The sequence below is a fragment of the Faecalicatena contorta genome (assembly GCF_001404335.1).
Taxonomy (GTDB): domain Bacteria; phylum Bacillota; class Clostridia; order Lachnospirales; family Lachnospiraceae; genus Faecalicatena; species Faecalicatena contortus_B.
Window position 1 is genome coordinate 57,672 of record NZ_CYZU01000003.1, and the last position, 57,671, is coordinate 115,342.

At 47.3% G+C, this 57,671-nt stretch carries 51 protein-coding genes and 1 pseudogene (2 of these 52 cut by a window edge); 7 read left to right on the forward strand and 45 right to left on the reverse strand.

Annotated features, from left to right (window positions below):
* The 19 genes and pseudogenes from pknB to ARB69_RS02515 all read right to left on the reverse strand — a co-directional run.
* Nucleotides 1–287: the 5' portion of a Stk1 family PASTA domain-containing Ser/Thr kinase gene (gene pknB, locus ARB69_RS02430; RefSeq protein WP_055150677.1), read on the reverse strand. The gene continues 1,828 nt to the left of window position 1, outside the view; the window shows 287 of its 2,115 coding nt (coding positions 1–287); its start codon is at nt 285–287; the stop codon falls past the left edge of the window.
* Nucleotides 281–1,024, reverse strand: a complete 744-nt coding sequence (locus ARB69_RS02435; protein ID WP_025655087.1) for a Stp1/IreP family PP2C-type Ser/Thr phosphatase — start codon at nt 1,022–1,024, stop codon at nt 281–283. The genes pknB and ARB69_RS02435 overlap by 7 nt, the downstream gene beginning before the upstream one ends.
* Before the next feature lie 12 nt (nt 1,025–1,036).
* Entirely contained in the window at nt 1,037–2,077 is a 1,041-nt protein-coding gene (gene rlmN / locus ARB69_RS02440) for a 23S rRNA (adenine(2503)-C(2))-methyltransferase RlmN (RefSeq protein ID WP_055150680.1), read from the reverse strand.
* 3 nt (nt 2,078–2,080) lie between these two features.
* Nucleotides 2,081–3,436, reverse strand: coding sequence for a 16S rRNA (cytosine(967)-C(5))-methyltransferase RsmB (rsmB, locus tag ARB69_RS02445; RefSeq protein WP_055150683.1), 1,356 nt, complete (start codon nt 3,434–3,436; stop codon nt 2,081–2,083).
* 57 nt (nt 3,437–3,493) lie between these two features.
* Entirely contained in the window at nt 3,494–4,192 is a 699-nt protein-coding gene (locus tag ARB69_RS02450) for a zinc metallopeptidase (protein ID WP_025655084.1), read from the reverse strand.
* A gap of 46 nt (nt 4,193–4,238) precedes the next feature.
* The gene (fmt, locus tag ARB69_RS02455; protein ID WP_055150686.1) at nt 4,239–5,189 is read right to left on the reverse strand and encodes a methionyl-tRNA formyltransferase; all 951 of its coding nucleotides are present in this window, start codon (nt 5,187–5,189) and stop codon (nt 4,239–4,241) included.
* A 1-nt stretch (nt 5,190) separates the two neighbouring features.
* The gene (def, locus tag ARB69_RS02460; protein ID WP_055150689.1) at nt 5,191–5,667 is read right to left on the reverse strand and encodes a peptide deformylase; all 477 of its coding nucleotides are present in this window, start codon (nt 5,665–5,667) and stop codon (nt 5,191–5,193) included.
* A 63-nt stretch (nt 5,668–5,730) separates the two neighbouring features.
* The gene (gene priA / locus ARB69_RS02465) at nt 5,731–7,956 is read right to left on the reverse strand and encodes a replication restart helicase PriA (protein ID WP_055150692.1); all 2,226 of its coding nucleotides are present in this window, start codon (nt 7,954–7,956) and stop codon (nt 5,731–5,733) included.
* 13 nt (nt 7,957–7,969) lie between these two features.
* Nucleotides 7,970–9,430, reverse strand: a complete 1,461-nt coding sequence (locus ARB69_RS02470; protein WP_055150695.1) for a UDP-N-acetylmuramoyl-L-alanyl-D-glutamate--2,6-diaminopimelate ligase — start codon at nt 9,428–9,430, stop codon at nt 7,970–7,972.
* A gap of 139 nt (nt 9,431–9,569) precedes the next feature.
* Entirely contained in the window at nt 9,570–10,583 is a 1,014-nt protein-coding gene (locus ARB69_RS02475) for an acyltransferase (RefSeq protein ID WP_055150697.1), read from the reverse strand.
* A complete protein-coding gene (locus ARB69_RS02480) occupies nt 10,580–11,872 on the reverse strand; it encodes a DNA polymerase Y family protein (protein WP_242857506.1) in 1,293 nt (430 codons plus the stop codon). Before ARB69_RS02480 ends, ARB69_RS02475 begins: the two co-directional genes overlap by 4 nt.
* Nucleotides 11,869–14,466 (reverse strand): ATP-dependent chaperone ClpB, encoded by a 2,598-nt coding sequence (gene clpB, locus ARB69_RS02485; protein WP_055150700.1) that lies wholly within the window; start codon nt 14,464–14,466, stop codon nt 11,869–11,871. Before clpB ends, ARB69_RS02480 begins: the two co-directional genes overlap by 4 nt.
* A gap of 345 nt (nt 14,467–14,811) precedes the next feature.
* On the reverse strand, nt 14,812–15,042 hold the full coding sequence (locus ARB69_RS02490) for a hypothetical protein (RefSeq protein ID WP_055150703.1): 231 nt from the start codon (nt 15,040–15,042) through the stop codon (nt 14,812–14,814).
* 268 nt (nt 15,043–15,310) lie between these two features.
* Complete coding sequence (locus ARB69_RS02500) at nt 15,311–16,693, reverse strand: RNA-binding domain-containing protein (protein WP_055150709.1); 1,383 nt, start codon at nt 16,691–16,693, stop codon at nt 15,311–15,313.
* A 648-nt stretch (nt 16,694–17,341) separates the two neighbouring features.
* Nucleotides 17,342–17,476 (reverse strand): TnpV protein, encoded by a 135-nt coding sequence (locus tag ARB69_RS28195; protein ID WP_083486998.1) that lies wholly within the window; start codon nt 17,474–17,476, stop codon nt 17,342–17,344.
* A gap of 96 nt (nt 17,477–17,572) precedes the next feature.
* Nucleotides 17,573–18,550 carry a Gfo/Idh/MocA family protein gene (locus tag ARB69_RS02505; protein WP_055150712.1) on the reverse strand — a complete coding sequence of 326 codons (978 nt, stop codon included), beginning with the start codon at nt 18,548–18,550 and terminating at the stop codon, nt 17,573–17,575.
* Nucleotides 18,551–18,579: 29 nt separating this feature from the next.
* Nucleotides 18,580–18,762, reverse strand: a pseudogene (locus ARB69_RS28200) (DapH/DapD/GlmU-related protein); the annotation flags it as partial.
* A gap of 9 nt (nt 18,763–18,771) precedes the next feature.
* A complete protein-coding gene (locus ARB69_RS02510) occupies nt 18,772–20,817 on the reverse strand; it encodes a hypothetical protein (protein WP_055150715.1) in 2,046 nt (681 codons plus the stop codon).
* The gene (locus tag ARB69_RS02515; RefSeq protein ID WP_207643109.1) at nt 20,814–22,874 is read right to left on the reverse strand and encodes an efflux RND transporter permease subunit; all 2,061 of its coding nucleotides are present in this window, start codon (nt 22,872–22,874) and stop codon (nt 20,814–20,816) included. The genes ARB69_RS02510 and ARB69_RS02515 overlap by 4 nt, the downstream gene beginning before the upstream one ends.
* A gap of 320 nt (nt 22,875–23,194) precedes the next feature.
* Here ARB69_RS02515 and pepT point away from each other — a divergent pair, with 320 nt between their 5' ends.
* A complete protein-coding gene (gene pepT / locus ARB69_RS02520; RefSeq protein ID WP_055150718.1) occupies nt 23,195–24,415 on the forward strand; it encodes a peptidase T in 1,221 nt (406 codons plus the stop codon).
* A gap of 85 nt (nt 24,416–24,500) precedes the next feature.
* On the opposite strand, the gene ARB69_RS02525 is transcribed toward pepT, so the two are convergent.
* From ARB69_RS02525 to nudC, 6 genes are all read right to left on the reverse strand, one after another.
* Nucleotides 24,501–25,355 (reverse strand): YitT family protein, encoded by an 855-nt coding sequence (locus ARB69_RS02525; protein WP_055150721.1) that lies wholly within the window; start codon nt 25,353–25,355, stop codon nt 24,501–24,503.
* Nucleotides 25,356–25,510: 155 nt separating this feature from the next.
* Nucleotides 25,511–26,218: a hypothetical protein gene (locus tag ARB69_RS27570; protein ID WP_242857508.1), complete on the reverse strand. Its 708-nt coding sequence runs from the start codon at nt 26,216–26,218 to the stop codon at nt 25,511–25,513.
* A 219-nt stretch (nt 26,219–26,437) separates the two neighbouring features.
* Nucleotides 26,438–27,409, reverse strand: a complete 972-nt coding sequence (locus tag ARB69_RS27575; protein ID WP_055150727.1) for a multicopper oxidase domain-containing protein — start codon at nt 27,407–27,409, stop codon at nt 26,438–26,440.
* Between the two features lie 11 nt (nt 27,410–27,420).
* On the reverse strand, nt 27,421–28,326 hold the full coding sequence (locus tag ARB69_RS02540; RefSeq protein ID WP_055150730.1) for a DUF2935 domain-containing protein: 906 nt from the start codon (nt 28,324–28,326) through the stop codon (nt 27,421–27,423).
* 182 nt (nt 28,327–28,508) lie between these two features.
* Nucleotides 28,509–28,931 carry a bacteriohemerythrin gene (locus ARB69_RS02545; RefSeq protein WP_055150733.1) on the reverse strand — a complete coding sequence of 141 codons (423 nt, stop codon included), beginning with the start codon at nt 28,929–28,931 and terminating at the stop codon, nt 28,509–28,511.
* A 12-nt stretch (nt 28,932–28,943) separates the two neighbouring features.
* Entirely contained in the window at nt 28,944–29,780 is an 837-nt protein-coding gene (gene nudC / locus ARB69_RS02550; RefSeq protein WP_025655048.1) for an NAD(+) diphosphatase, read from the reverse strand.
* Nucleotides 29,781–29,992: 212 nt separating this feature from the next.
* Between nudC and ARB69_RS02555 the strand changes: the two genes are divergently transcribed.
* Complete coding sequence (locus tag ARB69_RS02555; RefSeq protein WP_055150736.1) at nt 29,993–30,925, forward strand: D-2-hydroxyacid dehydrogenase; 933 nt, start codon at nt 29,993–29,995, stop codon at nt 30,923–30,925.
* Here the strand turns inward: ARB69_RS02555 and ARB69_RS02560 are convergent.
* Both ARB69_RS02560 and ARB69_RS02565 read right to left on the reverse strand, forming a co-directional pair.
* Nucleotides 30,906–31,385, reverse strand: coding sequence for a signal peptidase II (locus ARB69_RS02560; RefSeq protein WP_055150739.1), 480 nt, complete (start codon nt 31,383–31,385; stop codon nt 30,906–30,908). The two genes, ARB69_RS02555 and ARB69_RS02560, sit on opposite strands and share 20 nt — an antisense overlap.
* 11 nt (nt 31,386–31,396) lie before the next feature.
* Nucleotides 31,397–32,215, reverse strand: coding sequence for a zinc ribbon domain-containing protein (locus ARB69_RS02565; protein ID WP_055150904.1), 819 nt, complete (start codon nt 32,213–32,215; stop codon nt 31,397–31,399).
* Between the two features lie 210 nt (nt 32,216–32,425).
* On the opposite strand from ARB69_RS02565, the gene ARB69_RS02570 reads away from it, so the two are divergent.
* Nucleotides 32,426–34,141: a S8 family peptidase gene (locus ARB69_RS02570; RefSeq protein ID WP_055150741.1), complete on the forward strand. Its 1,716-nt coding sequence runs from the start codon at nt 32,426–32,428 to the stop codon at nt 34,139–34,141.
* 56 nt (nt 34,142–34,197) lie between these two features.
* On the opposite strand, the gene ARB69_RS02575 is transcribed toward ARB69_RS02570, so the two are convergent.
* From ARB69_RS02575 to ARB69_RS02610, 8 genes are all read right to left on the reverse strand, one after another.
* Nucleotides 34,198–35,469 (reverse strand): cation:proton antiporter, encoded by a 1,272-nt coding sequence (locus tag ARB69_RS02575; protein ID WP_055150744.1) that lies wholly within the window; start codon nt 35,467–35,469, stop codon nt 34,198–34,200.
* A gap of 402 nt (nt 35,470–35,871) precedes the next feature.
* Nucleotides 35,872–37,338, reverse strand: a complete 1,467-nt coding sequence (gene clpX, locus ARB69_RS02580; RefSeq protein WP_055150747.1) for an ATP-dependent Clp protease ATP-binding subunit ClpX — start codon at nt 37,336–37,338, stop codon at nt 35,872–35,874.
* Nucleotides 37,339–37,476: 138 nt separating this feature from the next.
* On the reverse strand, nt 37,477–39,432 hold the full coding sequence (ligA, locus tag ARB69_RS02585; RefSeq protein WP_055150750.1) for an NAD-dependent DNA ligase LigA: 1,956 nt from the start codon (nt 39,430–39,432) through the stop codon (nt 37,477–37,479).
* A gap of 61 nt (nt 39,433–39,493) precedes the next feature.
* Nucleotides 39,494–40,255, reverse strand: coding sequence for a 23S rRNA pseudouridine(2604) synthase RluF (rluF, locus tag ARB69_RS02590; RefSeq protein WP_055150753.1), 762 nt, complete (start codon nt 40,253–40,255; stop codon nt 39,494–39,496).
* Nucleotides 40,245–41,408, reverse strand: coding sequence for a DHHW family protein (locus ARB69_RS02595; RefSeq protein ID WP_055150756.1), 1,164 nt, complete (start codon nt 41,406–41,408; stop codon nt 40,245–40,247). Before ARB69_RS02595 ends, rluF begins: the two co-directional genes overlap by 11 nt.
* Nucleotides 41,409–41,416: 8 nt before the next feature.
* Nucleotides 41,417–42,829, reverse strand: a complete 1,413-nt coding sequence (locus tag ARB69_RS02600) for an MBOAT family O-acyltransferase (RefSeq protein ID WP_055150759.1) — start codon at nt 42,827–42,829, stop codon at nt 41,417–41,419.
* Between the two features lie 24 nt (nt 42,830–42,853).
* The gene (locus tag ARB69_RS02605; protein ID WP_242857510.1) at nt 42,854–43,384 is read right to left on the reverse strand and encodes a DUF4358 domain-containing protein; all 531 of its coding nucleotides are present in this window, start codon (nt 43,382–43,384) and stop codon (nt 42,854–42,856) included.
* Nucleotides 43,381–44,148: a GDSL-type esterase/lipase family protein gene (locus ARB69_RS02610; RefSeq protein WP_055150762.1), complete on the reverse strand. Its 768-nt coding sequence runs from the start codon at nt 44,146–44,148 to the stop codon at nt 43,381–43,383. Before ARB69_RS02610 ends, ARB69_RS02605 begins: the two co-directional genes overlap by 4 nt.
* A gap of 202 nt (nt 44,149–44,350) precedes the next feature.
* Here ARB69_RS02610 and ARB69_RS02615 point away from each other — a divergent pair, with 202 nt between their 5' ends.
* Complete coding sequence (locus tag ARB69_RS02615) at nt 44,351–44,839, forward strand: DUF5721 family protein (RefSeq protein WP_055150765.1); 489 nt, start codon at nt 44,351–44,353, stop codon at nt 44,837–44,839.
* Between the two features lie 510 nt (nt 44,840–45,349).
* On the opposite strand, the gene htpG is transcribed toward ARB69_RS02615, so the two are convergent.
* Nucleotides 45,350–47,404: a molecular chaperone HtpG gene (htpG, locus tag ARB69_RS02620; protein ID WP_055150768.1), complete on the reverse strand. Its 2,055-nt coding sequence runs from the start codon at nt 47,402–47,404 to the stop codon at nt 45,350–45,352.
* Between the two features lie 133 nt (nt 47,405–47,537).
* Between htpG and ARB69_RS02625 the strand changes: the two genes are divergently transcribed.
* From ARB69_RS02625 to ARB69_RS02635, 3 genes are all read left to right on the forward strand, one after another.
* The gene (locus ARB69_RS02625; RefSeq protein ID WP_055150771.1) at nt 47,538–48,338 is read left to right on the forward strand and encodes an ABC transporter ATP-binding protein; all 801 of its coding nucleotides are present in this window, start codon (nt 47,538–47,540) and stop codon (nt 48,336–48,338) included.
* Nucleotides 48,339–48,458: 120 nt separating this feature from the next.
* On the forward strand, nt 48,459–49,157 hold the full coding sequence (locus ARB69_RS02630; RefSeq protein WP_242857511.1) for a hypothetical protein: 699 nt from the start codon (nt 48,459–48,461) through the stop codon (nt 49,155–49,157).
* Nucleotides 49,158–49,252: 95 nt separating this feature from the next.
* Complete coding sequence (locus tag ARB69_RS02635) at nt 49,253–49,753, forward strand: GNAT family N-acetyltransferase (RefSeq protein ID WP_055150777.1); 501 nt, start codon at nt 49,253–49,255, stop codon at nt 49,751–49,753.
* A gap of 102 nt (nt 49,754–49,855) precedes the next feature.
* On the opposite strand, the gene ARB69_RS02640 is transcribed toward ARB69_RS02635, so the two are convergent.
* From ARB69_RS02640 to aspS, 9 genes are all read right to left on the reverse strand, one after another.
* Nucleotides 49,856–50,047, reverse strand: a complete 192-nt coding sequence (locus ARB69_RS02640) for a hypothetical protein (RefSeq protein ID WP_025655029.1) — start codon at nt 50,045–50,047, stop codon at nt 49,856–49,858.
* A gap of 25 nt (nt 50,048–50,072) precedes the next feature.
* A complete protein-coding gene (locus ARB69_RS02645; protein ID WP_055150780.1) occupies nt 50,073–50,423 on the reverse strand; it encodes a thioredoxin family protein in 351 nt (116 codons plus the stop codon).
* A gap of 61 nt (nt 50,424–50,484) precedes the next feature.
* Nucleotides 50,485–51,483, reverse strand: a complete 999-nt coding sequence (locus ARB69_RS02650) for a permease (RefSeq protein WP_055150783.1) — start codon at nt 51,481–51,483, stop codon at nt 50,485–50,487.
* A gap of 98 nt (nt 51,484–51,581) precedes the next feature.
* On the reverse strand, nt 51,582–51,890 hold the full coding sequence (locus ARB69_RS02655) for an ArsR/SmtB family transcription factor (protein ID WP_055150788.1): 309 nt from the start codon (nt 51,888–51,890) through the stop codon (nt 51,582–51,584).
* Between the two features lie 274 nt (nt 51,891–52,164).
* On the reverse strand, nt 52,165–53,598 hold the full coding sequence (gene gatB, locus ARB69_RS02665; RefSeq protein WP_055150794.1) for an Asp-tRNA(Asn)/Glu-tRNA(Gln) amidotransferase subunit GatB: 1,434 nt from the start codon (nt 53,596–53,598) through the stop codon (nt 52,165–52,167).
* Between the two features lie 3 nt (nt 53,599–53,601).
* On the reverse strand, nt 53,602–55,077 hold the full coding sequence (gene gatA / locus ARB69_RS02670) for an Asp-tRNA(Asn)/Glu-tRNA(Gln) amidotransferase subunit GatA (RefSeq protein WP_055150797.1): 1,476 nt from the start codon (nt 55,075–55,077) through the stop codon (nt 53,602–53,604).
* Between the two features lie 13 nt (nt 55,078–55,090).
* Nucleotides 55,091–55,384, reverse strand: a complete 294-nt coding sequence (gene gatC, locus ARB69_RS02675; RefSeq protein WP_025655023.1) for an Asp-tRNA(Asn)/Glu-tRNA(Gln) amidotransferase subunit GatC — start codon at nt 55,382–55,384, stop codon at nt 55,091–55,093.
* A gap of 35 nt (nt 55,385–55,419) precedes the next feature.
* Nucleotides 55,420–56,574, reverse strand: a complete 1,155-nt coding sequence (locus ARB69_RS02680; protein ID WP_055150800.1) for a hypothetical protein — start codon at nt 56,572–56,574, stop codon at nt 55,420–55,422.
* A gap of 62 nt (nt 56,575–56,636) precedes the next feature.
* On the reverse strand, nt 56,637–57,671 hold the 3' portion of the coding sequence (gene aspS / locus ARB69_RS02685) for an aspartate--tRNA(Asn) ligase (protein WP_055150804.1). It continues 297 nt past the right edge of the window; the window shows 1,035 of its 1,332 coding nt (coding positions 298–1,332); its start codon lies beyond the right edge, outside the window; the stop codon is at nt 56,637–56,639.

Below are 57,671 nucleotides of genomic sequence, written 5' to 3' on the forward strand. Positions count from 1 at the left end.
GTGATTCCCTCGACCAGTTCCATGACCATGTAGTACAAACCACGGTCCTGCCCCACATCGTAGACATTTACCACATTGGGATGCATCAGGCCTGCTGCCGCCTGCGCCTCGCTTAAAAACTTCTGGATAAAAATCTCATCTGTGCGAAAATCACTCTTTAATACCTTAATTGCCACATAGCGATTCAGCTTATGGTCTTTCCCCTTATAAACATCCGCCATTCCACCTGAACCGATACGGCTCAATATTTCATAACGTTTCCCTAAAAATACTCCTTCTTTTAACATATACTCACCTCATCCGCAAACGGATCTACCAGAACAATCCCTATATTGTCCGTACCGCCGTTTTCTTTTGCTGTTTCTACCAGAGACTCTGCCGATTCTACAATGTCCCTGCCCCCCTGTACGATGTGGAATAATTCTTCATCTTCCACCATATTGCTGAGTCCGTCTGTACACATCAAAATGATGTCTCCCTTTTTCAGACGGTGCTCATAAAAGTCTACCTCTACGCTGTCCTTGGCCCCAATGGCCCTTGTAATGATATTCTTATCCGGATGGTGCTTCGCCTCCTCCGGCTTGATACCGCCGAGACGTACCATCTCCTCGACCAGTGAGTGGTCTTTGGTCAGCTGAATAATACCCTGATTGATCAGATAAAGCCTGCTGTCCCCCACATTCGCAAAATACATCATCTGATTCACGATCGTTGCAACGACCACCGTGGTTCCCATCCCCTTCAGATGGGAGTCCTGGGAGGCCTTTTTTATGATCTCCCGGTTCGCGGTCTTAATCGCGGAGACAAGCGCCTTTTCAATGTCTTCCTGGTCGCTCTGCTTCAGCTCTCTCTGCAGAACTTCCACCGTATATTTTGAAGCATAATCGCCGGCCTGGTGTCCGCCCATGCCGTCGGCAACTACAAACAGGTTGGGGAGAGGTCCTAACGGATTATCTGTCGTATAGACATAATCTTGATTCACTTGTCGTACCATACCAACGTCGGTAATGGAAAATGTCTTCATAGCATATCTCCTTTATTCTTTGTTTGTCTGCACATAACGTCGTCTGAGCTGCCCGCAGGCGCCATCGATATCTGCACCCATTTCCCTTCTTATAGTAACATTTATTCCACTTTTTTCAAGTTTATTTTTGAAATTCAGGGCATTTTTCCTGCTTGGCCTCACAAATGAGCGTTCCTTGACCGGGTTCACTGGGATCAGATTCAGATGGCAGTTTCTCGGCTTTAAGATCCGGACCAGTTCTGCAGCATCTTCATCCGTATCGTTCACGCCGTGCACCAGGCTGTACTCAAAGGTAATCCTTCTACCTGTTTTTTCAAAATATTCATCGCATGCATGCAGTACATCCTGCAATCCATATTTGTTTGCAACCGGCATGAGTTCTTTTCTCTTCTCCTGTGTCGTTCCATGCAGGGAAAGAGCCAGCGTGATCTGCAGATCTTCTTCTGCAAGCTCCCGCATCTTGGGTACAATCCCGCATGTGGAAACCGTCACATTCCTCTGGCTGATATGGAGTCCGTGTTCATCGGTCAGAAGCCTGATAAACCGAAGAAAATTTTCATAATTGTCCAGCGGTTCACCGGTGCCCATGATGACCACATTGGACACCCTCTCCCCGGTGATTCTCTGTATCGCGTAGACCTGCCCCAGCATCTCCGATGCCGAAAGATTCCTTACCAAACCACCGATCGTGGAGGCGCAGAACCTGCAGCCCATGCGGCATCCCACCTGGGAAGAGATACAGACAGAGTTCCCGTGCTTGTATCTCATGAGTACGCTTTCCACTACATTTTGGTCATGAAGCATAAAAAGAAATTTGTTCGTCCCATCCAGACTCGATTCCTGGTGTTCGAGCAGCTCAACAGGAAGAATCGTATATGTTTCATTCAACCTTTCCCGGAGTTCTCTCGAGAGGTTCGTCATCTCGTCAAAACTGCCGGCCAGCTTGACATGGAGCCATTCATACAACTGCTTTGCCCGAAACTTCTTTTCCCCAAGAGCAGTCATTTCCTCCTGCAATTCTTCATATGTATATGCACGGATATCCTTCTTCATTATTTACGCTGAACCTTTCTTTCTCAATCTGGCAATAAAAAATCCATCGCTGTCGTGCACTCCCGGCAGAAGCTGCAGACAGCCGTCCTCCCCCACAGCGCTCTGAAGTTCCGCGCCGAGGCTCTCTTTCATCTGCTCCGGGGCAAAATCCGGATGATCCGCCAAAAACCATTTTACATTCTCCTGGTTTTCCGTCCGGTTAATCGTACATGTGCTGTAAATGAGTACCCCTCCCGGCTTTACATAGCTGCACACTACGTCCAGTATACTGCGTTGGAGCCGCACCAGTTCCTCCAGCTGTTTTTCAGTAACCCTGTATTTTAAATCCGTCTTTTTCCCCAGCACGCCAAGACCGGAGCAGGGCAGATCCGCGATCACAATATCAGCCTTAGACACAGATGAGGCGTCCTGCACAGAAGCATCCATCTGCACCGCAGAGATATTCTCCATCCCCATCCTGTCTATGTTCTCCCGGATCAGTGCTGTCTTATATTCCGTCAGATCCCGTGCCTCCACATGCCCGGTTCCTGCCAGACGGTCCGCAAGATGAATGGACTTGCCGCCCGGAGCGGCACAAACATCTATAATATAATCGTCCGGCTTTGGATCTGCAATCTCACCGACCAGCATGGAGCTGACATCCTGTACCGCAAACAATCCCTCCCGGAAACTTTCCAGATCGCCCAGATAGTCATATCCGGTAATGCGGCAGGCATAAGGCAGGTACGGATGGCCCACTGCCTGCACCCCTTCTTTTTCCAGCCTGGCCTCCAGTTCCGCCGGCTGACACCGGCTGGTATTACAGCGGATTGTCAACGGCTTCTCCTTCTGGAAATCTGCAAGCATCATCTCCACAGTCTCCCTGTCATATTCCTCCAGCCACTTCTTTAGGATCCACTCCGGCATAGAGTACCGTATAGACAGAGCTTCCACGGGGCCGCTCGGATATTCGACCGCGCCGATCCCACGTGCAGCACTGCGAAGCACTCCGTTTACAAAGCCCTTAAGCGGAGCAAAGCCCTTTTTCACCGCCAGCTTAACCGCTTCATTGCACACGGCAGAATCCGGAACACTGTCCATGTATTTCAGCTGGTATACCGCACTCCGCAGTATATTGCGGATAACCGGCTTCATCTTTTTCACCTTTACTTTTGAGAACTGGTTGAGAATATAGTCCAGTTCGATCAGGTGCTCCAGAGTCCCCTCCGTCACCCTCGTTATAAATGCACGTTCCTGCTTATCCAGATACTGATATTTACTCAGCACATTTCCCAGAGCAATATGGCTGTACACATCATGCTCCGTAATATCCATCAAAAGACCCAGCACAATCTCTCTGTCACTCAACGGCTTTGCCATCTCATTTCCTCCTGTCAGTGGTTATTGTTTAAAGGCAAGCCTGTAAACAGTAACCTGTTAGTCACGCCTGCGCCCGCTGATCAAAAGCAGCCTGAGAAGCTGCAGGATCATGGATGCGGCGCTGGCTACATACGTCAGGGCCGCTGCCCCCAGCACTTCTTTTGTCGCGCTTACTTCTTCCGGATAAAGCATTCCGGTATTCTCCAGAACCTTCACCGCTCTTCTGGATGCATTAAACTCTACGGGCAGCGTGACAAGCTGAAACAGTACTGCCGCAGAGAACAGCAGAATCCCCAGATTGATCAGAATCAGCGATGTCTGGCCGCTGATAAACAGGCCGATGATAATCAGCGGCCACGCCGCCATGGAGCCGAAATTAGCGACCGGCACCAGCGCTCCCCGAATCTTCAGCGGTGCATAACCAACGTTATGCTGTACCGCATGGCCGCATTCATGTGCTGCTACGCCTATGGCGGCTACCGAAGCCGACTGATACGTCGCATCCGACAGTCTCAGCACCTTATTGCGCGGGTCATAATGGTCTGTCAGGTTCCCCGATACATGCTGCACGGTCACATCGTTTATTCCATTTGCCCTTAAGATTTTCTCCGCCGCTTCTCTTCCTGTCATCCCTGAATGGCTGCGTACCTGGGCATATTTATTGAATACCCGGTTCACCCGGCTGGATGCCAGAATACAGATGACAGCCCCGATAATCACTAATATATAAGTTGGATCATAGCCAAAAAAATACATGTTACTCCCTCCAATTCGAATGCGGCATCCGCCAAAATGGGTTCGGTCATTCTGAACCGCAGTTAAATACGGTGCCGGTTTCCAGTGTATAACCCCTCAGAAATGCACTTGCCTCCATTCGTTTTTTACCAGGAATCTGCAGCTCGCTGATCCGCAGAATTCCCACGCCCGTCTGCACTGTGAAAGAGTCTTTTTCCACTTCCAAAACTGTTCCGGGTGAAGCAGCGCCGCCCTTCTCTTTCTGCGGTTCCGCTTTCGCCTTCCAGATCTTCAGCACTTTTTCTCCCCAGTGCGTATAGGCGCTTGGCCAGGAATTCAGCCCCCGTACCAGTCTCTCGATCCGGACGGCCGGCTGGCCCCAGTCAATATTTCCCATCTTCTTATCCAGCATCTTTGCGTAAGGAGTCGGACTCTCACCCTGATGCTCGAAAACTGCGGTACCGTCCTCCAGCGCCTCCAGTGTCTCCACGCAAAGCGCTGCACCGGCCGCAGCCAGTTTGTCGTGCAGGCTTTCCCCTGTTTCCTCCTCCGTAATCGGCACCTCTGTTTTCAGGATCATGTCCCCCGTATCCAGCCCTTCATCCATCTGCATCGTCGTGATGCCCGTCACCTCTTCCCCGCAGAGAATGGACCACTGGATCGGCGCCGCACCTCTGTATTTCGGGAGCAGCGACGCATGGACATTAATACAGCCGTACGGAGTCATGTCCAGTATCTCCTTCGGAAGGATCTGTCCAAAAGCCACAACCACAATGACATCCGCCTTGTATCCCCGCAGCTCTGCCACACATTCCGGCTGCCGGACCTTTGCCGGCTGATACACCGGTATCCCATGCTTTTCTGCCGCTTCTTTTACCGGCGTAAACTGCATTTCTTTGCCTCTGCCCCTTGGCTTGTCAGGCTGGGTCACAGCCAGGCAGACATCGTGTCCTGCCTGGACAAGCGACTCCAGAGTACCAACAGCAAAATCAGGAGTCCCCATAAATATCACTCTCATCTTACTCTTCTTCCTCCTCATATGTCACATCATGAAGCCCGTCTTCTACTTTATCTACATACAATTCCCCTGACAAATGCGCGATTTCATGGCAGAAAGCCCTCGCCAGAAGGCCCTCGCCCTCCATCTCAAACTCTTCCATATCTTCATTCAAAGCCCGTACTTTCACATAATCCGGCCTGGTCACAATCCCCCATTTTCCAGGAACACTCAGGCATCCCTCTTCACCGGTCTGCTCGCCGGAAGTCTCCAGTATTTCCGGATTGATTAACACGATCGGGCCTTCCCCTATATCGATGGTTACAATATTCTTAAGAACTCCAACCTGGGAGGCAGCAAGTCCCACTCCATTCTTTTCATACATCGTATCAAACATATCTCCGATAAGCATTTTTGTACGCAGAGTCATTTTTGTTACTTCTTTGCATTTCTTTGTTAAAATTTCATCTCCAATCACTCTTACATCTCTGATTGCCATAATATCCTCCCTGTTTCTATTCTTCTTCTTTTTTCTTTTCTCTATTCTTTGAACCTCTAAAACTCAAAATACATTCATCGGATTAAAATCGAACTGGATCCTCATCTTCTGAAATCCCGGATTCACCTCAATGTATTGTTCCAGATAGTTTTTCATCTTTACCAGTGTATCATATCTTTCTGATTTGAGATAGAGCACTTTACGATACACATCGTTGATTTTTCCAATCCCCGGGCTCGCCGGACCGATGATCTCCATGCTCCCGCCTTTTTTAATGCGCAGTGCATACTCCTTGAGATATCCGCATCCCTTTTCCAGAAGCGGTTCATCCCCACAGCTCACCAGCACTGCCAGCAGGTTCTCCGCGGGCGGATATCCCATCAGCTCCCGGTAGCGTATCTCCTCCGCATAAAACGCCTCGTAATCCTGTGCCGCCGCTGTCACAATTCCATAGTGTTCCGGGCTGTAGGTCTGAATCACGGCCTCGCCTTTTTTCTTTCCGCGGCCAGCCCTTCCCACAGCCTGGGTCAGAAGCTGGAAGGTCCTCTCCCCCGCCCGGTAATCATCCGCATACAGGGACATATCCGCAGCCAGCACACCGACCAGCGTCACATTCGGAAAATCATGCCCCTTTACGATCATCTGGGTTCCCACCAGAATATCGGCCTCTTCATTGGCAAATGCCGCCAGAATCTTTTCATGCCCGTCCTTCTGCCGCGTAGTATCCATATCCATCCGCAGCACTCTCGCCTCCGGAAACTGGGTTTTCACCAGCTCCTCGATCTGCTGTGTCCCTGCCCGGAATTCCCCGATATGGCGGGAGCCGCATTCAGGGCAGACAGGCGCTTTGCGTTCCTCGTACCCACAATAGTGGCAAACCAGCTTCCCGTTGCGGTGGGACGAAAGAGACACATCGCAGTGAGGGCATTTGATTACATGTCCGCATTCCCTGCACGAGACAAATCCTGCATATCCCCGGCGGTTCAAAAACAGCATGATCTGCTCTCTCTTCTCCAGGCGATCCGCGATCATATCCTGCAGTTTTCTGCTCAGAATCGACCGGTTGCCCTCTTTGATCTCTTCCCGCAGATCCACGGTGGAGACCTCCGCCATATCCTGCATCCCGGATCGGTTCGGCATCTCCAGCAGGCAGAACTCCCCGCATTTTGCACGGTACATCGCCTCCAGGGACGGAGTTGCCGATCCCAGGACCACACTGGCTCCCTCCATCGCCGCCCTCTCTATCGCAGTCTCCCTCGCATGATACCGGGGCACCTGCTCGCTTTTATACGTAGTCTCATGCTCTTCGTCTATCACGATCAGCCCCAGGTTTGGAAACGGGGTAAATAGTGCGGAGCGGGGACCGATCATCACATCGATGCCGCCTTCTTTTGCCCGCATCATCTGGTCATAGCGCTCTCCCGCCGAGAGCCTGGAATTCATGATCGACACCCGGTCTCCAAAACTCCGGTAAAACCGCATCACCGTCTGATAGGTCAGCGCAATCTCCGGGACCAGCACGATGGCCTGTTTCCCGAGGGCCGCCGCCCTGCGTATCATTTCGATATACACTTCCGTCTTTCCACTGCCTGTCACCCCATATAGCAGGTATGTGCCGTAATTCTCCTGTTCATAGTCTTTCCAGAATACATCCACCGCATGCCGCTGTTCTTCGGTAAAAGTGATGCTGCACGCTTCTCTTTTCCCTTTCACCGGATTGCGGTATACCTGCTCTGTCTCCAGTGCAAGAACTCCCTGTTCCTCCAACGCCCGTACAACAGCAAGGGTGATATTCAGTTTCCGGGACACCAGTTCATAGTCCAGCACATGGTCATCCAGAAGGGCGGCCATCAGCCTTGCCCTTGCCCGCTGATTCTTTTCGAGATAGTACTCAAGCTTCTTCCTGCCGTCCTCCTCGTCCAACAGAAGGCGGACCCGCTTTTTCACCCTGGCATTTTCCTTCTGCTTGATGGGCAGCACGGTCTTTAAGGACTGGATCATAGTTCCTCCGTACTGCTCCTTCATCCAAGCCGCCAGTGCCACAAGCTTTCCTTCTATTGCCACGCCGCTCCTGGAGATATCCAGAAGCTCTTTTACTTTGGATTCCTCATAATTACAGCGCGTTGTCAGGCCGATGACGTACCCCTTCGTCTCCCGGTTCCCCCGGCCAAACGGCACCCGTACTTCCATCCCAACAGAAAGTTCCCCTTCCAGACGGGAGGGGACTCTGTATTGAAATATCTTATCCAGTTTTTCATGTGTAATGTCTACGATAATATTCGCATACATGAAATGTATTCACCTACTTTAATTCTTCCAGAACTTCCCGGATCAGCACCCGCTCATCCATGGGATACTTTACACCTTTGATTTCCTGATAATCCTCATGGCCCTTCCCAGCCAGCACAATCACATCGCCGCGCTGTCCATGCTCAATCGCATATTTGATTGCCTCTTTTCTGTCACAGATCTCCACATATTTCCCGTCAGTCCTTTGTATCCCCGTTTTAATATCATCTATAATCGCCTGGGGTTCCTCAAATCTCGGATTGTCGGAAGTGATAATGGAGAGATCTGCCAGCCTTCCGGACACTTCCCCCATCTCATAACGGCGGTCCCTGGAACGGTTGCCTCCGCAGCCAAACAGGCAGACAAGCCGCGCCGGCTCATATTCCTTCAGCGTTGTAAGAAGGCTTTCCAGGCTCATAGCGTTGTGGGCATAGTCGATCATCAGCGTAAACTCATCCGACACCGGGATCATCTCAATGCGCCCCTTTACATTGGCCTCCTTCAGAGCCTTTTGAATCTGCTCTCCGGGCACCTGGAAATGCCTGCACACCGCAATGGCAGTCAGTGAGTTGTAAACACTGAACTTGCCCGGAATGTCGATTTCCACATCAAAATCCATAAGTCCTGCCGCATGATAGGCGACTCCCAGGTACCCCGGCCTGGACACAAGATGCGTATCTTCTGCGCGCAGATCCGCTTTTTCGGAAAACCCAAAGGTCTCCACCCTGCACGTTGCCTTAGAAAAGACATCTGCAAAATATTCGTCGTCCACGTTGGCTATACCCAGCCTGCACTGCTGGAACAAAAGCCCTTTGCATCTCTTATAATCCTCAAAATCCTTATGCTCATTGGGCCCAATATGGTCTCTACCCAGATTGGTGAAAATTCCGATTTCAAAGTCGATCCCAGCGGTCCTGTGCAGCATCAGGCCCTGGGAAGACACCTCCATCACAACGCAGTCGCAGCCTGCTTCCACCATTTTTGCAAAGTACTGATGGATCGTATAGGATTCCGGAGTCGTGTTCGCGGCCGGGATCTTCTCATCCCCTATAATCGCCTCTATGGTTCCGATCAACCCCACTTTATGGCCAACCCTTTCCAAAATGGACTTGATCAAATAAGTTGTTGTAGTCTTCCCCTTTGTTCCGGTAATTCCGATAATCTTCATCTTATCCGCCGGATAACCAAAATAAGCGGCCGACATCAGCGCCAGCGCATAGCGGGTATCCCTTACCCGGATCACGGTCATTCCCTCCGGCGCATCCGCCTCCCGCTCCACAATCACGGCTGCCGCCCCTTTGCCGGCCACTTCACCGATAAAATCGTGTCCGTCCACAACGGCTCCGCTGATGCAGACAAATGCGGATCCCTCTTCTACTTTTCTGGAATCATTGATGAATGTGGTAATCTCTGCCTCATCACTTCCCTGTACGACTTCGTATTCTAAACGTTCTAATAACTGATTCAGTTTCATGTTTACTCCTCCTGACTGGTACATCGTCTGTCCAATTGACGCCCGCTTCCCGGACGTAATTTTACGATGTACTGAAAAAACTTACCTACCATAGAATAACACAAACAGCCTCCGGTTGCAAAATTCTCCTGTGAATTCTTTATGAAATATACTTGCCAAACGGCAATTTTCGTATGAAGTGTATGCAAACAAAGGAAAGGATCAATATGCCTGCTGTCAGTCCGGGCACGGCAGTCCATGCGCTGATCTGCCCCGGATCCACATATTTTTTATAAGTATCCAGAAATAGTATATGGATCAGATAGATTCCAAAAGAGCTTGCGCACCAGGTATCAACCGCCCTTTTTGTCCTCTCCTTCAGCCTGATATTTCCGCCGCCAAGCAGGATCATAAAAGCAAAAAAAGCGCCTCCCGCCGTGATCACCAGCGGGCATCCATATTCCAGAAACCGCTCAAAGTGCTCCCCTTGAGCGGACGACTTCCAGGCGGTCAGCGCCAGATTCAATGCCGTACTTCCCAGAAATACCCCGAGGAGCAGCGGTTCCCTGCCCTTTAGTTTTTCCCGGTATTTATGGATAAGATATCCAAGAAAAAAATAAAACGCATACACCCTGTCCCCGATGATCGGCAGATCATAATACGGCTCCTCATGCAGAAGTGAAGAAAAGTACATAAATACTGCCGCGAGGCTGCCCATCAGCAAAAACGCTTTATCCATCCTGGCATTCATCCCCCTGCACATGATCTGGAAAAAGGGCAGCACCAGGTAAATGGGAATCATCGCATACAGGTACCACAGATGCGGCTCCGTGGGAATATAAAGCAGATCCCGCAGATCATAAGGCGTCTCCATATAATATATATTAAAGAAATAATAAACAATGCTCCAAAATACCAGTACGATAAAAAAACGCAGCAGACGTTTCCCGTTCTTGCGCAGACTTTCCGACCGTCCCAGCAGCAGGGCTCCGCTGAGCATGAAAAAGCAGGGCACACTGACCCTGGACACAGTATCCAGCAGCAGGGAAAACAGATATTCTCCCCTGCCTATTTCCGTGTATGCCCTGCAAAAATAATTGGTAACGTGTATGATAATAACCATCACAAATGAGACGGTTCTGATCAGTTCCATGTTGTAGTTCTTGTTCTTCATATTTTACTTCCTGTATCTTTCTTCCTGCCGCCGTTCTCCCCGTTTCCGGCGCTGTTTCCGTCTTTTCGTGCTCCTTTTTTCTGTACGCCGCCCTTTTTCATCAGGCTCGCCTTTACCACCGCATCTTTTCCGTATTTCGCCCGTATCTCCTCCATCGCCTGATTCAGCTTTCGGTGCTTTTCATCCGGAGGCTTCGGCATCTCAATATCAAAGATGGAAAGCTGCACCGGTTCGGACGCAACGACAAGCTTTGCCGTTCGAATTCCGAGAAGACGGATCGGTTCTCCATCCCACGTCTCGTCAAACAGCCTGCAGGCAGCCTCATACAGTACTTCGTCTTCATGGGAAGGCTTGTCCAGCTGCTTCTGATGGGAAATACGCTGAAAGTCATGGTATTTGATCTCCATACTGACCATATTGGCCTTCTGGCCGGCTTTTCTAAGGCGCCTCCCCACACTTTGCGCCAGTTCGTGCAGAACTGCCTTCGCTTCCTCCGCTGTCTCGGCATTCTCCGGCAGCGTTGTGGAATTACCGATCCCCTTTGCCTCTGCCTGCTCCGACTGTACACGGGAATCATCAATTCCATTGGCAAACTCCCACAGCATCCGCCCGTGGCTTTTCATATGGAGGCTGATCAATTCCGGATCTGCCTGCGCCAGGTCCCCAATGGTGTATATCTCCAGCTTTTTCAGTGTCTCCACGCTGGAACGCCCCGCCATATAAAGTTCCCCGATGGGCAGCGGCCACATTTTTATCCGGATTTCTTCGGGAAACAGGGTGTGCACCTTGTCCGGCTTCTCAAAATCGGATGCCATCTTCGCAAGCAGTTTATTTGAGGAAATCCCAATGTTGACGGTAAACCCGAACTTTTCTTTTATCCCGTCCTTGATCACCAGTGCCGCATCTATAGGAGACGGATATTTCCATGCAATCCCCGTAAAATCCACATAGCACTCATCCACACTGACCTGCTCGATCTCGGTTGTAAATGCCTTCAGGTACTCCATCAGCCGTGCACTTTTTTCCCTGTACATCTTATGATCAGGCGGCGCCATCACCAGATTCGGACACTTACGAAAGGCATTCGCAACAGGTTCCCCCGTGCGAATGCCGTATTTTTTTGCAGGAATGGACTTGGCCAGCACCACACCCCGGCGCGCCTTCTGGTCACCGCCTATAATGGCCGGCACAAGCCTCATGTCCTGCTTTGCACCATGTTTCAGTTGTTCTACCGCCGTCCAGCTCAGATATGCGGAATTGACATCGATATGGAAAATGATGGGTGTCATGAAACCAGCTGTCCTTTCACACGTGCTTCTAATTTTCCGCCGGCAACATCGATTAAGATAGCATCTCCTCTTCCTACATTTCCCGCCAGTATCAATTTTGCCGCCAGTGTCTCTACATTCTTCTGCAGATATCTCTTCAGCGGCCTTGCACCGTACATCGGGTCATATCCGCCCTCAACGATGTAATTTCTGGCCTCATCTGTCACTTCGATCGAAAGTTCTTTATCGGCAAGCCTCTTGTTGACATCTGCTGTTAATAAGTCAATGATGGCATAAATATTGTCTTTCGTCAATGGCTTAAACATAATGATTTCATCCAAACGGTTCAAAAATTCCGGTCTGAACCGTGCGCGCAGTTCGTTCATTACCATCTCCTGGCTCGCCGCGTCTATGGTTCCGTCTTCCCCGATTCCCTCCAGCAGATAATTGGCTCCCAGGTTGGAGGTCATGATCAGAATCGTATTCTTAAAGTCCACGGTCCGCCCCTGGGAATCCGTGATACGCCCATCGTCCAGCACCTGCAGAAGCACATTGAACACATCCGGGTGGGCTTTCTCAATCTCATCAAATAAGACAACGGAATATGGTTTCCTTCTGACAGCTTCCGTCAGCTGGCCGCCCTCGTCATATCCTACATATCCCGGAGGCGCCCCGATCAGCCTGGATACGGAAAACTTCTCCATATACTCGCTCATATCGATACGCACCATGTTGTTCTCATCATCAAACAGGCTCTCCGCCAGCGCCTTGGCAAGCTCCGTCTTGCCAACTCCGGTAGGCCCAAGGAACAGGAAGGAGCCAATCGGTTTTGACGGATCCTTAATACCCGCTTTGGAGCGGATAATTGCCTCTGTCACCAGTTCCACGCCCTCATCCTGTCCGATGACGCGCCTATGCAGCTCATCGCCCAGATGGAGCGTCTTGCTTCTCTCGCTCTCATTCAGCTTGGCTACCGGGATTCCCGTCCATCTGGAAATGATCTTAGCGATCTCTTCGTCAGTGACGGCCTCGTGTACCAACGACAGCTCTTTCTCCCTGACCTTATCTTCCTCCTCTTCCAGCTGTTTCTGCAGCTGCGGCAGCCGCCCGTACTGCAGTTCCGCTGCCCGGTTCAGGTCATACTCCCGCTGCGCCTTCTGGATATCCTTGTTCACCTGCTCGATCTCTTCTCGGATCTTCTGGACTCTTTCTACGGAGGCCTTCTCATTATCCCACTGCGCCTTCTTGCCCGCATACTCCTCGTTCAAACCGGCCAGCTCTTCCTGCAGATGTTCCAGACGTTCTTTGCTCAGACGGTCCTCCTCTTTCTTCAACGCCTCTTCCTCGATCTCCAGCTGCATGATCCGGCGGCGCAGTTCGTCCAGCTCTGTGGGCATGGAATCGAGCTCCGTCTTGATCAGCGCGCATGCTTCATCCACCAGGTCAATCGCCTTGTCGGGCAGGAACCTGTCGGAGATATAGCGGTTAGACAGCATCGCAGCCGCTACTAGGGCGCTGTCTGTAATCTTTACGCCGTGGAAGACTTCATACCGTTCCTTTAAGCCCCTCAAAATGGAGATTGCATCCTCCACCGTTGGCTCTTCTACCATAACCGGCTGGAAACGGCGTTCCAGCGCAGCATCTTTTTCAATGTACTGGCGGTATTCATCCAGAGTGGTGGCACCGATACAGTGCAGTTCCCCTCGTGCCAGCATTGGCTTCAGCATGTTGCCTGCATCCATTGCGCCGTCGGTTTTGCCTGCGCCTACAATTGTGTGCAGCTCATCGATAAAGAGAATAATCTGTCCGTCGCTGTTCTTCACTTCCTCCAGAACCGCTTTCAGACGCTCTTCGAACTCTCCTCTGTATTTTGCCCCTGCAACCAGGGCGCCCATGTCCAGAGAGAAGATGGTCTTATTCTTCAGTCCTTCCGGTACGTCACCCCTGACGATACGCTGCGCCAGCCCCTCTACTACAGCCGTCTTACCAACGCCGGGCTCGCCGATGAGAACCGGATTATTCTTTGTCTTACGTGAAAGTATCCGGACTACATTACGGATCTCCTCGTCGCGGCCGATGACCGGATCCAGCTTCTGGTCCCTGGCACGCTCTACCAGATCCTGGCCATACTTATTCAACGTATCGTAGGTCGCCTCCGGATTGTCGCTGGTCACCTTCTGGTTCCCCCGCACGGTGGACAGCGCCTGTAAAAAGTTGTTCCGGTTGATGCCGAACTCCTTGTACAGTGTTTTCAGTTCCCTGCTGGCATACTTTAACAGAGCCAGGAAGAGATGCTCCACGGACACGTACTCGTCGCCCATCTGCTTCGCCTCATCCTCGGCATGGATCAGGACGTTATTCAGATCCTGCCCTACAAAAACCTGGCCGCCCTGTACCTTCGGACGTTTAGCCAAGGCTTCCTCCACACGATTTATAAAGAGGGCGCCCTGTATATTCATTTTTTCAAGTAATTTTAATATCAAACTGTCATTCTGCGTTACCAGCGCATAAAGCAGGTGCTCCTGCGCAATCTCCTGATTGCCGTAATCGTACGCAATTTTTTCGCAGTTCTGGACTGCCTGAAGAGAATTCTGGGTAAATTTATTTATATTCATAGAAAGACCTCCTTTGTCGGTTTAGAGCTTGTTGTTCTACTACAAATATAACAATACCATTTATTATTAGCACTGTCAAGTAGTGAGTGCTAATTTCCCATATATTTTTTGTGAAGCCTTATAAACACTGGCTTCACAGCGCATCTGCAATTTCAAAAAGCACTCATTTTATCATTTTTACACCAAATTTACACCAAATCTTTTTGTTTTGGTGTACGGGAAATTTCTGTACACCCATGTTGCACCATTTACACCACAGCCCTAGCAGTATCCAGTTTTGCAATTTCCGTTTCTACACGACTCATTTCGGTAATATGATTGTAAACGTCCATCGTCACTCCGATATTAGAGTGCCCCATTTGTGATTGGTGCCATAGAGAAATCGGTGTTAAAGCCGAGATTCGACAGTGCGCCTGTAGCTGCCATAAGCTGCTGCTTGTACATTTGTCCGGAAGACGTTGCCTTTGTCATATACCATGGATTCTCAGACATCGGGCCATCCAGGTTTTGCAATGCCTTTTCAAATGCAGAAATAGAGTACAGCAAGGAAGCGTACTGTTCCTTGTTGATTTCCATCAGCCAAAGCCTCTGCAATAATATTCGTAATTGTCTGGCTCTTACCGGTTCCAGGAGGACCTTGCATAATAAAACTAACACCCATTTTGGAAAGAAGAATTGCAGTATGCGGAACCGGGATTGTACTCTGAATTTTGCTTACATCGGAAGCAGCGGCAGCAGGTGTGGCTGCTCTCTGCTGTTCCAGTTGCTGCTGTATACTTCTTCATATTTTCGATTTATTTCTTCCGTAATCTGTTTTTCAACGAGTACATGTCTGTTTTAATGCTTACTCGAGAACTTTCCAATAACCGGTCTTTTTAGAACCAACTCTTTCCACATATCCATTTTTTTTCAAAAATGATAAATTATTTTCTACTGCTGTTTCACTAATCCCCAGTATTTGATGCAATTCTCTGGCAGTAATGTTCGGATTATCTCTTATTTCTGTTATGATTCTTTCTCTTCTTGTATTTAATTCTTTTTTATTTCCAACTCTTTTCCCAACCTTATTCCCAACTTTTTTTATTCGCTGTAGTGGGATTGTAACAACAATCGAGTTTTCTCTAAAGGTAAATGCTTCCTTCCCATATGTTTCAATAATCTTAGGCACACCACGACCTGATTTTTCACTAATATGAAGCTGAAGAAAAATTTCTGATAGCTTTTCATTTACAGGGATTGATTCTCCCAGGAAAAAGCCTTCCAAAGTCTGCGCCGGTGCCAGTGTTCCTCTTGATAGGATTTCTATTCTATCTGAAAATACAGTAATCATTGGCTCGTTTCCACTTATCCATAGGTTATGCAAAATAGCATTTATGATTGCTTCTCTAAAGGCTTTATTATCGAACAATGGTATTTCCGTACGTTCCACTACACGCTCGCTCTCATCTGTCTGAATCAAATTTAATACATCCGCATATCTTAAAATCTCATCCAAACTATAAAGCAGACAGTTATTGCCAAATTCCCTTACAGAAAATAAATTGGAGCCTTTTGTCTCTCCTTCAAAAATTGACACCCTTAATGGAAAATGTGAATTATCCGAAAGCAACTGTGCCAACAGGTTATATTCTCCATCTTTATTTCTTAATCCAAGATTTTTTTCAAAGGTTTTCTCATTTAGTACAATTCCTTTTGAACCATAATATCCAAATAATTTTGAAAATGTCAGTTCCTGATATTTCGCCGGTAATGTTTCAATGGTCTCCATTCTTCCGTCCAGAATTTTGAACAGCTGGATTTCCCTTTTCGGATAATCTTTCAAATTTGCTTTAGAAGAACCAATACGAATATATCGCTTTTCTTTAAAAGCTATCGGAATTTCTTCTGCAGCAGGAATCACTAAAACAACAACTCTCTTATCATTTATAGTTATTTCCTCAAACGAAAAATTGATGCTCGGAGACAGATTTCTTGCCAAAAAATTTTGATATGGTTCTTTGTTATGGTCGCAATACTGATTAAATGTTGTACCAACAATTTCATGAGTTTCATCATTAACGCCCCATACAAAATATGCCTGAGCCTTATAATGAAATGCTGCTGTATTTGACAGGGCTGATACATATTCGCCCAAGCCTTCCGGTTGAAACCAATTTTCTTTAAATTCAAACCATTCCTGTTCATCGTCATACGCACATAAGTCTAAAACTAATTTCTTGAGATTCATAAATCATCATCCTTTTCCCAACTTTTATTCCCAACTTTTTGTATTATAACACATTGGGAATAAAGTTTGGAATATTTTGTGCATTTTTCGAAAAAATATTCTAAAAACCTATCAAATTATCAAAACCAAATAGGATTCTATTCTCACTGCCCCTGCCAGTGCAATGGCAATAGTTGCCCAGCCCGTGTAAGTTACAAGTAAATCCCAGATTTCCAATGGAAATAGCGGCAATGTCTTTGATCGCTCCTGTCCCGGTTCTACGCACTGCTGTTACTTGTATTTTTACTGTCATTTTCTTTCTATCATGCCATTTGATGATAATTTCTGGCAGTCTTAAAAGCTGTCGGCCAAATCCAACGCTGCGTCTTCAGCTTCTTCAATCTCCTGCTGCTTCTGCATCTCCCGGACCTGATTGGTTTGAAGGTTATTGTTTTCTTTTTCATAATCCTACTTTCCAGTATTTTCTGAATCCGCTCCTCTTGGAACGTGCTGCAAAAGCTGGAACACATGCCCTGCAATCATAAGCGGCACTGCATTTTCCAGTCGCTTTTCAAATTTGGAAAACAGGCTGTCCAGAAAGGCATCTTCCTTTTCCCTTGTTTCTAAATAGGGATCCTCCTGCAGCTTCTCCTTCCGGTCAACATACAGCTACCCCCGTTCCCTTGCAGCTCTGTCTACCTCAATCAAATGCTCTCCCAGCTTATCCTGCAAGAGCAAACTCTGGTATCTCGCCCTGCAGTGTTCTTTCAGATAGCTTCTCCGAAGAAATGAGATATTACACATAATGATCTGTTTTATATATGCCTATATTTTCTTTTCAATTTATCAAAGAAGTCGTTGTATTCCCTGCCTTTTCCCGTCTTAATATCTTCTATGCTTTCAAGGATTTTCTTCCGGATACTTCATCCCCCATTCATACCGCACGGCAGTCATCATTTCCAAAACATCCTTTGTATAATCTAAGTGCATGACATTTTCTTCACCGGAAACAGCCGCCTCCATGTCCTCCACCTCATATACAAGAGCATGTTCCTTCTCGCCTGTCCTGACCACTTCCGCCGCTCCGTCTTCCGTATAAGTAATGACCGCTTCCACTCCCCGGGGATACTCATATATTTCAATATACCCTTTGTCAAATGCCGCCATTCCCCGCTTGGGCTGTCTGGCATGCATAGATAAAATAACAGCAGCCATCTCTTCTTCCTTGTTTTTCAGCAATATGCTGGCCTGTTCGTCCACGCCGGCAGGCGCGAATTTCACCTGTGATACAATCTCTTCTGGTCTGGATGACATAAACCACCTGACAAAAGAAAGTGCATAGACTCCAATATCCAGCATTGCTCCGCCTGCAAGGTCAGGATTGAAGAAGCGGTTTTTCATATCATATTCCTTATAACATCCAAAATTCATTTGGATCAGCCTCAAACTTCCCAGCCGGCCGGATGCAATGATCTCATTGAGCCGCCTATACACCGGCATGTGGTATATTGTCATCGCCTCAGCCAGGACAACATGATTATCCTCAGCCAGTTTCACCGCCTCTTCCAGCTCCTTTGAGTTCAGGGTAATTGATTTCTCACAGAGTACGTGTTTTCCTGCACGGAGCGCCTTTTGCATATATTGGCTGTGTGTGTTATGAGGGGTGGCAATATAGATAATATCTACACGATCATCCTCAAATATCTCATCGATCCGGCCATATACCTTCTCTACGCCATATTTCTCTGCAAATTCCACTGCTTTTTCCTGTGTACGGTTTGCGGCCCCGTAAAATGCCCTGCCCAGGCTCTTCATCGCCTCGGCCATCTGGCCTGCGATATCGCCGCATCCCAGTACCGCCCAATTATATCTTTTCATCCGCAAATCCCCTTTCTCATTTCCGTACGCTATCTGTTTTCACGGATGGTCCTGCATGGCGCACCATACGCAATCACATTGTCCGGTATATCTTTTGTTACGACACTGCCCGCTCCGATTACTACATTATCCCCAATAACCACCCCAGGCATAATGATTGCCCCGACGCCTATCCACACGTTATCTCCTACTACAACCGGAGCCGGCTGTACCTGCTTACACTATCTCGATTTAAATAATCCCAGTAATTTTTCCCAGAATCCTTCTTTCTCTGCCTCTTCCTTCTGTGTCGCTGCCGCTTTTGGCTTTTGTATCCCGTCCGCTGCAAATACAAACTGTACGGATTTTACATTCTTATTTTCAGGCGAGGTAAAAGAAACCGGTGTGAAATCGGAATTCCGGTAGGTCTCCAGCATCTCATCTATACTTTTTTTCACCTCATCCGGCATTCCCGATGTCTGATCCCTGAGAACCTTTAATCCTCCGTTCAGCTGAGACATCCCGTCCGCCAGTGCAGCCGCGCCGCTGTCCAGTGCATCTGCGCCCCCCAGAAGTTTTGACGCGCCCTCTTCCGTTTGCTTCATGCCTCCTGCCAGGTCTGCACTCCCTTCTGCTACGCCCCGGATCCCATCGTCGATCTGCCCATAGCCCCCGGCGAGATCCTCTACACCGCCCAGATAGTCTTCAAGCCCCTGGTGGAATTGGGCATACTGGTCTGACAGCCCGGCTATTCCTCCTGCCAGGTCTTTCAGGCTGTCGGGATCCGCATCCTTAAGCTGTCCAAGCCCTGCCGCCATATCCCGCATACTCTGTATCACCTGGGCCGTGCTCTCCTGCAAAGGCTCAACGCTCTGCCTGACCCCGGCATACGTCTGCGATAATCCGGCGGCTGCAGCATAGTTTCCTGCAAGCTTTCCGATGACAGCCTGCGTCTCCGGTGAAATGTTCTCCGATTGCTGCAGTTCCCCCAGTGCCGCGTACAGTTCTGCATCCGGTATCTCCGTAACAGGATAAGCATTCACCACCTGGTCTATTGCTGCGAACATCCCCGCATATCCCGCCTGTATGGCCTCAAGACCGTCGGCCAGCGCCGTCAGCCCGTCCGGCAGTGCCTGGAGTTGTGCCAGATCCAGGCTGTTAAGCTCTGAGGTTCCGCTTTTTAGCAGCTGAAGGGCCTGATTCACCTGCGCAGAGCCGCCTAACAGTTCCTCTGAACCTGCTGCCGCCTGTTCCAGGCCGCTTCTGAATTCCCCTGAGCCAGACTGCAGAAGTCCCGCGCCGCTGCTAAGTCCGTCGGCCCCGTCTTTTAACTGCCGGATGCCGTCGCCGAACTGTGCTGCGCCGGCCTTCAGCCCGGCCGTTCCTGATTGAAAGGCATCCACTCCGCTCATCAGCTGATCCGCCCCGCCGTTCAATTCCTTTATCCCTTCCGCCAGTTCTCCCAGCCCCTCCGTCAGTTTATCAATCTCTTTCAGATCCAGCATGTCCGCCCCGGCTGAAAACGGTACTGCCGCTATGGAGATTCCTTTCATATAAAAGTCGGCGGCGTCGGCATTCACCTCCATCTTTCCGGCCTTCTCCGGCATCACGGTAAATGTCACCTGCTTATCCGTTCCCGCATTTGCAATCGTTGCATTCTCTGCGGTAATGTGATCGCAGACGGAAGTATCGAGTGTTACGGTAACCTGTAACATATATTTTTCATAAAACAATGCCTCTGTCTTCGGATTTTCAGAGGTGAGGATGGTAATATCCACCCGTCCATCCGCTCCCCCCATCTTAGAAGGCGGAGTCACTTTTCCATCCAGCCTGTACGTAACCCGGACATTCCAGGGCAGCTCTTTACTGACCAGATTGCCCTGATAATAGAATCTGCCGCTGTCTGCATCCGCACTCACCCTGCTTCCTTTATATTCCAGTTCACTCGTATCCGTCAGATTTTCTACCAGAGAGTACTCGCCATAATCAGCCACCGGCCCAGCCTCCTGGAGATCAAAGGCATTCACAACATAGATGTCATCTACTTTTCCGTCTGCCGCCAAGGATGCATACACGACTTCCTCCTTTGTCACATTCTGTTCTCCGGCGGCCTTCACTTCCTTTGGCCCTGAACACAGCACAAGTGTCAGCACAGCAAATACAGCTGCATATCTCCTGCCGTATGACAGAGATTTCCGTATATTCACAGAAGCTCCCGGCATACAGGCCGTGGCGTTGGTTCCACAGTAAACTGCGAATTTGTGTATCTGTTCCTTACATCTTCTCATCGCTTTACCTCCCTGTAAAATGCGGCATGATATGTTGTCGCTTCGATTGCCCTGTCAAATAAGAGCAGAAGCATCGGCAGTATCGCCGCAACCATCGCCAGTGAAAGAAACGTGCCTCTCCCGAGCAGCAGCCCTAACTCCGCAACAATCGGATTGGAGGACGTCAGCTTCAGACAGAAGCCGGCCGATGCAAGAATCAGCGCCGAGGTCATGATCGCGATCAGGTTCCGGTTCAGCACCTCTATGATGGCTTCCATTTTCCCCATCGTCTTTCGCCTGCCCAAATAATTATTGGTAATAAAAATAGCATAATCTATCGTTGCTCCCAGCTGCACCGTATTGATGACGAGAAACCCGATATACACCAGCGAATTTCCCGCAAAATATGGTACGGACAGGTTGATCCATATCGCCGCTTCTATGATAAAAAGAAGGAGAAGGGGAAGGAGCAGGGACTTAAATGTCAGGAACAGTACCAGTGCTATTGCGGCTACTGCCAGCCCGTTAACCAGCTTTGTATCACTGGACACGATCTGTTTCATATCAAAAAGGTTTGCACTCTGTCCGCAGGAATACGCCTCATCATAGTATGCCGCCGTGGTATCCCGCACTTTTTCCACCAGTGAAAATGCCTCTTCCCCTTCCTCACTTGTATCCGCGTTTACAATGATCCGGGCGAAATGCTCCGAATAAAAATTCTCTACAATCTCACGATCCAGATACCCGGACGGAATTGTATTTCCCACGCTGGTAACATAGGAAACCACACTGTTTACATGTTCCAGTTCCTCAAGCTGATTACACAGCAGAAGCTCCCTGGCTGGATCTTCTTTGGGAACCAGCAGTACAATGGAAGCAGACCTTCCGAACACCTCATTGATCTTCCGGCTGTCCTGCCCCAGCTTCATGGCTGCATTCGCCTCTCCCATTCCATAGATAAAGCTGGACTTAGACTGCGCCTTATAGCAGGGAATGACGAGCAGCAATACCAGGATCAGTGCCGGCACACGGATCTTCAGCAACAGAGTTCCTGCTCCTTTCAGCTCCGGAAGCAGTTTCCTGTGCTTCGTCCTGTCGATCAGCCTGCAGCATAACAGCGTCAGCGCGGGCAGAAATACCATGACCGACAGATAGCTGAGTACAATCCCCTTAACCAGGTTCAGCCCCAGGTCTGATCCGATCCGAAACCGCATGAACATCAAGGCCATAAAACCAAACAGGGTTGTCGCCGCACTGGCTGCAACGGAAGGAAAGGCCAGTTTCACGGCCCTCATCATCGCAAGCTTTGCATCCTCTGTATGCTTTCTCTGTTCCTCAAAATTATGCAGCAGAAAGATCGCATAATCCAGAGAGACGGCCATCTGCAGGATTGGGCTGATTGCCTGTGTAATATAGGATACCTCCCCCAGAAATACATTGCTGCCCATATTGACCAGCACCGAAATCCCGATGGCCGCAAGAAACAATACCGGTTCAATCCAGGAGGAAGAAGTAAGCAGAAGAATCACAATAATAATAGGAATCAGAATTAGCATGGCATTCATGGATTCCTTCACCGAAATCTCCTGAGAAAATGCATTCGAAGCCGCATCTCCATCCAGCGCATTTTCTTCTCCGATCAGTTCGCGGACGGCAAGGGTGGCATCCATCTCTTTTCCCTTATGAATGGTCACGTTAAAAAGCGCATTCCCATCTTTATAGTAGGCCTCCACCGTTTCCGGATCCGCCATCTCCAGCGGTTCTTTCAAGTTCACCACATCATCCAGCCACATGACAGAATCCACCCCGTCAATCGCTTCAAGCGCTGCCTTGTACTCCAGCGCCTGCACTACAGTGATATTTTCCACCATGACTCTCTCATTGGGCACTGCCTCGTGAAACTCATCCTGCATAAGAGTAAGCGCCATCGTTGACTGCGCATCCTCCGGCAGATAGTCGATCAATGTGTAGTTCACCTTCACCTGCGTCATAAGAACAGCACACAAACAAGCCAGTACAAGAAATATTCCCACCACCAGCTTCCGATGCCCTGTAATCATGCGGGCCATTCTTTCCATGCAGCCACCTCCCGCCAATCATCCCGTGCCTTACATCAGAACGATCTACCAAAATCTCAGGGTTCCAAATCCGTATTATATCGGAACAGCTTTAACTCCACGCTCCTGTCCGACAATATCTAATTTCATTCTACCTTCTTTGAATACCGCCGTCAATTGTTTATAGAATGGCTTTAAATGGGCAGATGCCCCGAGACCATTACTTTGTTGGCTCCGATGCCGTGCAGCGGGGTGCACGGCACGGTCTTAACAGTAACTTTATATTTCCTCAGAAAAGTGTTATAATAACCCCCATGAACCAGGAAAGGAGATCTGTTATTATGAGATCTTATGAAAGACTTTTGAAATATGTTGTCATCCGCACCCCGAGCGATGAGAACAGCAAAACCGTGCCGTCCAGTGAATGCCAGTTCAATCTGGCCCGCCTGCTGGTACAGGAGCTGAAAGACTTGGGGGTGTCTGATGCAAAGGTGGATGAACATGGTTATGTCTATGCGCATCTCTCCGCCTCACCGGGCTATGAAGATAAAACAAAGATCGGTTTTATCGCGCATATGGATACCGTTTCCGATTTCTGTGACCACGATATCATTCCCATCGTTACTGAAAATTACGATGGAAAAGACTTTGTTCTGGGGACAAGCGGCAGAACAATCAGTACAGATACGTTCCGCTATCTGCCGGACCTTAAGGGCCGTACTCTGATTACCAGTGACGGGACAACCATACTTGGTGCGGACGATAAAGCCGGAATTGCAGAAATTATGACAGTAGCCGAACGTTTGAATACAGAGGGGATTCCCCACGGTCCGCTCTCCATTGCCTTTACCCCCGATGAAGAGATCGGAGCCGGCGCCTCCCTCTTTAATGTAGAGGAATTCGGTGCGGATTATGCCTATACGCTGGACGGAGATACAGAAGGCGAGATACAGTTCGAGAATTTCAACGCATGTAAAGCTGATTTTATGATAGAAGGAGTGAATGTCCACCCGGGTTCCAGCAAGGATACCATGGTCAATGCAAGCCTGGTTGCCATGGAGATCAACTCCATGCTTCCATCCGGAGATACGCCCCGGGATACGGAAGATTACGAAGGCTTCTTTCATCTGGTAAGCATGTCCGGCGAGGTAGGGCATGCCAGACTCCAATATATTGTACGCGACCACGATGCAGCCTCCTTTGAGGTGCGTCAGCAGACACTGCGCCATATCGAAAAGCTGATGAATGAGAAGTGGGGCCCCAATACGGTCAGACTGACAATCACCCAGCAGTACCGCAATATGGCCGAGATTATAGACGGCTGCAGGCACCTCATAGACCATGCCAAAAAAGCCTGCGAAAATGCAGGTGTCACACCCTTGATTCTTCCAATCCGGGGCGGTACAGACGGCGCCCAGCTCAGCTTTAAGGGACTGCCCTGCCCGAACCTGGGAACAGGCGGACATGGATACCACGGCCCTTATGAGCATATTACTGCAGAGGGAATGGATCTGGCGGCAGATATCGTCCTTGAGCTCATCAAGATATATGCGGACATTTAATCTGTTAGACCAGTGATGCCATGTATTATAATACAATCTACCTGAAAAGAAGAGAAATAAAAAAGGGCCGGAAAGAGTAAATTAATTACTCTTCCTTAAACCCTTCCCCGACAACTTCATTCGACTCCATTATGACCGTAAATGCAGTGGGATCCACCTCTCTGATCATTTTCCGGATCGCGTACATCTGCTTATTATTGCAGGCACACATCACGACTTCTTTCTCAATACCCGAATAGCTCCCTCTTCCCTTCAGCAGTGTAGAACCTCTTCCCGAGTAATGGTCAATCTTATCCGCAACTTCCTGCCCCTTCTCCGTCACAATCAGTGTCATCTTGCCGGCATCAATACCGTACATAAACTTATCAATAACAAATGTCAGCAGATAAGTGATAATAAATCCATAAATCGTCCCGTCTATATCCTTAAAAATATACCCGCCGACTGCCACAATGATCGCATCCGTAATAAATACAATTCTCCCCAGAGTCAGATGCGGCCGTTTCACTTTGATCGAGACCGTGATAAAATCCATCCCCCCTGTCGAAGAGTTGTTCATAAATATCATTGCATAACCAAGTCCGGAAAAGATCCCCGTACAGATTGCCGCCAGCATCCGGTCCCCTGAATATGCCGGGAAAAGCGGAGCTACATAGTCAATAATCAGGGAAGTAATAATAACCGTTCTCACGGAGCGCACAAAGAACCCCTTTCCCAGGGTTCGGTAGCACCCGATGGCGATCGGCACATTCAGCAGCATAGTCACCCACCCGATCGGCATTCCGAATAAATGATAAAAAATCAGAGCAATACCTGAAATACCTGCCAACGGGAAAGCGGCATTTGCTGCAAAGTTATAAATTCCCAGCCCAATCAATATGCCGCCTACAACATCAATCATAATATCGTAAGCCAACTTTTTTAAATTCATTTTTTTCATAAGCTTCACCTCATTCTCTATAGCATTCCCAAATAAGCACAAAAAAGAACACCTACAAATTATAAAATATAATTCGCGTGTGCTCTTCTCTGTTTTTAGTCTAATCCATCTTCAGCAATTTGTCAACACCACGGCCATCTTATCAGACATGTTATCTATCGTCGCACACAATCCACAATTTTCCTGCATGCGCTTCTGCATTTACATCCAAAGCCCTGCTTCAGTACTCTTAAGATCCCCCACATGCCGGATTCAACATCCCATTTTAGGCTTCCTGAACGATAAAGATAATCGCCCGGACAGCACGGAGGATCTATCAGCTCCATATTAAAAGTATTCCCAATGCCGACTGCCCCCTGCACAGGGATAATCCTGGAATAGGGGCCAGCCGGCTGCTCTTTCCATTTACACCCGTGAATAACAAAGCTTGTATTTCGCGGCTTATCTGCCGGCATCATGGTTCTGAAAACAACCCGATCTCCGGGATAGGCGGTAAAAACAGGGGTTGCCGGATCACCATGTATCACACTACTGAATATCTTTGAAATTCTCCAATCTTTTTTCAGCCGGTTTGCGAACCTCTCGGAGCGGTAATTAAAGCCCTTCTCTCCCGTGTCCTCCGCATCCGGAGGTTCACCATTGTCTCCCACTATGGTCTGTACCAGAGTCCCCGTTTTATCCAGCATACGGATTCCGCTCTGAATCATAACCACACATTCCCTGAATGGATCCGTTCCAGGTGCGGTAATAACTGCCTCTTCTTCATGCAGTGCATGAATCACAGAATCCTTCCTATACCATTTTGCACCTGGCGGTTCGATGATAACAGCGCCAAACAGCCCATGGTATCTGTGGTTTCTCAAATCTCCAAATGATTGGATGATACAGGAGCCGTATTCCTTATTTGCAAACCATAAATATTTTTTGCTCTCGCCCGGCCCGAAGCTCTGCGTTCAGGAAAAACCGTTCTATCAGCGTCTCATATTATCTTGCCCCTGCGATATTATTCCAGCCATTTGCCGCACCATCTGAAACAATGGTGTCAACTTTAACCAAATGGATATGAAATCCCACAATATCTGTTAGCCAAGCGTGAAGCATTCCTGAGGGCTTAATGATACAGAATCCAAAGTCGTAGAGCTCGGATTATCCCCCTCCAGCTTCCACTGATGGTTGTGCAGATGGAATACATGTGTCTCCTTGACACCGCCGTGAATTAAACGTATTTTAGACGGATCACCTACATAAGCCCTTAATATAGGCGGTGCAGGATCTCCATACAACCAGGAACTCATCGAGATGTCCTCTCCCGTATCTCCGTGCCCACCTGTAAGAGGAAGACGGTTTCTCATAGGTTCGGATCGGTAGCTGATCGCCGTTGTGCTTGACGGCAGGCCGGTGTGCGGGTCAACAGGCGGATTTCCGTCTTTGTTTTTAATCTCCAGTTCATCGTGGAAAAAGATCGCATATTCCCGGAATGAAGGGTGTACAGGATGGTAAATATCGGCGAACAGCCCGCTTTGCAATTCGTCCCCGGTCTCAGGATCCAGCCATACGGATTCCGGTGCCTCTACTATAATGGCCCCAAATAACCCATGTATATTGGTCCCTTTTTCTCCACTTCTGGTATCCCCCATATCCCGAAAAGAAAAAACTCCCTCCCTTGTTGCGTACCATGTATATTCAATCCGTCTCACCGTAGTGGAGTCCTTGTTAAATCCCACACTGGTCCCGTCAGATGTCTGTATATCATAGGCAAGCCCCTGCACATGGATGGACAAAGAGCGGTTAATCGCGTGCGTAAAAATAATTGTGACCACATCGCCGACATTTGCCCGTATAACTAAGGGTTTCACTTCTTCAAAGGGCTGAGGCGGAACTAATGAAAAATTGCGCATCGCCCCTTCCCGGATTCTCTCTGCATCTTTTTTTAATACATATAACAGCCCATCTGGATCATAATCGCCATATTTGTTGTAAACAATAGGCAGTTGAATTGCCTCTATTTCATAAAAACGATGTTTCTGTTTATCTGGATAACAGCATAGTTCCATAATATTCCCTCCTAATGATCACAGCCTGATTCCAAAAGCCGGATATAATGATTTGCTTCACGCAGTACATGGTCTGCAAGAAGAGGAAGTATTATGGATACGATTTTGCAATCCAGAATCCCCTCTGTCCCAGCTGCTTTAAATTCACGGTATTTCAATGTCTCGCTTAATGATGCTTTGGCCAGACCATTCGCCGCCCGGCAATCCTGCTGTCTTGCCCTTTCCAAAAGCTCTTTATATTCCATCGCAAACTTATCTGCTGTTACAATTAATTCTGCTTCCGAAGGATCCAGCAATCCCCGGATAAATAAAGCGTGCTCCATCATGATCCTGTTCCAGAATTCTTCTGTCTTTTTCAAATTTTTATAGGAAAGCTGCCTGTCATTCAATAATTCCACCACTGTAGCCCGGTATAGTTTAGCTTCCCTGAGAATATGCTCGATCAGCAGGGGGTAATTTGCATTGAACAATGCCCCCCTGCTGACTTCGTCCAATATATTTTCTTTAAATGCAATCAGTCCGTCTAAAAGCTGCAGTGCTCTGTTATTGATAGCATGGACCGCCTTGGTGGCATCCCTGCCCTCATGCAGATTAAAACCCGGGCGGATATTAAATTCCTGCAAGGTAATCCTACTGTCAATAGATATCCCGCTAAGGTATTCCGTCTGCCTCTCGGCCGGTACTGTAAATTCTGTCGCCAGCTCACCGGACTTCAAAATTATTCTATTGACCCGATTACTGCTAATACGCACTGTATCTCTTAACAAGTTCTCAAACTGCTGTCTGAACCAGTCTGCTCTCTGAATCCATGTTTTATCCACGCACGGGAAACCCGCTTCAAGGAATAGGCTGTGTTCCTTCATAATTCTAGAAAAAAATAAATGTGTCTCTATAGATAATACTGCATAATTTTCCATACTCTGTCATACCTTTTTATATTAGGGGTTACCCTAATATATGCGGCAGTAAAGTATATCGTGTTTTAATCTCCCCTAAATAGCTGCTGTCATACATAGAATTATCTTTCCAAAATTCATTCTCCGCAAACGCCAAAAGAGTCCTGCATTTCTGCAAGACTCTTTTTCAAACAGCTTTTTCCCTAAAGACGCTCACTGTTTCCCGTCATGAATTTATACTCAGCAACCGATCTGTCGAACCCTTTGATATGCCTGTAGAGCCACTCAATCACATTCTTATTCACCTGCTCCACAAAAGCATTGGAAGGCCCTTCTTCTTCCTCCAGCATCTCGTAAAGTTCTTTTACAACTGTTCTGAGCTTCTCATGCTCCTTCTTATGTTCTTCAATTCCCGGATACTCAATCTCTTCCTGGAGCTTCTCCTCCGCTGAAAAGTGGAAATCGGTGTAGTCTGCAAGGTAATCCAGCGTCTTAATTGCCACCAGCTTATCCTTTCCGCTCTCACAGCTTTCCAGAAGCTTATTGATCTTATCAATCAGTTCTTTGTGCTGTGAATCAATCATATCATTTCCTGTTACTAAGCTGTCATCAAATTCTGCTCTCATCTTGTTTTCCTCCTAAATCTCACCATTTTTAAACTTCATGATCATTTCGTTTGTCAGGCTGTCTCTCTGGGGGCCCGCAGGAATCTCCTCCCGCTCAAACCATTCTGCCAGGGCCAGTTCTTCCTCATCCAGCGTAATGGAATCGTCTCCGTCCAGATCACAGTAAAAACCCATCAGCACAGTGTCACTGAACGACCATGGCTGGCTCTTATAGTACCTGACATTCTTTACCTTCAGCCCCACCTCTTCCATGACTTCTCTTTTCACGGTTTCCTCCACGGTCTCCCCGATTTCCACAAAGCCTGCAAGAAGTGCGTATTTTTTATATGCCCTTCCGGCATATTTGGACATCAGCAGCCGGTTGCCGTCGGTCACGCCGATAATCGTCGCCGGGCATATCTTGGGATACTCCATATTATGGCACTCTTCACAATAGAGCATCCGCTCTTTCTTATCTTTTTTCATCGACGAACCACAGTGCCCGCAATACCTGTGATTCTTGTACCAGCTATACAGCTGATATCCGGTTATCCCCGCAAATGCGCGGTATTGAGGATCTGCCCTGCGGAAAATCTCCGTATTCTCCATGGTAAATGCTGAAAGCCGTTCTCTGTTGATCTCCTCTACCAGATAGTAGCGTTCTTCATCTATGGAAAATAAATATGTATACTCTTCGTATATCTCCTCATTAAGCCGCTCCAGATCTGCAAATCTCGGGAATTCAATTCCCTCCGCCGTATTCTTTATCAATGCGGTATGTTCCTCATAATATAAGGCAATACTGTCCCTGTCCGGGGGAACCGGGTTGTACCCGTTATCGTATTGGTGTGGTGCAATATCCTGTATCATTTGTCTTACCTGCTTTCCCAGTTATCGTATTTATAATAGCACATTTTCCCATTGCTGCACCCCGGATATTGACTTCTCCCAAAAACTGTTAAATAATAGTGTTACGATCCGTGCTCTGCGGTACATTCGCCGTACGAACCTGTTTCTTTTCTGTAACAAAAGGAATTTCAGAGTTTAAATACAGACCATCCGCAAAAAGAAAGGAGCTTACTATGAAAATTGTATTTCTGGATGCAAAAACAATCGGGGAGGATATTGACCTCTCACGTTTTGACCAGTTAGGTGAAGTTGTCAAGTACCCCTTTTCCACCTCCGCAGAAGTACCGGAACGTGTGAAGGATGCAGACGTCCTCATTATAAACAAAATCACCATCAACAAACAGACTATCCACACCGCAGAACACCTGAAGCTTATCTGTGTGACGGCCACGGGGACGGACGTTCTGGATAAAAAATATCTCGAAAAGAGAGGCATTGCCTGGCGCAACGTTGCAGACTATTCTACGGAATCCGTCGCCCAGCATACCTTTGCCATGCTCTTCTATCTGCTGGAAAAACTGAGTTACTATGACAATTATGTAAAAAGCGGCCGCTATGTGAATGACACCTCATTCTCTCATTTTGCAGAGGCTTTCCATGAACTTCAGGGAATGACCTGGGGTATCATCGGGCTGGGCAATATCGGCCGCAGGGTGGCATCCATTGCGGAGGCTTTCGGCGCCCATGTCATCTATTGTTCCCCGTCCGGCGCGCAGCCGCAGCCCGGTTATTCGCAGGTGGACTTTGAGACACTCCTCGCGTCCTCGGATATCGTCTCCGTACATGCCCCTCTGAACCAGTATACCGAAAGGCTGATGGACGAGGCCGCTTTCCGTAAAATGCGGTCCCATGCGATTTTCCTGAACCTCGGCCGTGGCCAGATTGTGGAGGAATATGCGCTTGCCGCCGCACTAAACCAGAACCAGATCGCTGCCGCCGGCCTGGATGTCCTGGCCAGAGAGCCCATGTCCGAAGACAGTCCTCTGCGTTCCATCCAGGACAGCCGGCGGCTGCTCATCACGCCCCACATTGGCTGGGCGAGCGTGGAATCCCGTACCCGCCTTATGGAAATCATTGCCGGACAGATCAGTTCCTTCTTTTCTTAAAATGAAACACCGAAGACAGCATCATAAGCACGGCCCCCGTAGCCAGGAAAAAGTCACCGAGATTATACGTAATCCTGGTGATTTTTTTCCATTTTGTTTTAAAGCCAACGTAATCAATCACATAGCCGCGTATCCATCTGTCAAAGGTATTGCTCCACGCTCCGGCTGTCATCAGGGACAGACCCGCTTTTTTCAGGTAATGTCTCTTTCTGACCAGTGTAATGCACTGATAGATCGTAAGCAGCATCGTCACGATGGCAGAGGATACCTTCACAAAGTCCTGATGGTCTTCGAACAGGTTCAGGCACATCCCTTTATTATATACCTTCCGGATCAGAATCCTGCCCTTACATGCGGTGCGCTCTTCGCCCTTATTCATATATCCTTCCACATAAGACTTTATCGCAATATCAATCAGCGCAAGGCTCAGCGTCAGACTCATTAAAACCAAAATAATCATGGGGCTCCCCCCTACTCTTCAGTCATGGATTTTATTTTTTCTTCCGCTTCCTTTGCCTTTTCCTTGACGGCCTCGGCCGCATCCTCTGCCTTTTCCTTTAAAGTACCGGCAGCCTCAGCGGTCTTCTCCTTCACTGCATCAGCAGCCTGCGCGGTTCTTTCTTTTACGGTATCCGCCGCATTCTCCGTCTTTTCTTTTATCGTGTCTGCTGCATTTACTGTCTTTTCTTTTATCGTATCTGCTGCATCCTCTGTCTTTTCTTTCGCAGTATCTGCCGCTTTTTCCGTCTTATCTCTCACATTTTCAGCTGTAGTACCTGCTTTTTCTTTTATGGACTCCACAGTGCTCTCTGCCTTTTCCTTCACGGTTTCAGCGGCGGCTTCTGCTTTTTCTTTCACTTTCCCGGCCATATCCACGACTTTTTCCTTCACAGCGTCTGCATAGTCCCCCTCCTTAGCCGGAGCCTGCTCCGGAACTTTTGATCCGCAGTGTGGACAGAACGCCATATCCTTTGCCACTGACTTACCGCATCCTCCGCAGGTAACATCACCTTTCACATCCGAAATCTGCTGCTCATACTTACCGATGCTTTCCTCTCTGTTCTGAATCGCATCACAGATACCGATGGCCTCTGAATCCACTACCTCGCCGTCTTTATAATGGTTATAAACCATCTTCCCAAGTTCAGCATAATCTCTCTCATTGCCACGTTCCAGCGCCCTGATCTGATTGCGCAGCCTCTGGACCTCTACTGCCTCCCCCGCTTTATTTGTCACTGTTTCCGCTGTTTCACCGATTTTTCTGCCCAAGTCCTCAAAAAATGATTTCATATCTGTATATCTCCCTTCGTATTTAAATCCTGTCACATACGGATTCATATTTATATACATTATACCCCATAATATGCCAACTTCAACCGATTTCCTTTTATTTAATATTATTTTAAGCACTGATCCTGATTATAGCATCCCTATAAGATCCCCGCATATTCTGCTATCGGATGTTCATATACATATTAAAAAACAGAATGGATATTTGAAATGGATCCTAATATATGCAGAGAACGCATTTTGTCTGAAGATTACCGTGATTTTGTCATATTCGATGCAATTCCTCAGCCTCTGGCAAACGTCCCGCGGGACCAGTTATGCGAGCAGGAAGCCGATTTTGGGTACCGGTGTATTTATGCCTCCGCTATACAGGCTGATCCGGTCAACCTGGGAAGATATACATATCTATCCATCCCCAAATGCTATTCCCTTTTGAGTATGGAGGCGCTGAATCAGTCCGGTATTCTGGCAATTCAGAATTATCCCACCCTGCAGCTGAAAGGGAACAATGTCATGATCGGATTCATAGATACGGGAATTGATTACGCAAATTCCATTTTCCGCGGCCTGGACGGCTCAACCAGGGTTGCCGGGATCTGGGACCAGACAGTGCAGTCCGGCGCGCCGCCGGAGAACTTTTCCTACGGAACCGAATACACAAGAGAAATGATCAATGAGGCGCTACAGTCCGACGATCCCCAGTCAGTAGTGCCGTCGGTGGATGAGACAGGACACGGCACCTTCATCGCCAGTATTTCAGCAGGCAGTGGAAACCCTGAGGAGCAATTTATTGGAGCCGCACCGGAATGCACAATCGGCGTTGTCAAATTGAAGCAGGCCAAACAATACTTACGGGATTATTATTTTATTCCTTCTACCGTTCCTTGTTACCAGGATACCGATATCCTGCTTGGCCTGCGTTACTTAAGCGAACTGGCTTCAGCCCAAAACATGCCGCTTGTGCTGTGCATTGCACTGGGCACCAGCCTGGGCGGGCATATCAGCCTGACACCGCTTTCTCAGGTTCTGGAGGGATACAGTATTCTTAACAGCCGCATTCCCGTCGTCGGCGGGGGAAATGAGGCCGACCAGAGGCACCATTATTCTTACGAAATACACAATGGGGGGTCTGCTAATTCGGTGGAGATACGGGTTGGAGAAAATGTCCCCGGCTTTGTAATGGAATTATGGGCAGATACTCCCAATGTACTGTCCATCACCCTGACCTCCCCCTCTGGAGAAACAACCACGCCGGTCATCATGGAAACCAACGCCAGCTCCGAGTATAATTTCATATTTGAAAGGACGCAGGTCACTGTCAGTTACCGTCTCGTCGTAGAAAGAAGCACGTCTGAACTGGCTTTTTTCAGCTTCAAGTCGCCTGTTCCCGGCATATGGAAGGTAAACGTTACCCCTGTGCAGACCATAGACGGACGGTTCCATATCTGGCTGCCTGTGAAAGAATTTATAGGAGGCGAGGTCTATTTCTTAAACGCAGATCCGTACTATACGCTGACGAATCCCGGCAACACGATCAGCACAATTGTTGTCTCCTATTATGATGGATCCAACAACAGTATCGCACTGAGTTCCGGCAGAGGATACACAAGATACGAACAGATCAACCCGGATCTCACAGCTCCGGGCATCAACATAAAAGGGGCGCTTCCCGGAGGCCGCTATGCCGTCCGCTCTGGTTCAAGCATATCTTTAGCCATTTCTGCAGGCGCCATCGCACTGCTTGTGGAATGGGTTATTTACCAGCTGGGCAGCCCGCGGATTGATTCTTACCAGATTAAGAGCATTCTGCTTATCGGAGCCGTGCGCCCGCCAAATATGACGTTTCCAAACAGGGAATGGGGATACGGGCAGCTGAACCTGTTTAATACATTTGAAGCGATACGCAGATTCAGAAATCTGCCTTAAAACCGGCAGTCTATCTGCCGATTTACAGTCTCCTTAAAAACAGAAAGGACGCTTAATCAGCGTCCTTCTCCACGTATCTCATCAACATTTTCATAATAGCTTGTAACCATCTCATTTTCAGGAACCGAAGGCTCCTGAGCCGCTGCCGCACCCGGCCTGAATACAATCTTCAGCAGTACGGGAGTAATGATCGTCGTAACCACCACAACGATGATCACCGGTCCGAGAAATGCCGAACCAAGCAGCCCCAGGCCAGCGCCCTTACTCGCCACTATCAGTGCAACCTCACCCCTGGATACCATACCCACACCAATCCGCCTGGCCTGGTAATTCTGATATCCGCACAGCTTTGCGCCCAAACCGCACCCCACTACTTTCGTGAGAATTGCCACAATTGTCAAAACAACTGCAAATCCTACAATCGCAGCCGACATATCCGGCAGTACAACTTTTAGTCCAATGCTGGCAAAAAATACCGGTGACAGCAGCAGGTAGGAAATCGTATCAAACTTACTTTCCAGATATGTAGAACGCCTTACATTCGAAATAATCAGGCCTGCAATAAACGCACCCGTGATATCTGCAACCCCGAATACCACTTCCGCAATATAAGACATCAGCAGGCAGAACACAAATGCTATGATTGTATGTCGGTGCAATTCCTTCCTGGCCTTGTCCACCCAGTTTTTATACAGGCGGTAAAAGAGGAAGCCAACCACACCAGCAAAGACAAAGAAACCAAGAATTTTCAGCATAACCGTACCGATCTTTACGGAAGAGTCTGCCAGGCTTGTCACAATAGTCAGCGCAACAATACCAAGAATATCATCTATAATAGCCGCCCCTAAAATTGCGTTGCCAGAGCGGGTTTTCAGTTTTCCCAACTCCTTCAGCGTCTCGACAGTAATACTTACTGAAGTAGCGGTCAATATTACCCCAATAAAAATGTTCTGCAAAAGAACACTCGTGTTAACATCCGAAGCAATCATCCCCGGCCTGTTAAAAATATAAGCCGCGCCGAATCCCCCCAGAAGCGGAACAATAACCCCGCACAGTGCAATCACCAGAGACGCTTTCCCGCTCGCCCTCAATTCCTTAATGTCTGTCTCCATACCGGCGCAGAACATCAGTACAATGACTCCAATCTCAGCCAAAGCCTGAATAAAAGAAGTCTCCTCAAGAATCCCGATTCCTGCCGGCCCAAGCAAAAGCCCGGCCAGAAGCGCCCCCACCACCTGTGGCATCTGGACCTTCTTGGTCAAAAGCCCGAGAACCTTCGTGAATAACAGAATAATAGCCAAATCTAGTAAAAACCTGTAGCCGCTCATATTTTTCTCCTCACATTTCTCACACTAAATTATCCCGAACAGATAAAAGAATACACCCTTCTCATAAGATTTTCAAGCATTTCCGTTAAATTCGATCAAATTTCACGTCAAAATTGTGCATTCTTTACTTTACATATAAATGTGCCGATGGTTTTGGATGTATGAAATGTCTAGTACATCGAATAATAAGTAGCTTGCTGTTAAGCTGAACGTAGGCGCAGCGGGCAAAGTCTGAGACAACGAAAGCCCCAAATCATCAGATTTGAGGCTGCATGTCGTCGGTTCCATCAGATTTTTCTATTGCATCCTTACAGACAACAGGCCGAACGGCCGGTGCCCATAACCACCTGCAGGCATCCCCGCCGGCGTTGTATACTCCTTCCGGGACAGACAGATGACTCACTAACTCAGCAGCAGTGTCTCCTGTCCCCTGAGCTGTATAATGGGTCCTCCCGTTCCTTCTATGTATTCTCTCGTTATGGTTACCTGTCCGATATTATCATCCTTCGGTATCTCATACATAATATCCAGCATAAACTCTTCTATAATTGCACGCAGGGCCCTTGCACCAGTCTTCTTTTTCATCGCTTTTTCGGCAATCGCTTCCAGTGCCCCTTCGTCGAATTCCAGGTTAACCTCATCCAGTGCCAGCAGCTTTTTGTACTGCTTCAGGATCGCATTCTTTGGTTCCTTCAGTATCTTAACAAGCATCCCCCGATCCAGGCCCTTCAGTGTGAAAATGATAGGCAGTCGCCCGATAAACTCAGGGATCATACCAAATGTCCTCAGATCCTCCATCGTAACCTTGGACAGGATATCCTCATCTTGCTCGTATTTGTCTTTCAGTTCAGCGTTGAATCCCATGGATGTCTTGTGGGACAATCGCTCCTTAATAATATCTTCCAGATCCGGGAACGCCCCTCCGCAGATAAATAAGATATTCTTTGTATTCACGGTCGTAAGCGGAACCATGGCATTCTTGCTGTTTGCCCCCACAGGCACTTCGACCTCACTGCCTTCAAGAAGCTTGAGCAGTCCCTGTTGTACAGACTCGCCGCTCACATCTCTCTGGCTGGAGTTTCTCTTTTTTGCGATCTTATCGATCTCATCGATAAAAATGATCCCCTGCTCCGCCCGCTCCACTTCATTGTCTGCGGCAGCCAGCAGTTTGGATACGACGCTTTCAATATCGTCGCCTATGTAACCTGCCTCTGTCAAAGAGGTGGCATCCGTAATCGCCAGCGGCACATTCAGAAGCTTGGCCAGCGTCTTCACTAGATAGGTCTTACCACTGCCGGTAGGCCCGATCATCAGCATATTGGACTTCTCGATCTCAATCTCGTCCATGCTGTCCGTTGCAACTCTTTTATAATGGTTATAAACAGCCACAGACATTGCTTTCTTCGCATATTCCTGGCCTACCACATACTCGTCCAGCTGCGCTTTGATCTTGTGCGGAGCCGGAATGTCTTTGATATTGATCTTCGGTGCTTCTTTTGGTTTATTCTTTTTCTTTTTCACCTTCTGGTTCTTCGGAATCTTGTCCTCCAGGTCTGACATCTTCATGAACTGTACGCCCGGCACATTCATAAACTTGCTGTAATCAATGGCGCCATTGGTCATTGCGTCAAAGCTCTTCTGCATACAGTCCTGGCATACCGTGATGTGGTTGGGAAGTTCAATCATCTTCCCGGCAACGCTCTCCGGACGATGGCACATCAGGCAGTACTTTTCATACTCATCATCATCCCCGCTGTCCTCTCCCTGGGCAGTCACGGATGTCTCCTTCTTCTCCTCCACAATGGTGCTGTCTTTTCCATCCTCCTTGCGGTCCTCTTCATCTATAATGACAAAATCTTTATCTGACATAGCTCTCCCTTCTTTCACTTACGCATTACTCCCTCGTACAGGGTCTCTGGAGGCTCTGTACCTTCTCACATTCCTTCTAAATGATTATAACGCAGTTCTATGTGATTTACAAATGAACTTTTTCTAAACCAGCCCTTATTATTCGAGCATTTTTAAGAATTCTTCCTCTGATATGATCGGAATTCCCAGCTCCCTTGCTTTTTTGTTTTTGGAGGAGGCAGATTGCACGTCGTTGTTAATCAAATAGTTTGTTTTTGAGGTAACGGATCCGGTTACTTTCCCGCCCCGGGACTCAATCACCTCTTTCACCTCATTCCGGTTGGCAAAATGTTCCACGCTGCCTGTTATTACAAAATTCATATTCTCAAAAACCTGTGCCCCGGCCTGTATTTCTTCCTTTGGAATCTTTACTTCTTTGAGAAGCCTTTCCAAGAGTTCCCTGTGTACAGGATCTGCAAAATAGTCCACGAAAGCCTTTGCTATGACGCCGCCCACTCCTGAAATCTCGCTCAATTCCTCGACCGTAGCCTCTGTCAGCCTTCCGGGATCATAGTCCAGGGCCTTGCAGATCATTTTTGCATTCGCCAGTCCGATATTAGCAATTCCCAGGCTGTATACCAGTCTGGGCAGCGTTGTATTCCTGGAGTTTTCCACACTGTTGATCAGATTGACATAGGATTTTTCACCAAATCCATCCATTGTTTTGATATCTTCTTCGTATCTGTCCAGATGGAAAATGTCTGTATAATCCTTTATGAACCCCCTTGCTATAAACTTTTCCAGCGTTGCCTCTGAGAGTCCTTCCATATTCATGGCATCCCTGCTGACAAAAAGAGCAAAGGATTTGATCTGCTTCGCCTGACAGAGCGGATTTGTGCAGTACAGCGTTTTGGTGTCATTTTCCATAGATATCCTGGTATCATGCCCGCACACGGGACAGGCATCCGGAATGCCCTTTACACCGCTTCGGGTCAGGTTTTCCGCTATCTGCGGGATAATCATGTTGGCTTTATACACCTGGATCCGGTCACCGACGCCCAGTTCCAGGTCTTCCATGATACTGAGATTATGCACGCTGGCACGGCTGACCGTAGTCCCCTCCAGTTCTACGGGCTCAAATATGGCAACCGGATTGATCAATCCTGTCCTGGAAGGGCTCCATTCAATCTCCAGCAGCTTCGTATCACGGATCTCATCCGCCCATTTAAAGGCATAGGAATCTCTTGGGAACTTTGCGGTTGCACCCAGCGACTGCCCATAGGCAATATCATCGTACACAAGCACGAGCCCGTCCGACGGAAAATCATTTTCCGCAATCTGCCGTGCAAACCACTCTACCTGCTCCTCAATCGTCTCCGCTGTAACCAGATGGTGTTCCACCACTTCAAATCCCTGTTTCTCCAGCCAGTCAAACTGTTCAGCCCGGGAGTTATGAAAATCCACTCCTTCCGCGCTCACAAGACTGAATGCAAAAAACCGGACATTGCGCTTCGCCGTAATCTCGTTATTCAGCTGGCGTACAGAGCCGCTGCAGAGATTCCGGGGATTCTTGTACTTTGCATCCACGTCCTCAATCTCTGCATTGATCTTTTCAAAATCCTGATACCCGATCACGGCCTCTCCTCTCAGGATCAGCTCGCCAGCGTAGGGAATGTTTATGGGAAGATTTTTGAATACTTTCGCATTATTAGTGATCACTTCCCCGACTTCCCCATTGCCTCTTGTGACTGCCTTGACCAGCGTTTTATCCCGATAGGTCAGTACGATTGTCAGGCCGTCCAGTTTCCAGGAGATCACCGCCTCCTTCTCTCCGAGAAATGCCTTCAGCTGCTCCACATCTTTCGTCTTATCCAGCGAAAGCATGGGCCGCTCATGCCTCTCCTTCGGAAGCTCGCTGAGCACTTCATACCCTACATTAATGGTAGGACTGGATGCAAGAGTTGTTCCCAATTCCTGTTCCAGTCCCAGAAGTTCATCATACAATTTATCGTATTCGTAATTGCTCATAATCTCCGTGTCTTCCTGCTCATATGCACGGCGCGCACGGTTCAGGAGCTCTACCAGCTCCTGCATTCTTTTCTTCTTGTCTGCCATAAATACTCTCCTGCCTGTTTTTACATTATAATATACTCCCCCCTATCCCGGGCGGCGTTTTCTAGCTGATCACAGTTTCATTGGAGGAATCCCTGATTTGTTCATAGAGACAGTCCAGTTCCCGGTCCGTCAGTTTTCGGTATTCTCCTTCTCTTAGCTTTCCCAATTCTATGTTCATAATTCTGGTTCTCACCAGATCTTTCACTTCATATCCCAGTGCCTCGCACATCCTTCGGATCTGCCTGTTCAGCCCCTGGGTCAGTATAATGGTAAATGTATACTTCCCGATCTTCTGCACCCTGCAGGGTCTTGTGACCGTATCCAGAATCGGCACGCCTGCGGACATCTTTTCCAGGAAGTCCGGCGTAATTGCCTTATCCACTGTCACCTTATATTCCTTTTCATGGCGGTTTCCCGCACGCATCATCTTATTGATGATGTCCCCGTTGTTGGTCATAAGAAGCAGGCCCCTGGAATCCTTATCCAGACGCCCGACATAAGTAACCCTCACGGGATAATTTAAAAACCTTACAATACTGTTCCGCTCTCTGTGCTCCTCCGTGCAGACGATTCCTGCAGGCTTATTCACTGCCAGCACAACCATCTCCCCGCTGCGGGATACCACCTTACGGCCGACGCGCACCTCCTGGCCGGGCAATACCTTCATGCCCATGCCGGCTGTCTTCCCGTCAACCTTTACCCTGCCGCTCTCAATCAGGCGGTCGGCTTCTCTTCTGGAACAGACCCCGGCCTCACTCAAATATTTATTCAGCCTGACCGCTTCCTTCTTTCTCATAAATTCCTGTTTGATCTTATTGCTCACTGCCCAACGCTCCGCTTATGTTATTATCCTGGAAAAATGTATTGCCGCTGTAGAGGAACAGCACATCGGTAATCTGATATGTTTCCATAGCATCCTGGATATTTCCGGTATAATACCTTGGGTCAATCATGACAATCTCCCGGAAATAAGGCGTCAGAAACGGTACAAAACAATTGGCGTAAGAATCCTTAACCACCAGCAGCCTGTCCCGGTTCTCCGCCATGGTTTTGATATCGATCACCGAGGTATTGCCGCCCAGAAAAAAGGCGTACTTATCTCTTGTATCCAGCTGATCCGCTTCGTACAGAGAGGTGGTCTTCTTTTGTTCGTCTACATAATTCACTGTCACGTCATTATCTGTGTCTTTCGGCACATAGATGTCGATCTCTTCCCTGACACTCATACGGCAGCCGCTTTTTGCCGCCAGAATCCCGTTAAAGTCTGTCGTTACCGGATAAGACGCATACACACTTGAGACATCCGCCGAGATGCCAAGCTTCCCCGCCGCCTCCTGGAAGGCGTAAAATGCCCCCAGTGTTGTCCAGTGATGGTCTGTCTTATAGTATATCTTTTCATCCTTATGCTTATTCAGAGCCTTAACCGCATCCACCCACTGTACAGAGTCTCCCAGTTCCTTTTTTACAAGGCCGATGCTGGTACTCTGGTCCGCAACCGTGGCAAGGGAAGGCAGGCTGCTGCTGAGTATGTTTGCAGCATCCGGAACCAGCAGCATCGTAACCGGAATATCGCTGTAGCGCTCTGAAAATGCCTTGATGGCCGCCACATTGCTGTTTAACAAATCTTTATCCGGCACCGCAATATCTTCCAGAAGCTGGTTCTTCTTACCAATAAATACACCATTTTCTTCTTTGCTTCCGCCAAACCGGTTCAGCGTAACCTTCAGCTTCCGCCACATATTCCGTCCGATAAACTGGTCGGACTGATAGTTTTCATACTGTTCCATATAGCTGCCCGATGTCAGTGCGCTTATTGTCAGTTTTGGTTTTTCCGACAGCATGCGGTTCTCCTCGTCAGACTTTTTCTTATCCGGAACGAGCAGATTACCTAATATTAGTATCAGCAGGCAGATGATAAATGCTTTTCCAATAAAGCCATCAACCCACCGCTTCTTTTTCCTTCTGTTATTCTTCATATTCCCACCTAGAATCTAAAATATAAAAATGGATTAAATGACTCCGTCACCAGATATGCTATGGAGATCAAAAACATTCCGATGTACACGATCCCTGCCGCCGTTTTCTTTGCCCTGTTATCATCAAAAACCCCGACAAACCTCCGGATCAGTGAATATCCGGCTGCGGAGGATCCCAGAACTGCAACAGCATACAGGAGCCAATGGGTCAGTATAAAGTAAAGAGCCTGCTTATCTATAAACGCGCTTGCCCCCGCTCCGAACATCGCGCTCAGGTATCGCAGTGCATAGCCGAGGCTCGGACTGAAGAAAAAGACCCACCCAATCATGACAAGCACAATAGAATAAATGTGCCTCACAACGTCGGGCAGACGCTCCAGCGCCTTTCCCCAAACAAACTTTTCCAGCACGAGCAGGAGCCCATAATACAGCCCCCAAAACAAAAGATTCCATGCGGATCCGTGCCAGAGACCGGTCAGCATCCATACCACCAGGAGATTCATAATCTGCCTGGACTGCGTACAGCGGTTCCCGCCCAGAGGAATATAAACATACTCCCGGAACCAGGTGCTCAGAGAAATATGCCACCGCCTCCAGAATTCCGTGATACTGGAGGAAGTATAGGGATAGTCAAAGTTCCTGCGGAATTCAAATCCAAACATTTTCCCCAGTCCTACCGCCATATCAGAGTATCCGCTGAAATCGAAATAGATCTGAAAGGCAAAAGACACACAGCCGACCCAGGCCGTCAACACGGAAAAACTCCCCATCTGCAGGCCCGATATCTGGTCAAAAACCTGTCCCACGGAGTTTGCCAGTATGACTTTCTTTGCAAGGCCGATGATAAAATATTCGGCCCCCTGCCCAAACTTCCGCATAGTTACCGTGCGGTTTTTCAGCTGTTCCTCGATGTCAATATAACGTACGATCGGCCCTGCGATCAGCTGTGGGAACATACTGATGTACATTGCAAAATACAGAATATTCTTCTGCGGCCTGACCTCTTTTCTGTAGACGTCTATAATATAAGACAACGCCTGGAATGTATAAAATGAGATCCCAATTGGCAGCGGAAGTTCCCTGTACGGTATATCCACCGGCAGCACGGCATTCAGGCTGTCCAGCACAAATCCATAATATTTAAAAAATCCCAGCAGCAGCAAATTGCATACAACAGCAAAAATGAGACTCCTGCGGGCCTTCTGCGGATCTTCTTCCTTGTGGTATATGTCAAGTCCGCAGACATAATTCAACAGGATGGAAAGAAGCATCAAGATAATATAAACCGGCTCCCCCCACGCATAAAAAATCAGGCTGGCAATCAGCATGATTATATTCCGGAACTTGTGCGGCACTATAAAATATAACGCCAGTGTCACCGGCAGAAATATAAACAAAAACGTGATACTGCTAAATAACATTTTCCAGCTTCCTCTCCCCGTATTTTACAGACTTTTTGCAAAGGCTTCTTTATACTCCGCCGCTTTGGGTGCTATGGCCAGAAAAAGGAATTTTCCCCTTACAGACACTTCCGACTGTTCCAGCAGCTGGACTTCCTTTGGTGCATAGCCCTCGAAATCATTTTTTCTGTTTGCGATTCTCTTTTCGACAGCTTCCTTTACCCGTTTCATCTGTCCTTCGTTCTTCACCTTTATCAAAAGCACTTCTTCCGCAGACATACTGCTCTCGGAAGTATACAGCATCACTCCGTCATAATCCGCGCTGTTAAGGCCATAATAACGCTTCAGGCCTTGTCCTTCTGCCTTTTTCAGATTCCCGGTATCCAGGACAGACTCCACCGCCTTCTGTATGGTTTCAAAAGACTTGGTACTGCCGCTCGTATAGATCATCAGCAGAACAATATAAACAAGAATCACAGCCATTACCACATACTTGGCGATTTCCGCAACACCAGGACGTTTTGTGCTTCCCGTCCCATTTTTGCTCTCCACATGGTTTAATTCTCTGTTCATCATAGTGAGGCCACCTCCGCCATCCTGTTCAGCCAGAAGGGATAGAAAGACGCTTTAAAATGTACACCGTCCTCCTCATAATAACTGTCTGACACAAGTTCCGTATTATCGATAAAGGCGATCTGCCTCTTATCACACAGGGCATGCAGAGCTTCATTATACTGATCCAGGTTCCTATAAGCCGGTTCGCGTTCAATCTCCTGTTCCTGCACAGGAAAGATCGAGTTCACAAAAATCTTGGCATCCGGAAGTTTCTCCTGAAGTTTCTTAAACAACTCATCGTACTGCTTAACAAACTCATCCGTATCCCCTTTGGTTGCGATGATATCATTCATCCCATAGGCAAGGAAAATAACCTGGGGATTAATCTGCGCCACACTTTCGATCTGCTCATCCAGCTGATCCAGTTCCACGCCAATCTTTGCCACAACACTGGAAGCATTCAGAAGATCATATTCCATAAATGCCTCAGAGATGGAATCCCCCATAATTACAGCGTTCGCAAAAACAGCCTTATAATTTCTGTTCTTAATTTCCTCCTGAACTTCCTGATTCTCTCTGTCCTTCTCCTCCAGCTTTTCCATCTTATTCTCAATATTCTTCACATCCGCTGAGGACGCCTGTTTTATAATCTCCAGGCCCTCGGAAGTATCCACCTTATTCCTGGTCAGGCTGTTGATTCCCTCCGCTGCAAGTATAATGACAATCACCAAACCGACCGCCGCACAGCAGTATATAATCGACTTTCGTCTTTTCATTTTCATCATATGTTTCTAAGACCTTTCGCTTTATCCTGTTTCCGTACTTTTTATAATACTTTTTTTACCCTTAAAAGTCAATCTTTCCACCTGATTCACCTCATTTTTCATTGCTGTTTTGACAGAGCCATTTTTCTGCTACCCGCCGCCCGGATTTTATGTTACAATAACAAACAGGCTTTATTTGATAATCATCGCGGAGGAAAACAATATGATCGCACTGCGCCTAACCAGTATCAAAGACTTTATGTCACACCTTCTGTTATCCGAAACATTCGACAGCTTCCAATTCATAGAAGGAGAAATCGTCACCTTCAACACATTCACAATAGACGGTTTCGTCCAAAAACCCTTTTACCCCGAAAAAGAAAGCATCCCGGAATACTCCCTCTGGAAAACCCTGAGAGAGTACTGCTTCACCCTGATCAAAGGCAGAAAACCCCCCCTCAGTTTCAAATTCATCTTCCGCCTGTCCCCCCAGAACACCGCCCGCCTCATAGCCCAGAACCGCCTGGACTTCACCCCCGACCAAATCCAGGGCCTATACCTCAACATCCGCTATGACGGCACAACCCTCCAATGCATAACAGGCACCTCCCTAAAAACCTTCACCATGGACAAATCCCTCGAAAAATCCTGGGACACCATGATCCAAAAATTCTTCACCCAAAAACAAATCCCCTACGACCTGGAAGCTTAGGCAAAGCCTAAGCTTCCACTACTTCAGCCTTCCCCCTGCGACGCAAGGAGGTACACATCCACAGCCTCCAGCAATAAGAATGCAAACCACCTCTCCATTCGGCCCTTACCTATCTCCTAAAACAAAAGACTTACCTATCTCCTGACTGGTCAAGTCAAAACAGCCCATCCCCGTCCCCCTCTCGTCCCCGAACTGCCTCCCCCTAAGTAATCCTCTGTCAATTTGATGAACCCAGCCATTCCCGTCCGGCATAAGGGATTTTGCGGGACAATTGGATTTAGAGATTAGATATACTTAATGAAAAAAGAGCTGTGACTGGGGACAAAACTGTGATTCCGAATCACAGTTTTGTCTGAACCCGTAGTGTGAAATTCATCAGAATTTCACACTGCGTGTCCAGGTTGCCCCAGTCACGGCTCTTTTTTCATTTAGTAAATCAATCTCCAAATCCAGTCCCGCAAAATCCCTTATGCCGGACGGGAATGGCGCCCCTTCTCCAATCCAGCCCCCTTACTTAGTAAGCAGCATCATAATCTCATTACTGCGTTGTACAAATGCCGTCATCTCAGCCGGACTCAACGGTTTATGAGCCAGCATAGCCAGATCATAAAGCTGTCTGCAGATGATAGGCACGCTCTTACTGCGTTTATGCTCTAAAACAAACTTGACAAGCGGATGGTTTGCATTTAAGATCAAGGTTGCCTGGCTTCCGAACATACCGGCATCCATACCACCCATGCTGTACATCTTCATCATCTCTTCCATACGTCTGGACTGCTCAGAAAGCACTGCCATGGAAGCTACATTATCGTCTTTGAGTTTTTCGACTTTCACATCCAGCTTATCATTGTTCAGCTCTTTTCGGAAGATTTCAATCAGGCTGTCTGTGGTTTTCTTAAACTCTTCCTTTTCTTCCTCTGAAACCTCATCTTTCAGGGAATCATGCACATCCGCATCAATTCTCAGGAATCTCACCTTCGGGTTGCGCTGCTCCAGATAAGTGATAAATGCGGAATCAATGTTGTGTGTCAGCAGAATCGCATCCTGGTCGTGTTCTTTGAACATATTGATATACTGGCTCTGCTGCTGTTCATTTGTTACATAGTAAATGTCGGTCTTGATCTCCTCTACTTCATTCTCGGCCTTGTTCTCTGCTTCATTTTCGTCAGCACTATCTTCTGCCTTTTCCTCCTGATCATTCGGAGTTACGACGGAACCGCCGTTAGCCTCGATTAACTCTTCCAGTGTTAAATATTTATGATCCAGGTTTTTAAATAAAATAGAATCTTTGATTTTCTCACCGAACTTTTCATCCTTCAGGCAGCCAAACTTGATAAATGGACTGATGTCATCCCAGTATTTTTCATAGTTTTCCTTGTCGGTCTTAAACATTCCGTTGAGTTTATCTGCAACTTTCTTGGAAATATAATCCGCCACTTTATTCACAAATCCATCATTCTGCAGGGCGCTTCTGGAAACATTCAGCGGCAGGTCAGGACAGTCAATGACACCTTTTAATATCATCAGGAATTCCGGAATGACTTCTTTGATGTTGTCCGCAATAAATACCTGGTTGTTGTACAGTTTAATGGTTCCCTCGATGGAATCGTATTCTGTATTGATTTTCGGGAAATAAAGAATTCCCTTGAGATTAAACGGATAGTCCATGTTCAAGTGAATCCAGAACAATGGTTCCTTATAATCCATAAATACCTTGCGGTAGAAGTCAATATACTCCTCTTTTGTACATTCACTCGGGTTCTTTGCCCAAAGAGGATGAATATCGCTGATGGATACCGGGCGTTTTACAATCTTGACTTTTTTCTTCGGTTCGCCTTCTTCGCCCTCTTTTGGCTCTTCCGTGATATGCTCTACGACTTCGTCCGTATCAAGCAGTTCTTCCTCATCAATTGTCTCATAAGACGGCGCTTCATTTTCCTTGGAAAGGAAGATCTCTACCGGCATAAAGGAGCAGTATTTTTCCAGAACTTCCCTTGCCTTGTACTCATTCGCAAACTGTAGGCTGTCCTCATTCAAAAACAGGGTTATCTCGGTACCTACATCGGTTTTATTACCGTCCTGCATCTCATATTCTGTGCCGCCCTCGCTTACCCAGTGTACCGGAACCGCACCTTCCTGGTAGGACAGCGAGTCAATATGAACCTCATCCGCCACCATAAAAGAAGAGTAGAATCCCAGACCGAAATGTCCAATCATCTCATCCTCAGTCGTTTTATCTTTATACTTCTCCAGGAACTGGGTAGCACCGGAGAATGCGATCTGTGTAATATACTCCTCTACTTCACCCGCTGTCATACCCAAGCCATTATCAATAAACTTTAATGTCTTCTCCTCCGGGTTAACAATAACCTGAATCTTTGCCTTGTAATCATCCGGCAGTTCATATTCCCCCATCATGTCCAGCTTTTTCAGCTTTGTGATGGCGTCACAGCCATTAGATACAAGCTCGCGCATAAAAATATCGTGGTCAGAATATACCCATTTCTTAATAATCGGAAATATATTCTCGCTGTCAATGGATAAGTTACCTTTTTTTGTTCCCATATATAACACTCCTTTTCATTATAATAGCTGTTTCGTAAGCCTTTATTACCACCTAGAAGATATTCTAATACACTGGATTTCAAAAGTCAATAAAAAGTTAGCACTCTTTATAGATGAGTGCTAATAAGATACTATACGAGGGATTAGTTTTGATGTAAAGCAGGGCGAAATATTTGGCTTTCTCGGTCCGTCCGGGGCTGGAAAAAGTACCGTACAGAAAATATTAACACGAACTCTCCGCGATTATCGTGGGAGTGTCCGTGTTTTTGGTGACGGGATCAGGCACAGAACCAGCGATTATTATGAAAATATCGGTGTGGATTTTGAGTTTCCCAACTTTTATGAAAAGTTTACCGCGCTCGAAAATTTAAAGTATTTTGCTTCGATTTATTCCGTCAGAACAACCGATCCATTGGAACTTTTAGAAAAGGTTGGCCTTCGCCCTGATGCCGGCAAAAAAGTCTCCAGCTATTCAAAGGGTATGAAAATGCGGCTTGGTTTTATACGTTCATTGCTGCATGATCCCAAACTGCTCTTTCTGGACGAGCCCACCAGCGGCCTGGATCCTGCAAATGCAAGGGTGCTGAAGGATATGATATTGGAACAGAAAAAGAAGGGAAAGACCATCATATTAACGACCCATAACATACATGATGCGGAGGAACTCTGCGACCATGTTGCTTTTATTGTTGACGGTACGGTGAAAACGATAGATTCGCCGCACGCTTTGCGTAAAAGCAGATTTGATACAGAGGTTGAATATTGTTTTTCCGATAATAGAAAAGAAAGACAAAGTGTTTGTACTCTTTCCAGTCTGGCCGATGCCCGGGACTTTCAAACCGCAATGAAAAATGGGACACTGACCAGTATTCATTCAAAAGAACCGACGCTTGAGGATATCTTTATTTCATTGACAGGGAGGGGCTTACAATGAGATTTTTTCACGCCTTAAAGAATGATATCCGGTTTGGCTTGTAGTGCTTTTAGTACTAGCATATAAACGGATTCGTAATGCATTACAATCAGAAGGAGGCAAGAATTTATGAAACATACCGTGAAGCTCTTCCAGATTGGCCTGAAACAAATATTAAAAGACGGAATGCTAATTGTCCTGATACCAGCGCCATTTTTAGCAGGCATATTTTTTAAGCTTGCTATTCCTTTTTTCAACACAGTTCTGACATCTGAATTCTCGTTCCCCTTAACAGCCTGGTATGGCCTTGCCGACGGTATGCTGATTTGTCTGGCCCCCTTGTTTACGGCAATGATATCCGCATTTTTATTGCTAGAAGAGAGAGATGAAGGATTAAATGCATTTCATCAGATTACCCCGGCAGAAGGATATTCTTATTTAGCAGCGCGTATTGGTTTACCAATGACAGGGGCATTCATAATCACGATACTCGTTGCTGCAGCTTTCAATCTTTCCTCCCTATCTTTTGGAGTCATTCTCTCAAGCTCTCTGATCAGCAGTTTTACAAGTATATTTTTAGCAATGATGATTGTATCGGTTGCCGGAAACCGTGTTGAGGGACTTGCGCTTTCAAAACTAATGGGGATCAGCTTCCTAGGGCTTATCTTAATATGGTTTATTCCTGCTCCCTATTCTTACTTCATGGCTTTTCTGCCTTCGTTCTGGATTGGAAAAATATTGATGGACGGAGTAAATGTATTTACCTTTGCATTTGGCGTAATATCCTGCTTCTTATGGATTGCTTTTTTCACCCGGAAATTTTTGAAAAGAGTGCAGTAATAAGATGTATGTGCTAAACTATTTTCCTATTTTACGAAAAGTGGTATACTTGATTTTGTAGACACCCAGGAATTACATAAAAAAGGAGTACGATTATGACCGAAACATTTGAAACATTAAAAGTAGACAATGACCGGCAGATTCAGGAAGTTGCTGAACTGGCAGAAATGATCTGGCACGAACATTTTACCCCTATCATCGGAACCAGCCAGGTAGAATATATGATAGACAAGTTCCAGTCTGTTCCCGCACTGAAGACACAGCTGAAAGATGGCTACGAATACTATCAGCTTTTTGACAAGGGGGAATTCTGCGGATATTGCGGCATTCACCCCGAGAATGGCCGGTTATTTTTGAGTAAAATTTATATTAGAAAAGACTGCCGCGGACGCCATCTGGCCACAAAGGCATTCGAATTTCTGAAGAACCTTTGCCGCCAGAGGGGCCTCTCCTCAATCTGGCTGACCTGTAATAAACACAACGATGGCTCTCTGGCCGTATACAGCCATCTCGGGTTTAAAACCATTGATACGCAGGTAGCAGATATCGGCAATGGATTTGTGATGGATGACTATATTATGGAGTATACTCTCTGAGTGGATGGCGGGGAGTCTGGCTTTTGCTTTACCATTTACTGCGGATATTGCAAAATTCCCAACTCCTTGCTAATTCATCCGCTGCCTCACCATGTGGTACTGCTATTCATTTTCAAATCTTGTCTTAAGCATTTTATAAAAATTACTAAGACTTTTATCGCCTTCATTATCAGGGAAGAGACAGTAAGGTAAGCTATCTGTTTCTTTATGCTTAATTACGCAGGCACAACATTTTCCATTATTCGGGCAGGTCTTTTTTGGGCAGGCACATTTTTTGACGTTTGGACACTTCACTTTATATTACCTCCTTTTTGAAGAATTATCCTCTACTCATTTTCAGAATTTTTATTATTTCGTCAACTTTTAGTACCTTTCCATAAGATACCACTTTTCCGTCAATAACGAGGGCAGGTGTAGTCATTACGCCATAAGCTGCAATCTGTGTAAAATCGGTTACATGGTCGATAGCTGTATCCATATAGAGCTGTTCTAATGCCGCTTTTGTAGCGGCTTCAAGCTGATTGCATTTTGCGCAGCCGCTTCCCAATATTTTAACGCTTGCCCCCTCTTTTTTTGCTTGTTCGGCTTTAGCCATACTTTCTTCATTGCAGTTACCTCCACAGCAGGCGGCAGTTCCTTCTCTTTTATTTTTTCTTCCAAATAATGCCATTATGATAATCTCCTTTTAATGTAATTTTTTTATTTGCTAACAACATATTTTCTAAAACACCCTATATGAGAAAAGAATGGAATATATGAAACAGATAACCAACAATGATAATGCCGCCTGTACAAATACCTATAAACAAGGCAAGCAATCTGGGCTTTACTGCTTTTCGGAGCATAATCATTGAGGGAAGGGATAAAGTAGTAACCGCCATCATAAAAGATAAAATTGCACCAAGTTGGGCCCCTTTGGCAAATAGTGCTTCGGCAACAGGAATTGTTCCGAAAATATCCGCGTACATAGGCACACCTACAAGAGTAGCTAAGATTACAGAGAACGGGTTATTGCTTCCGAGCGCAGTTTCAATCCATGTTTGTGGTATCCAATTATGAATGAAAGCACCTATCCCGACACCTATCAGAATATAAGGAAATACTTTTTTGAAAGTAGCTGCTACTTGTTCCCACGCATATTTGAACCTATCACGTTTTGTCAAATCCGGGGCTTCAATATCTACACTTCCTGCTGTTTTGATATACTGTTCGACGTATTTTTCCATATGTAGTTTTTCAATAATTGTGCCGCCCACAACCGCGATAACCAAACCAACAAGAACATAGACAATCGCAATTTTCAAACCAAATATACTCATTAGCAGAACAAGAGAGCCGAGATCAACCATTGGAGACGATATAAGAAATGAAAATGTTACACCCAAAGGCAGCCCTGCACTAGTAAAGCCGATAAACAGAGGGATAGAGGAACATGAACAAAATGGGGTGACTGTTCCAAGCAGTGCCGCAGCGATATTTGCGCCCACACCATGAAAACGCCCTAAAATCCTCTTGCTTCTTTCGGGTGGAAAATAGCTTTGGATATAGGAAATCAGATAGATTAAAACACAAAGCAGAACTGTGATTTTAATTGTATCGTAAAGGAAAAACTGAATACTGGCACCTATTCTGCTTTCAATGTTAAGCCCTACGGCAGATAAGCCGCCGCCTATTAATTCATTAAGCCACCTCATGCCCAAAATCTGATTTTGAAAAAAGTCCCAAATCATTCGAGTAACTTCCAATAAAATCTCCCCTTTCCATTTATATATTGCAATTTATCGATGTGTTATTTGATATATAAGCCGCCATCTGTTCTGGCGGCTCATTAGTCTGTGCAGCTAGACTTTTTTGTATTGCCCGTTACTGTTGTAATCTGATTCAGAAGTTCCCGTGCCCGGATGACGCCCTCTGGATTGAAAGAATAGTACGTCCATTTCCCTTCTTTACGTCCAACAACAATTTCCGCATCGCATAATATTTTCATATGATGTGATAAAGTCGGCTGGCCAATATTAAGTTCTTCCAGCAACTTACACGCACACTTCTCACCACTTTGCAGCAAACCTAAAATTATCAGTCTATTTGCATCGCAAAAGGCTTTGAATATCCTTGCGTTTTTTTCATTCTCGTTCACTCATCAACACTCCTTTTTACTGTTCAATTTATACTATACAAAACACATCGATTAATGTCAATATGTGTTTTAAATTTTCCAACACTACCCATTCATTTGGCATATCTATCCTAAAAAACCGCAAAGCCATCTCCCATCCGTCTCCCCCGTCAGTTGCCCCACCGACCTTATACTTCCGATCGGATGAACGCAACCTGCCCGGGATATCGTGTACGGCACCTGCAGACATTCCCGCCGCTGCCGTACACGATATCCCGGGCAGGCGCCCCCCCATCTAATCTAAACTCCCCCTCAACAACTCATGAATCAACCCCGGATCAGCCTTCCCCTTCATAGCTTTCATTGTCTGCCCGACCAGAAACCCAATTGCTTTTTCTTTCCCGTTCTTATAATCTTCCGCAGATTTCGGATTTGCTTCTATTACTTTATCTATCACTGCTTTTAATGCGCCCTCATCATTAACTGTTTTTAAACCATTTTCCTCCACATAGACCTCAGGATCGATGTTTTCCTCAAATATTTTCCCAAAAACTTCTTTTGCCACAGAACTGTTGATTGTCCCGGCTTCTGTCAGATTTACCAGCTTTGCAAGGTTTTCGGGGGAGAATCTGATATCCTCTGGCTCCATATTATTTTCTTTGAGCAGGCGGAGCGTCTCCACCATCAGCCAGTTGGAAACCTTTTTAGGCTTTCCACAGACTGCAGCTGCTGCTTCAAAGATATCCGCCATTTTCTTGGACTCTGTGATAATTTCCGCATCATACTGCGGAATATCGAATTCTTTTTGATAGCGTTCCAGCTTTTCTGTGCGAAGCTCTGGCTGCTTCGCTTTAATCCCGGCAATCCACTCATCGCTGATGACGATCGGTACCAGATCCGGCTCCGGAAAATACCTGTAATCCTGTGCATCTTCTTTGGAGCGCATTGCATAAGAATGTTCTTTGTTATCATCCCAGCGCCGGGTCTCCTGAACCACCTGTTTTCCTGCCTCCAGGAGCTCGATCTGGCGTGCCCGTTCTCCCTCTATTGCTCTTGCAATGGCCTTGAAGGAGTTCAGGTTTTTCATCTCGGTTCTGGTTCCCAGCTTATCCGAGCCCGCTTCCCTCACAGACAGGTTCACATCCGCCCTCATAGAGCCTTCCTGCAGCTTACAGTCGGAAGCACCCAGGTACTGAATGATCATACGCAGCTTTTCCAGGTAACTGATCACCTCGTCTGCTGAACGCATATCCGGCTCAGATACAATTTCCACCAGAGGGACGCCGCTTCTGTTATAGTCTACCAGTGAGGTGTCGTCCCATGCATCGTGAATCAGTTTACCGGCATCCTCCTCCATATGCATCTCGTGAATACGGACCTTCTTTTTTCCGCCGCCGCTTTCAATCTCGATACAGCCGTTTCTTGCGATTGGAAGATAAAGCTGGGAGATCTGGTAGTTCTGCGGATTATCGGGATAGAAATAATTTTTACGGTCAAACTTACACAGCCTTGTTATTTCACAATTTAAAGCCAGTCCGATTGCCATGGCATACTCCACGACCTGCTTATTTAACACGGGGAGGGAGCCTGGCATGCCGGTACAGACGGGACAGGTGTGCGTATTGGGGGCGCCTCCAAATTCTGTGCTGCAGCCGCAGAAGATTTTTGTCTTTGTCGCCAGCTCTACGTGGACTTCAAGTCCGATTACGGTCTCATACTGCTTTGCCATCCTTTACGCCTCCTTTCCTGTCATAGCCGGCGCTTCATGCCGTTTGCCTGTTTCACATTCATATGTGTATGCGGTGCGCAGCAGTGTTTTCTCCTGAAAACAGCTTCCAATGAGCTGCATTCCGATTGGGATGCCTCTGCTGTCCTTGCCCACCGGTACGGACATCCCCGGCAGGCCGGCCAGATTGACTGCAACCGTATAAATATCGCCCAGATACATTTTCATCGGATCGCGTAAGGATTTACCAAGTTCCGGCGCCGTCGTGGGTGCAGTCGGCCCAAGTATCACATCGTAAGATTCAAAGGCACGGTCAAAGGCCTGTTTTATTAATGCTTTTGTGCGCAGTGCCTTCAGATAATAGGCATCGTAATAACCTGAACTCAAAACGAAAGCCCCCAGCATGATTCTGCGTTTTACTTCTGCGCCAAAACCTTCGAACCTCGTCTTTTTATACATGTTGTGAAGCCCGTCATAATCCGGCGTGCGGTACCCGTATTTTACGCCGTCGAAGCGTTCCAAATTGGAGCTGGCTTCTGCAGAAGCTATCACGTAATAAGTGGGGATTGTATACTGTACAAGACTCAGATCAAAGGTTTCTACTATGGCGCCTCTTTCTCTCAGAACGCCTGCCGCTTCCATGACAGCATTTTCTACTTCTTTGTCCAGCCCTTCTTTTAAATAATCCGCAGGGATACCGATCCGCAATCCCTTCACATCATTCATAAGAGCACTGGTAAAATCGTAGTCCTGCCGTTTTACTGACGTGCTGTCTTTTGGGTCGTATGAAGAGACAGCCTCCAGTATGGCCGCACAGTCAGATACATCCTTTGCCACCGGCCCAATCTGGTCGAGGGAAGAGCCATACGCAATCAAGCCATAGCGTGACACGGTGCCGTAAGTGGGTTTTAATCCCACTACTCCACAGAATGAGCTGGGCTGGCGGATAGAACCGCCGGTGTCTGTTCCCAGTGAGAACCAGCACTCCTGTGCCGCCACCGCAGCACAGGACCCGCCCGATGACCCGCCCGGTACATGGGCTGGATTATGCGGGTTTTTCGTTGGACCATAATATGAGGTTTCTGTCGTACTGCCCATTGCAAACTCATCCATATTCGTTTTCCCGAGTACCACTGCCCCTGCCTTCTTCAGATTCAACACTGCTTCCGCCGTGTATACCGGTTTAAAATCGGACAGGATTCTGGAACTGCAGGTTGTAAGCTGGCCTTCTATGCACAGATTGTCTTTCACTGCCACCGGCACGCCCGCCAGCGGGCCCGTAAGCGTACCATTCTCAATCTGCTTCTGCACCTCAGCCGCCTGCCTCATTGCCCCTTCTTCATCCAGAGTCACATAACTGTGTATCTCCGGCTCCAGCGCTTTTGCCCGCTCAATTGCCGCTCTCGCCGCCTCACCTGCCGTCACTTTCTTATCTTTTATCATTTTCCCCAGCTCAAGAGCTGTAAGGCTCAATATATCCATTTTCTGCTTCCTCCTATCCGATCGTCTTAGGCACCTCAAAGCTGTCGTTTTTCCTCTGGGGAGCATTTGCCAAAATATCTTCTTTATGATCTTCGTTCGTCACAACATCCTCCCGAAACACATTATGCAGAGGAAATGCATGAGACATCGGTTCAATACCGCTCGTATCCAGGTCGTTCAATGTATCTATATAATCCAGCATCTTCTCCATATCCGTCCGGGCCGTTCCCTTCTCCTCCTCAGACAGTTCAAGCTTAGCAAGAATACTGACATACTCAATCGTTTCTTTAGAAATTTTATTAGACATCATATCCTCCTTTTCTGCAAAGGGGTCTGACCCCTTTAATATCTATACGCATCGTAATATGAATCATAGTCTTCTGATTCAATCAACTTGCTTGGAATCATTCTGGCGTCCCCATCATCCGCACATACGGTTGAGCCTTCGGGCAGCACAACGTTTCGGAAAACAGTATTTATGGCATCGCACGCCAGCCATTTGCTTTTATTCAAATAGTTCAACTCAGGATCCTCATAGTTCGTATTCAGCGGAATACTGTAACTGATCGTCGTCCAGTCTGAAACCGCCTGGAAATCGTATACCCCTGCCGGGAAATCTTCCCCTGCGGTCAGTTTTCTTCCCTGAGTGAGCGCAACTTCATCCTTCAGCGGATTGCTCATTCCTTTCATATCAGATGTCTGCCCGTTTTCTGTGACGATTAAAAGCCTGACATCCCCCGATACTTCCAGGACAGCGCCCTCATAAATTCTGACGTCATTCCATTCTTTTAAATCTCCGTTTGACCCTTCATCCCCGAAAAACTGCCATAAATAAATAGAATTTTCATAGTCATCCACGCATGCTTCCCCCTGTCCTTCTTCCAGATATATATCATATCTGCCCTCAGGTACATGGATGCCGCCTATATACAGCCCTGGTTCCAGAACATTCTCAAAATGTTCACCGGTATCAGACAATTCACGGCTTACAAATTCATAGGGATCTGACGACCCGGGTTCCTCGGTTACCTGGATGCTCCCCGTTTCAACGTCGTTGAATTTATCTTTAGAAAAATCACCGATAAACGCAATTAAAAGAAAAGCAATAATGATAATCACAAAAAATGTTTTACCTTGTTTTTTAGATATTGCAGTTGATTTCCCTGTTCTCGGCTTCATAACAGGCTTTGTATAGCTGTATTTGTACTCATCTGGATGTGCGGTCCTCTGAGCGGATGGTCCGGAATCATTTGTCTGATATGCCTTTCTTTCCGGTTTATCTTTCGATTTCTTTGCCGCCCGTTTCATAACTTCCTCATCCCGGTTATCAAAATCACATGTATCCTTTACTTCTCCGCGGCCTTTTATCCTGTTTTCCGTCCGGCTGTAGTTCAGCCGGTAGGTTTTCCTCTCACTTCTTGCATTGTCCAGACCACAATCCTGACAACGTCCTTCTACTAGTTTTCCTCCGCATAGATAACATCTTTTGCTTGACATAGGCCCCTCTCATTTCTCATCCGTAATTTTCGAAACTCAAAGGGGACAGACCCCTTTGAGTTTTATGGTTCCAGCCTGCTCAAGTCTCTGGGAAATAGTGCTGTCTCACGCACGTTATCTTCGCCCAGTATTTTCATGGTCAGACGCTCCAGCCCGATTCCCAGGCCTCCATGGGGCGGCATACCGTGTTTGAATGCACTCAGATATTGTTCCATTCCTTCCTCTGCCATATCCCTTGCTTCCATCTTTTTTTTCAGATCATGGTAGTCATGGATCCGCTGGCCCCCGGTTGTGATTTCCATTCCCCGAAACAACAGGTCGAAACTCAGTGTAAAGGTTGGGTCCGCCGGATCATCCATCGCGTAAAACGGCCGCTTTCTGGATGGATAGTGGGTGACAAACACAAAATCTGCATCCCATTCCTCTTTTGCATATTGGCTGATCAGCTGCTCCTCCTCGGGCTCCAGATCATAGGGGTTCTTTATGCCCCGCCCGTACTTTTCAGATACTTTTCTTTTGATATCATCAAATCTGACAGCCGGTATCTTCTCCGCCTCCGGGAGTTCAATTCCAAGAATTTTTAATTCCCCTGCATAGTCATTCTCAAGCAGTTCAAAAGTGTACTGGAGAAATCCTGTTTCCATCGCCATAATATCTTCGAACCCGTCAATGTAGCCCATCTCAAAATCCAGGCTCGTATACTCGTTCAGATGGCGTTTTGTATTGTGCTTCTCAGCCCGAAAGACCGGCGCCGTCTCAAACACCCTGTCAAACACCCCGACCATCATCTGCTTATAGAACTGCGGGCTCTGCTGCAGGATAGCCGGCCTGTGAAAATACTCAAGACGGAAAAGGTTCGCCCCGCCCTCAGCACTCTTAGCGCCGATCTTAGGCGTGTGGATTTCTGTAAACCCCTCTCCATACAGAAAATCACGGAATCCCCGGACAATGCCTTCCTGTATCCTGAACTTCGCCCGCTCCCTGACGTTGCGCAGCGAAATCGGCCGATAGTTCAGTTTTGCTTCCAGCGAAGTATGAAGCTTCCACTTAGAAACAGGCAGAGGCATCGGTTCCGCCGGTTCACTCAGAACTTTTAT

Coding starts and splice junctions, on each gene's coding strand:
- htpG (WP_055150768.1), bottom strand. CDS start 47,404: ATGGGAACAAAAAAAGGTAACTTATCCATTGACAGCGAGAATATATTT.
- ARB69_RS02475 (WP_055150697.1), bottom strand. CDS start 10,583: ATGAAGAACAAGAACTACAACATGGAACTGATCAGAACCGTCTCATTT.
- gatB (WP_055150794.1), bottom strand. CDS start 53,598: ATGGCAAAGCAGTATGAGACCGTAATCGGACTTGAAGTCCACGTAGAG.
- def (WP_055150689.1), bottom strand. CDS start 5,667: ATGGCAATCAGAGATGTAAGAGTGATTGGAGATGAAATTTTAACAAAG.
- ARB69_RS02575 (WP_055150744.1), bottom strand. CDS start 35,469: ATGAGCGGCTACAGGTTTTTACTAGATTTGGCTATTATTCTGTTATTC.
- clpB (WP_055150700.1), bottom strand. CDS start 14,466: ATGAATATAAATAAATTTACCCAGAATTCTCTTCAGGCAGTCCAGAAC.
- ARB69_RS02600 (WP_055150759.1), bottom strand. CDS start 42,829: ATGTTATTTAGCAGTATCACGTTTTTGTTTATATTTCTGCCGGTGACA.
- gatA (WP_055150797.1), bottom strand. CDS start 55,077: ATGGATATATTGAGCCTTACAGCTCTTGAGCTGGGGAAAATGATAAAA.
- ARB69_RS02555 (WP_055150736.1), top strand. CDS start 29,993: ATGAAAATTGTATTTCTGGATGCAAAAACAATCGGGGAGGATATTGAC.
- gatC (WP_025655023.1), bottom strand. CDS start 55,384: ATGTCTAATAAAATTTCTAAAGAAACGATTGAGTATGTCAGTATTCTT.
- ARB69_RS02525 (WP_055150721.1), bottom strand. CDS start 25,355: ATGAAAAAAATGAATTTAAAAAAGTTGGCTTACGATATTATGATTGAT.
- ARB69_RS02545 (WP_055150733.1), bottom strand. CDS start 28,931: ATGAGAGCAGAATTTGATGACAGCTTAGTAACAGGAAATGATATGATT.
- ARB69_RS02565 (WP_055150904.1), bottom strand. CDS start 32,215: ATGAAATCATTTTTTGAGGACTTGGGCAGAAAAATCGGTGAAACAGCG.
- ARB69_RS02515 (WP_207643109.1), bottom strand. CDS start 22,874: ATGGAAAGAATGGCCCGCATGATTACAGGGCATCGGAAGCTGGTGGTG.
- ARB69_RS02510 (WP_055150715.1), bottom strand. CDS start 20,817: ATGAGAAGATGTAAGGAACAGATACACAAATTCGCAGTTTACTGTGGA.
- ARB69_RS02605 (WP_242857510.1), bottom strand. CDS start 43,384: ATGATGAACAGAGAATTAAACCATGTGGAGAGCAAAAATGGGACGGGA.
- ARB69_RS02610 (WP_055150762.1), bottom strand. CDS start 44,148: ATGATGAAAATGAAAAGACGAAAGTCGATTATATACTGCTGTGCGGCG.
- ARB69_RS02595 (WP_055150756.1), bottom strand. CDS start 41,408: ATGAAGAATAACAGAAGGAAAAAGAAGCGGTGGGTTGATGGCTTTATT.
- ARB69_RS02615 (WP_055150765.1), top strand. CDS start 44,351: ATGATCGCACTGCGCCTAACCAGTATCAAAGACTTTATGTCACACCTT.
- ARB69_RS02650 (WP_055150783.1), bottom strand. CDS start 51,483: ATGATTTGGGACTTTTTTCAAAATCAGATTTTGGGCATGAGGTGGCTT.
- ARB69_RS02635 (WP_055150777.1), top strand. CDS start 49,253: ATGACCGAAACATTTGAAACATTAAAAGTAGACAATGACCGGCAGATT.
- ARB69_RS02505 (WP_055150712.1), bottom strand. CDS start 18,550: ATGAAAAGATATAATTGGGCGGTACTGGGATGCGGCGATATCGCAGGC.
- nudC (WP_025655048.1), bottom strand. CDS start 29,780: ATGATACAGGATATTGCACCACACCAATACGATAACGGGTACAACCCG.
- ARB69_RS02540 (WP_055150730.1), bottom strand. CDS start 28,326: ATGGAAAATTATGCAGTATTATCTATAGAGACACATTTATTTTTTTCT.
- rlmN (WP_055150680.1), bottom strand. CDS start 2,077: ATGAAGAAGGATATCCGTGCATATACATATGAAGAATTGCAGGAGGAA.
- priA (WP_055150692.1), bottom strand. CDS start 7,956: ATGTATGCGAATATTATCGTAGACATTACACATGAAAAACTGGATAAG.
- ARB69_RS02570 (WP_055150741.1), top strand. CDS start 32,426: ATGGATCCTAATATATGCAGAGAACGCATTTTGTCTGAAGATTACCGT.
- ARB69_RS02645 (WP_055150780.1), bottom strand. CDS start 50,423: ATGGCATTATTTGGAAGAAAAAATAAAAGAGAAGGAACTGCCGCCTGC.
- ARB69_RS28195 (WP_083486998.1), bottom strand. CDS start 17,476: ATGTGTAATATCTCATTTCTTCGGAGAAGCTATCTGAAAGAACACTGC.
- fmt (WP_055150686.1), bottom strand. CDS start 5,189: ATGAGAGTGATATTTATGGGGACTCCTGATTTTGCTGTTGGTACTCTG.
- ligA (WP_055150750.1), bottom strand. CDS start 39,432: ATGGCAGACAAGAAGAAAAGAATGCAGGAGCTGGTAGAGCTCCTGAAC.
- ARB69_RS02680 (WP_055150800.1), bottom strand. CDS start 56,574: ATGTCAAGCAAAAGATGTTATCTATGCGGAGGAAAACTAGTAGAAGGA.
- clpX (WP_055150747.1), bottom strand. CDS start 37,338: ATGTCAGATAAAGATTTTGTCATTATAGATGAAGAGGACCGCAAGGAG.
- ARB69_RS02480 (WP_242857506.1), bottom strand. CDS start 11,872: ATGACACCCATCATTTTCCATATCGATGTCAATTCCGCATATCTGAGC.
- ARB69_RS02490 (WP_055150703.1), bottom strand. CDS start 15,042: ATGGAAATCAACAAGGAACAGTACGCTTCCTTGCTGTACTCTATTTCT.
- pepT (WP_055150718.1), top strand. CDS start 23,195: ATGAGATCTTATGAAAGACTTTTGAAATATGTTGTCATCCGCACCCCG.
- ARB69_RS02450 (WP_025655084.1), bottom strand. CDS start 4,192: ATGTATTTTTTTGGCTATGATCCAACTTATATATTAGTGATTATCGGG.
- ARB69_RS27575 (WP_055150727.1), bottom strand. CDS start 27,409: ATGGAACTATGCTGTTATCCAGATAAACAGAAACATCGTTTTTATGAA.
- ARB69_RS02500 (WP_055150709.1), bottom strand. CDS start 16,693: ATGAATCTCAAGAAATTAGTTTTAGACTTATGTGCGTATGACGATGAA.
- ARB69_RS02560 (WP_055150739.1), bottom strand. CDS start 31,385: ATGATTATTTTGGTTTTAATGAGTCTGACGCTGAGCCTTGCGCTGATT.
- ARB69_RS02435 (WP_025655087.1), bottom strand. CDS start 1,024: ATGAAGACATTTTCCATTACCGACGTTGGTATGGTACGACAAGTGAAT.
- rsmB (WP_055150683.1), bottom strand. CDS start 3,436: ATGGCAAAGCCGTTGAGTGACAGAGAGATTGTGCTGGGTCTTTTGATG.
- ARB69_RS02470 (WP_055150695.1), bottom strand. CDS start 9,430: ATGAAACTGAATCAGTTATTAGAACGTTTAGAATACGAAGTCGTACAG.